Below are 56,644 nucleotides of genomic sequence, written 5' to 3' on the forward strand. Positions count from 1 at the left end.
GCGGCAGCACGGAGGATCCTTCTCCCGTGCTGCCGCGCTTTCTGCTTTCACCCGGGGAGTTTAGTAACGTAACCAAGGTGTCCGTATCCCGCACTGAACGACTCCTCAACCTGCTCATTGCCTTGCTGAACACCCGCTACGGGTTGCGCCGCAGCGAGCTGCGCGAGAAGGTCTACCACGACACCTCCGGCAATGACGTCGCCTTCGGGCGGATGTTCGAGCGGGACAAGAACGACCTGAGGGCCATGGGGTTCGAGGTGGAAACCCTGACGGACCTGGGCTGGAGCGAGGATGACCCCGCCACCACCAGGTACCGCATCGGCAAGGAGTCCAGCCGCCTCCCGGACGTCCAGCTGGGGCCGGAAGAGTGGACGGTCCTCCTGCTTGCTTCCCAACTTTGGGAGCGCGCCGCATTGGGGACAGCTGCCCAAAGCGCACTCCGCAAACTCCAGGCATCGGGAAGGCTGGCCGAGGTGGAACTCCCGGCAGGCGTCCAGCCACGGATCAAACCGGCCGGCCAGGCCTTCGACGACATCGTTGCAGCCATGCATGCCCGCCATCCCGTGACTTTCACATACCTGGCCGGAAGCACCGGCAAGGAGGAGGAACGGTCTGTAGAGCCTTGGGGGTTGGGCAGCCGGTTCGGCCAGTGGTACCTCATGGGCTACGACCGGGGCCGAAACGCAGCCAGGCACTTCCGCCTGTCGCGCTTCACGAGCGCCGTGACAACCCTCAGCAGGGAGCAGTACGTCCCGCCCGCCAACTTCAGCATCCGCGCTGAACTGGACCGGTTGCCTGAACTGCCGCTGCGCACCGCCGTCGTGGACGTCAGGCAGGGGCGCCTGCTGGCGCTGCGCAGCCGGGCCGTTGAAGGCGCGCACCACCAGGCGCCCGGCCGGCCTGCCGACGGCGACGACCGAGTGGTCGTGGAATACCGTGATCCGGAGGTCCTCGCCGAAGAGTTGGCCAGCTATGGACCCGATGCCCTGGCAGTGGAGCCCGCGGAGCTGGTGGGAGCAGTGCGGCGCCGGCTGCAGGCCGCTGCCCGCTTCAGCGCTTCGCCCGTCCCCGTCTACTCGTTCCCTGATGCCCGGGCGCGGACGGCCCGGAAGGGAACCTCGGAGGACCAGCTCAAGCGCATGCTGCAGTTGGTCCCGTTCCTGGTCCATAACCAGGGCCTGCACATCCAGGACGTCGCAAAGCACTTTGGCGTCACCCGGGACGAGCTGGAGGCAGACCTCCGGATCCTCATTTGCTCCGGATTGCCCGAGGGGTATCCGGATGACCTGCTCGATATCCAGTGGGAGGATGACCACGTCTTCATCACCCAGGACCTTGACCTGAAGAAGCCGGTCCGGTTTACGGTGGCGGAGGCTTGTGCCCTGCTGACCGGACTTGAGACGCTCAATGGGCTGCCGGACCTGCCGGGCGGCGGCGCCCTGGAATCGGTCACGTTGAAGCTGCTGGCCGCGGCGGGGGAGGAAGGACTCCGTGCTGCCTCCATCGCCGGGCCGCAGGTGGCTCCCGCGGACGCCGCGACCCACGCCACGGTCCGCCAGGCCATCGGGACCGGCGCGCAACTCCGCCTGACCTACCTCTCACCCCAGCGTGACGCGGTCACCGAGCGCGACGTAGACCCGCTCCGGCTGTACTCCCTGGACAACACCTGGTACTTCGAAGCCTGGTGCCATCTGGTGGACGGGCTCCGGAATTTCCGGCTGGACCGGGTCCAGGACGTGCGGCCCAACGGCCGGGCCGCCACGGTGCACGGGCCGCCCGAAGGCGGGGTTCCCGCCAAACTTTTCACTGCGAACGACGACGACACAACAGTCACTGTCCAGCTCACCCGGCAGGGGAGGGGGCTGGCGGATGACTATTACGCGGAGCGCACCGCAGAGTTGCCCGACGGCGGGCTGGTGGCCCAGCTCAGGTTCGGCAACACCGCGTGGCTGCCGATGTTCGTGGCCCAGCACGGCGGTTCGGCCCGGATCCTGGCTCCTGCCGGGCTCGCTGACGCCGCGCGGGACTGGCTTGCGGCATCGCTGGACAGGTACGCCGGATAGACTTCTCAGCATGCCTTGGTGGTCCTGGATTCTCATATGGGTGGCGCTCGTTGCAGTGTCCCTGCTGTTCTATGTCCTGCTGGGCATCCGTCTCTTCCGCCAGTTCATGGCGACCGTCAAGGATCTCAGTGCTGCCGGTGAAAAGCTGGGGCACTTGAATCCCGTCGAAGCGCAGGAATCCGCGGACCAGGAACGGCCGCTTCCGGGTTCCGCCGTTTTTGCCTCACCCGCCGTGATGCGACATGATTACGAGGCATCCAAATCGGCCCGGCGCGAAGACCGCCGCCGCCGGCGAGTGCAGCGCAAAAAGGACCGGGGCCAGCCGCAGGCGCTCGGAGATCTCGACTTCACATAGAAGTAGGATGTATTTAGAGGAAAGGATTTCCCGTGGGAAGACTCTTTGATGGCCCCTGGCCGATCGTAATCATTATCGTCGTTGCTTTGCTTCTCTTCGCGGCCCCCAAGCTTCCGGCCATGGCCCGCAGCCTGGGACAGTCAATGCGGATCATCAAGTCCGAGGTCAAGGAAATGAAGAACGACGGCAAAGCCGAGTCCACCGAAGCCACCGGCCCGGTGGAAGGCACCATCGTGAACCACCCCAAGGCGAAGCCCGGTGAGCCGACAGACGGCACTGACGTTCCGCCGTCGACCCGCGCCTGACCTCCCGTGGCACTGTCGCGGGCCCGTAAAGCCAATCCCGAGGGGCGGATGTCCCTTTGGGAGCACCTCAAGGAGCTGAAGAACCGGCTGATCAAGTCGGCCATCGGCGTCGTCATCGGCGGTATTGGGGGCTGGATACTTTACGATCCGCTGTTGAAGGCACTGGCTGAACCGGTAAACCGGATTTCGAGTGAGACCGGAGGCCTTGCGGCCATCAACTTCGGAACCATCGCGTCGCCTTTTGACTTCAAGCTGCAGATGTCGCTCCTCATCGGGGCGGTCATCTCCAGCCCCATCTGGATCTACCAGCTCTGGGCGTTCATCACGCCCGGGCTGACGTCCAAGGAACGCCGCTACACCCTGGGCTACATGGCCGCTGCCATCCCCCTGTTCCTTGCCGGAATCTGGGTGGGGTGGCTGGTGGTGCCCCAGGTGGTCCACGCCTTGACCCAGTTCACTCCGGAGGGGTCCTCCAGCGTCATCGACGCCCGGACCTACATTGAATTCGTCACCCGCATGGTGCTGATGCTGGGCCTGGCCTTCCTGGTCCCCGTGGTACTGGTCGGCATCAACATGGCGGGCATCGTTTCGGGCCGCACCATCCTGAAGGCCTGGCGCATCACCGTCTTCCTGGTGTTTGTCCTGGCAGCAATCGCAGCGCCGGGTGCTGATGCCATTTCGATGTTCATGCTGGCCGGACCACTGTTGGCGCTCTTCTTTGCAGCGATTGGCATTTGCATCATGAACGACAAACGCCGCGAACGCCGGCAGGCCCGGCAGGTCGAAGAGACCGAGGCCACAGCCGATATCGCCACCCCCGGCAGTGAACTCAAGAAGCTGTAGCGTGCCGCTAGGCTTGGGGTATGTCCTCCACCACCGGACCCTTCTCCACCGGCCCCGTCGATCCTGAAGTTTCTCCAGCCGAGAGATACCGTGCCAGCGCCGAGCGCCGGGCAGAGGCGGCCACGTACCTTGGGTCCTTTATCCGGACCCTCGAGTTCGAACTTGACGATTTTCAACGGCAGGCGTGCCGTTCGCTTCAGGAAGGCAGGGGAGTACTGGTGGCGGCCCCGACCGGAGCCGGGAAGACCATCGTGGGGGAGTTCGCCATCTACCTCGCCCTGCAGCGGGGCCTGAAGGCCTTTTACACCACCCCCATCAAAGCCCTCAGCAACCAGAAATTCACTGAACTCAGCGAAAAGTACGGTGCAGAGAATGTGGGCCTCCTGACCGGCGACACCAGCATCAACGGCGACGCGCAGGTGGTGGTGATGACCACCGAAGTCCTCCGGAACATGCTGTACGCGGATTCTGCCACGTTGGAGGACCTCGGCTACGTGGTCATGGACGAGGTCCACTACCTCGCCGACCGGTTCCGCGGGGCAGTGTGGGAGGAAGTCATCATCCACCTGCCCAGCGAGGTCCAGGTCGCCTCGCTCAGTGCAACCGTCTCCAACGCCGAGGAGTTCGGCGCCTGGCTGGACACCGTCCGCGGGGACACGGACATCATCGTCTCCGAGCACCGGCCGGTGCCGCTGTGGCAGCACGTCATGGTGGGCCGGCAGATCATGGACCTGTTCGCCGGAGAGACCACCTTCGACGAGATCGCCCCGCCCGTCGAGGAAGAGGGCCGGCAGCCTGCCGCGACCGGCAAATCCGTTGACACCGCCAAGGGCCGCGGCTTCGACGTCAACCCGGACCTCCTCACTGTTGCCCGCAGCGAAAGCCAGCAGAGCTTCCGCAGCCGCCCCGGCGCCGGACGCCGCGGCCAGCGTGGCCGCAACGGTTATGACCGCCCGGGCAGGAGCGAAGAAACGGGGGTCCGCCCCGCCAGCCGTCCGCAGGTGATCGCCAGCCTGGACCGGATGGACCTGTTGCCTGCCATCACCTTCATCTTCTCCCGTGCCGGCTGTGAAGCGGCCGTGGCGCAGTGCGTTGGTTCGGGCCTGTGGCTCACCACGGAGAAGGAGCAGCGGATCATCGCCCAGCGGGTGGACGAGGCCGGGCAGGACATCCCGCCGGACGACCTCGACGTCCTGGGCTTTTGGACGTGGCGGGACGGCCTGCTTCGGGGTTTCGCAGCCCACCATGCCGGCATGCTGCCCACCTTCAAGGAAGTGGTGGAAAAGCTTTTCGCCGACGGCCTGGTCAAGGCGGTTTTCGCCACTGAGACCCTCGCCCTGGGTGTCAACATGCCCGCCCGCTCGGTGGTCCTGGAAAAGCTGGACAAGTTCAACGGCGAAGCCCACGTGGACATCACCGCAGGCGAATACACCCAGCTCACCGGCCGGGCCGGGCGGCGCGGCATCGACGTCGAGGGCCACGCCGTGGTGCTGTGGCAGCCGGGGACGGACCCGACGGCGGTGGCGGGCCTGGCGTCGCGGCGGACCTATCCGCTGAACTCCAGTTTCCGGCCCACCTACAACATGAGCATCAACCTCCTGGCACAGTTTGGGCGTGCCAGGGCCCGGGAAATCCTGGAATCGTCCTTTGCCCAGTTCCAGGCCGACCGCTCGGTGGTTGGCCTGGCCAGGCAGGTGCGGAGCCGTGAGGAGTCCCTTGCGGGTTACGCCATGTCCATGACCTGCCACCTTGGCGACTTCACGGAGTATGCCCGGCTGCGCAGGGAGCTTTCCGATGCCGAGAGTGCCACCTCCCGGACCAAGTCGCGGGTTCAGAAGTCACTCAGTGACGACTCCCTGGCCCGCCTCCTGCCCGGGGACGTCGTCAACGTTCCCGGCGGGCGTGCCCCGGGGCCCGCCGTCGTCCTCAGCTCTGACCACAGCAGCCGCGAACCCCGGCCTGCCGTGCTGACCCTGGACAACCAGCTGCGCCGGATAGGAACCGACGACCTGGAAGGACCCATCGCTCCGGTTACCCGCATCCGCATTCCCAAATCCTTCAACGCCAAGGTGCCCAAGTCCCGGCGGGACCTTGCCTCCAGCGCACGGAACGCCCTGCGCGAGAACCGGCCGCCTGCTCCCGGGCAGAACCGCAACCACGATTTCGGCCGCGGAGCTGCCTTTCCCAACCAGGAGCGGCGCATCGCCGAACTGCGCCGGGCCCTCAAGGCACACCCCTGCCACGGGTGCAGCGAACGCGAAGACCATGCCCGGTGGTCGGAGCGGTGGTGGAAGCTGCGGCGTGAAACGGATGGCCTGGTCCGCCAGATCCAGGGCCGCACCAACACGATCGCCAAAACCTTCGACCGGGTGTGCGACGTCCTGTCCGCCTACGGATACCTGGAGGACACCGGTGACGGCCGCCTGAACATCAGCCCGGACGGCCAGCGGCTGCGCCGGATCTACGGCGAGAAGGACTTGCTGATCTCGCAGTCCCTGCGGCTGGGCGCGTTCGATGACCTGGACGCCGCCGAAGTTGCTGCCCTGGCCAGTGTGCTGGTCTACCAGGCCAAACGCGAAGACCGGGGTCTGCGGCCGCGCATGCCCAGCGTCTCCCTGGAGACTTCCGTGGACATCGTGGTCAAGGAATGGTCCGTCCTTGAGGACGTGGAGGAGGAGAACAAGCTTCCGCTGACCGGCGAACCTGAACTGGGACTTGTCTGGCCGCTGTACAAGTGGGCCCGCGGACGCCACCTCCAGGACGTCCTGAGCGGCACCGACCTTGCCGCCGGTGACTTTGTCCGCTGGGTCAAGCAGGTGGTGGACCTGCTTGACCAGCTTGCCAAGATCCCTGGCCTTGATCCGCGCCTGGCACGGCTCTGTGCCGAAGCGATCAACCTGATCCGCCGCGGCGTCGTGGCCTATTCTTCCGTGCTCTAGTCCCACCTCAACCCTTGCCGGCTGCAACCGGCGTGCCCTATCCCAGGAGTCCTGCCTTTATGCCCCGCCCTGATGCCGCACCCCGCAACGCCGACCGTCCCGTCCCGGTGCTGTACCGCAATGGATCCGTCTACACCGCGGCGGACCCGTTCGCCACGGCAATGCTTGTGGATGGGGACACTGTTGCATGGGTTGGATCGGAGCAGGCGGCCTCGTCAATTGCCGACAGCTCCATGGAAGTCATCGACCTCCGCGGCGCCCTGGTTGCGCCGGGCTTCGTTGACTCGCACGTGCACCTGACCGAAACCGGGATCGCCCTGGACTCGCTCCAGCTTGGGACGCTCAAGTCGGCCCGGGAAGTGCTGGACGCAGTCGCCGGGGCCGCCGGGAACGGACCGGTGCTCGGCCACGGCTGGGACGAGGCCACGTGGGCGGACCCCGCCCTGCCCAGTGCAGAAGAACTCGACCGGGCCGCTGGAGGCAGGCCGGTCTATCTCTCCCGGGTGGACATGCACTCGGCGCTGGTGTCAACGTCCCTGGCACAGTCCGCGGACCTTCAGAACCGGGACGGGTACGACGGCGGCGCCAGGGTGACGCGGGCCGCCCACGAGGCAGCACGGCTGGCGACCCGGCAGTTGCCGCAGGATGAGCTGAAGCGGCTCCAGGCCCGGGCCCTGGCGGAAGCGGCCGCCAACGGCTACGTCGCCCTGGCCGAAATGGGCGCACCGCATATCGGCGGCGCCGATGACCTGCGGCTCGCGGCAGCATGGAACGCCTCCGGAACCGGGGAGCCCCGTTTTCCCGAAGTCATGCCGTACTGGGGCGGGCTGGTGTCGTCCGAGGAGCAGGCCCGCGCGCTGGTGGCAGAGCTGGGGGCGGGAGTCCGCGGCCTTGCAGGAGACCTGAACATCGACGGTTCCCTGGGCTCGCGCACCGCCGCCCTGCGCGCCGGTTACAGCGATGCCGGCCAGGAGCGCGGCACCTTGTACTTGAGCGCGGACCAGGCAGCAGCCCACCTTGCCGCCTGCTCCCTTGCCGGGATCCAGGGTGGGTTCCACGTGATTGGTGACGCCGGACTGGATGCTGCGCTGGAAGCGCTGGACCTTGCCGCCAGGGAAGTGGGGGAGCAGCGGGTGCGGGCCGCAGGCCACCGGTTTGAGCATGTGGAGATGGCCGATGCCGAAGCCGTGGCCAGGTTGGCGAACTACTCCGTGACCGTCAGCGCCCAGCCCTCCTTCGACGCTGCCTGGGGCGGCCCCGGTGGCCTCTACGAGCAGCGGCTGGGGAGCCGAAGCCGGTCGATGAATCCGTTCGCCGCGTTCTACTCGGCCGGAGTTCCCGTCTGCTTCGGCAGCGACAGCCCCGTCACGCCCCTGCGTCCCTGGTCGAGCGTGCGCGCCTGCGTGGAACACCACAACCCCGACCAGCGTATTTCTGCGCGGGCAGCCTTCCTGGGCCACACCCGGGCCGGCTGGCGGGCCGCGCGGCACCCAAACCCCATGGCCGGGCAACTGGTGCCCGGGGCTCCCGCGAGTTTTGCCGTGTGGGAGGTGGAGGAGCTGATGGTCCAGGTGGCTGACGGGCGGGTTCAGTCCTGGAGCACCGATCCGCGCGCCAGGACCCCCTTGCTGCCGGCACTGGACACAGGCTCAGACCCGGTATGCCTGCAAACCGTAAAAGACGGTGCCGAACTGTTCGCCAGCCCGGCCCTGCGTTCCTGAGCCGGGAATCCTCCGCCCTATAATGGGGAGTTGCGCCTGCGGCCGGCATGCCCGGCACCAGGTGCACCGACCACTTCCACCAGGAAAGGCCCTCTGTGCGCGTCCTTACGATCATTCCCACCTACAACGAACTGGAATCGCTGCCCAAGACGCTCCAGCGCCTGCGGAAGGCCGTTCCGGCGTCGGACGTGCTGGTGGTCGATGACAACAGCCCTGACGGCACCGGCCAACTTGCCGACGGCTTCGCTGCCGAGGACTCCCAGGTCCACGTCCTGCACCGCAAGGGCAAGGAAGGCCTGGGCGCTGCCTACATCGCCGGTTTCAAGTGGGGCCTGGATGCCGGCTACGACGTCCTGGTGGAAATGGATGCGGACGGTTCCCACCAGCCGGAACAGCTTCCCCAACTGCTTGAAGCCGTGGAACAGGGCGCAGACCTGGCCATGGGCTCGCGCTGGGTCCCCGGCGGCAGCGTGGTCAACTGGCCGCTGTACCGCCAGGCGATCTCCCGGGTGGGCAGCACCTACGCCCGGTTGATGCTGGGCCTGCCGATCCGGGACGTGACCGGCGGATACCGCGCGTTCCGCAGGACCACGCTGGAAAAGCTCAATCTGGACCAGGTGGATTCTGTTGGCTACGGCTTCCAGGTGGACCTCGCCTGGCGTGTCGCCAAACTGGGCCTGCGCATCGAGGAACGCCCCATAACTTTCGTCGAACGGGAACTCGGCGCATCCAAGATGAGCGGCAACATCGTGGTCGAAGCCATGATCAACGTCACCAAATGGGGCCTGGCCGCGCGCTGGAACACGCTGGCCGGAAAGCTGAAGAACAAGCAGGCATAGCCTGCGGGTACTGCCGCTGACGATGTCCGGGCGGTACCAAAAAATGGGGGGCCCCGCACCAAGGTGCGGGGCCGCCCCCATTTTTTGCGGCTGGCCTTATGCCGAGCGGCGCTCTCCGCGGCGTTCGCGCAGGATAGTCAGGCGGTCCTCGAGGATCTGTTCGAGTTCAGGCAGGGAGCGACGTTCCAGCAGCATGTCCCAGTGGGTGCGGACTGCCTTGTCGTTGCTGGTGTCCGGCTTTTCGCCGTCAACCAGGAGCGCTTCCTTACCGGTCTTGGAGACCCACACCGGAGGAATTTCCGCCTCGGAGGAGAACGTGACGAAGACCTGCTCGCCATCCGCGCAACGGTATTCGACCCGCTGGCGCGGAGCCGGCTCAACTCCGGACTCGGTCTCCATGCTCTGCGCACCAAGGCGCATGCCCCGCAGGCTGCGATCGCTCATGTTTTCTCCCTCTGGTCGGTTCGCGGATGAAATCTCCGCGCTAGCCGGTGGCGCCTTGGCACCGCCGGACTACTTTGTGCACTGTGCTGCATCATAGGATTCAACGCATTGCGAAGCTTGGTTGTTCCAGCTGGTAGTCTCCTGCCGGACAAATACCCAATTATACGTTGGTTATCACTGTTGGAACAAAACGGGGAGGGTTTGGCGTCAACCACCAGGCCCTCCCCGTTCTCCCGTTCAGCTTATGGCTGGGCGCGTTCGGTGGGTGCGTCCTGGAAGAGCGGCCCGCCGGCTGTGCCCTCAGCGTTGGTACCTCCGAGGGCGTTGCCAATGCCCTTCAGGGCTTCGCCGACTTCGCTCGGGATGATCCACAGCTTGTTGGCGGAGCCTTCGGCGAGCTTGGGCAGCGTCTGCAGGTACTGGTAGGCCAGCAGTTTCTGGTCCGGGTTTCCCTTGTGGATGGCGTCGAACACCTTCTGGATGGCCTGCGACTCGCCGTCCGCGCGAAGGATGGCAGCCTTGGCTTCGCCCTCTGCGGCCAGGATGGACGCCTGGCGCTGGCCCTCGGCGGTGAGGATGGCCGACTGCTTGGTGCCTTCGGCCGTGAGGATTGCTGCGCGCCGGTCGCGTTCGGCACGCATCTGCTTCTCCATGGAATCCTGGATGGAGTGGGGCGGATCGATGGCCTTCAGTTCCACCCGTGAAACGCGGATGCCCCAACGGCCTGTGGCCTCATCCAGGACGCCGCGCAGCTGTCCATTGATCTGGTCCCGCGACGTGAGGGCTTCCTCCAGGTTGAGGCCACCCACCACGTTGCGCAGGGTGGTGGTGGTGAGCTGTTCCACGGCCTGGATGTAGTTGGCGATTTCATACGTGGCAGCCCGCGGGTCCGTCACCTGGAAGTAGACCACTGTATCGATGGACACCACCAGGTTGTCCTCGGTGATAACAGGCTGCGGCGGAAAGGACACCACTTGTTCACGCAGGTCCAGCAGCGGCAGGAGCCGGTCCACAAAAGGAATCAGGATTGTCAGGCCCGGATTGAGCGTCCGCTGGTACTTGCCGAGCCGTTCAACAACGCCGGCGCGGGCCTGCGGAATGATCCGGACGGACCGGACCAAAACTATGATGACAAAGACGATCAGAACCACCAGCACAATGGCCAGTGCGGTTCCGCCTGCGTTTTCCATACAACTCCTTGTTCCCCAATTGTCAGGCTGTATCAGGCCCGGTGGCCGCCGTGGGCGGTACCGAAACCACTGCTGTGGCGCCGTCAATGGCCGCTACGACCACCGTCTGGCCTGCGGGAAGCACTCCCGCAGCGGATCTCGCACTCCATATATCGCCGCCGATTTTCACCAGGCCGCCGTCGGACGTCACGGCCTCCATCACCACGGCCGGCTCACCGATCAGCCGGTCCACGTTGGTCCGCTGCTCCGAGGGGCTCTTCTTCAGGTGGGACAGTGCCACGGGCCGGACAAAGGCCACCATGAGCAGCGACACGATGCAGAAGATGACTACCTGGAGCCAGGGCTCGGCGCCGGCGAAATCGGCTACCAGTGCGGCGAGCGATCCGCCGCCAAGCATGATGAAAAACAGGTCAAGGGTGATCATCTCGATCACTGCAAACGCCAGGAAAGCCGTGAGCCACAACGCCCACCAGTTTTCCCCAAGCCATTCGAACATTCCTGCTTCCCCCTTCGTCACGGGGGAGCCGCGTCCGCGGACCCGCCAGCAACTGTCTTTTCATCCTAGTCCGCGGACCTGGCCTGTGGGCCGGTTCACAGCGGGTGCCGGGGGATAGTGGCCAAGTCGTTACGGGGCACCGTGGGCAGCAGGCCGAAACACGGAAAGCCTGAATTTTGCGTCGGCTTCCACCGGTTCCGGGGAGTCTTCGAGGCGGGCGGCGATCTGGTCCCGGTCCAGGTGGTGGCCCGCCGGTCCCATGAACGCCAGGTCCGCGGCGGCCGCGCGGCCCAGCTTGAGCGGTATGTCCACGTCAAGGGTCTTTTCGGGCTCGAAGTGCCCGGCCATCGCCTCCGCCAGCCGCTCATCCTTGCCCTCTTCAATGCCAAGCATTCCGGTCACGGCCGCGATGCCCGCCAGGTGTCCGGGCCGCGGCGTCACCACTGCCAGCACGCCCTCCGGGCACAGGACCCGGGCGAACTCGGCGGGGTTCCGCGGTGCGAAGACCACGGTGACCGCGTCCACCGAGTTGTCCGCCACCGGCAGCGGCCGCCAGATGTCCCAGACCAGGTTCACGGCTTCCGGGTTGAGGCGGGCCGCCCGCCGGAGCGCGAATTTCGAGATGTCCAGGCCAATGGCGGACGCCTGCCGCCCCCCGGCAGCTGCAGCATCGAGGATCGCCCGCAGATAGTGTCCGGTCCCCGTTCCCGAGTCCAGCACCACCGCGCCTTCCGGCCGCAGGACGGGTACGACGGCGGAGGCCAGGGCCTGCTGCAGCGGCCCGTAGTGCCCGTTCCCCAGGAAGGCGTACCGTGACGCCACCATCGCGGCGCTGTCCGGTTCAAAGGGTGTGCCTTTGCCTACCAGCAGGTTGAAGTAGCCCTGGCGGGCGGCGTCGAAGCTGTGCCCGGACGGGCACACCAGGCGCGGCTGGCGCGTTGCCTCCGCTTCCAGGTACTCCAGCGGATGTGAGCAGACGGGGCACAGGAGGGGAAGGTCCGCGGAAGGCATGGGAACCAGTTTAGGGCGGGCTGGGCATTCAGCCCCGCCGGCCCTGCATGCGGAGGGAAGCGGTGGCCGTCAGCCGAGGGAGATCCCCGCAGGCCCGTCGTCGAAACCCAGCCCTTCCCGTGCCTTGTCAATGCCCGCCTCTGCCCAGTGCGCTGCGTATTCGGCGTTGCTGCTCAAAGACCGAAGCTGGGCACGGTCTATGTACAGGATGCCGTCGAGGTGGTCCGTCTCATGCTGCACGATACGCGCCTGCCAGCCGGAGAACTCACGCCGCTCCGCCGCGCCGTCGGGTGTTACGTACTCCAGCAGCACGGCCTCGGGACGCGCCACCACCGCCTGCAGCCCGTTGAGGGAAAGACAGCCCTCGTAGAACGACGCGTGTTCCTGCCCAAGCGGCGTGTAGCGGGGGTTGAGGATGGCCAGGAAATCCAGCGGGCTCCGGTTGCGCAGGGCAGCGGCAGCGGGATCGATGTCGAACTGGTCCTCCAGGACAGCGAGCCGCAGGGGGATGCCCAGCTGCGGCGCGGCGAGACCCACGCCGGGGGCTTCGTGCATGACCTGGCGCATGATCCCGATCAGGCGGCCCAGCTGGTCCTCTGACAGCTGACCGTCGAAGTCCGCGGCGCGCTGGCGGAGCGCCGGGTGTCCGGCCTGGACGATGGGCGGGAGCGATCCGGCGGACAGGATCCGCTCAACAAGCTCACGGATCTGGCCGGCGCCGGCGGTGGTCGGGGGAACAGTCTGGGTCATGGGGACAGCCTACTGGCGGACGGCGTGCGGGGACGTTGGGTAGGGTCTACTGCATGGCTGAAGATCCCCTCCCTGCAGCGTCGCCGCTGGAACACGTCCTTGAATTCATCCGGGTCCTTGAAGCGGGCGGCGGGGCGGCGGACATACGGCCGTTCCTCTCTGAACAGTTCGTGCTGACGGAGGCACCGCACCTGTTGGCCCCGGAAGGCTCCACGCGGACGCTGGCGGCGGTGCTTGCCGGCGCTGACCAGAGCCGCGACGTCGTGAAGGACCAGCAGTTCACTGTCCGGCGGACCACTTGTGAAGGCGGCAGGGTGGCGGTGGAGGCGGATTGGTCTGCCACGGTGCTGATGGATCTGCGGTATTGGGACCGCGGCGAAACAATCCGGGCCAGGACCTCGTCCGTCTTTGAGGTCAGCAACGGCGTGATCGTAAGCCAGGACAGCTACGACTGCTACTTCCGGTAACGCGGCAACCGGTCTGTGGTGCGGCGGCTAGTTCATGGTGAAACGCCTGGCGGCCCACTGGTTCACCGCCGGAATAGCGGCAGCCGCGGCAACGCCGGCGGTACGGATCCGCAGGAGCGGGCCCGGCAGCGGCCTGCCCAGCATCATGTTGAATTCGGCCTGCCGGCGGGCCAGGACGGCAGCCTGCCGCCGGCTCTGATCGAATTGCCTGAGTTGAGCGCCCGTGGGTTCCCCAGCCAGTGCCGCGCACGCCACCGGCACCAGGTCCCGGGCGCCCAGCCAACCGAGGTTCATGCCCTGGCCACCAATGGGGCTGATCTCGTGGGCGGCATCACCGAGCAGCACCGTCCGTCCGTCGACCGTCCTTTGGGCGATCCCGGACTGCACATTGAAGGCGCTGAGCATGGAGTTCGTGGCCGGATCCGGGCGAATCCCGGTCCTTTGGTGCACCAGCTCCGCAAGGTGGCCGGACCCTGCCTCCGGTCCGGCCGGCGCGCCCAGGCGCACCACCCAGCGCCGGACGCCACCGGGCAGCGGGAAGGACTCAACGATTCCGTCCGGCTCAAGGAACAGGACGGCTTTGTCCCCGAAGTCCGTGCCGTCGTCGAAATCCCCCATGAGGTAGTGGTCGGGGTACGTTTTCCGGACCACCGGGACCCCGAGCGCATCCCGCAGCCGTGACCGGGCACCGTCGGCCAGGACCAGCAAAGCCCCCGTCACGCTGCGGCCGGGACGCGTGGCACCCGCGCCGGCATCCACCGCGACGGTGACCTTGCCGCTGTCGTCCCTGACGCCGGTGACTTTCGCACCCCTGACAATTGCCCCGGGGTCCAGAGCGAGGACGCGCTCTTCCAGGAGCTGCTCCGTCCTGAACTGCGGGAGTGCCAGCACGAACGGAAAGTCCCTGGAGACGTCGTCGAACGCCATGGTGCCCACCGTCTTCCCGCGGCTGACCGCCAGGCCGGACCGGATGCGGACACCCTCCTCCACCATGGCAGAGGCCACGTGCACCGCGGCCAGTGCCTCCAGGGCCGGCGGGTGGATGCCGATGGCCCGGGTATGCCGGTTCCGCGACTGCCGTTGCTCAAAGACTCTTACCGAAACGCCTTCCTGCAGCAGGGCGGCCGCCAGGTACAGGCCAACGGGACCACCGCCGGCGATCAGGACATCGGCATCCATCTCAGCCCTTCCGGTAGGCCAGGACCTGGTGGAAGACCGACGAGTGCTCCACGGACCAGCCCGGTGGAGCGGCTGCGGCAAGCTCGGCACGGGTGTAGCTGCGGCGGATGGACGTAAGCCCGTCTTCCCGGATGAAGGACCTCCGGAATGGCAGCGCGGCCACACCGAAGAGGGAGAATGCGATGGTGCTGCGGATGAGATCGTTGTGCAGCGCCTTCTGGCCGGCGAGGATTTCCGAGTCTGCCAGCAGTTGCTTGAGCTCCCCGGACTGGAGATGGTGCAGCACGTGGTTGGAGATCACGACGTCGAACCGGGCACCTTCGCGGACCAGGTCACCACTGTGCGCCTGGCGGAATTCTACGCCGGGCATGGGGGAGCGCCGGCTGGCGAAGGCGGCAGCGCGGGGATCCGGATCGATGCCGGTCACGTGCATGGACGTGCCGTCCCGGTGTGCCCAGCGGGCCAGCATTATGGCGAGGTCACCACCGCCGGACCCGATGTCCAGCACGGTCACGGGTCTGTGGTCCGGCTTGACGATGGCGCGAAGCTCCCTGTTATACAGGCCCCGCCAGCCGGACAGTACCCGGTTGATGACCCAAAACTGCCGGTAGGTATTGTCCAGGAGCTTTTCATCGCAGTCCGCGCGGTCCATCTGCTCGATGTCCCCGGCGGCTCGCGTTCGCAGCAGAATCCCCATGCCCTGGCGTTCCAGTCAGGCCACAGGTGCTTCTGCGGGCGTCCGGTCCTGGCGGGCCTCCGGGCCGAATCCGGCAGCGTTGTCCTGCCGCGCGGGGTCCTGGGTTGCGGTGATGGACTGCCGGAGCTTGGTGAACAGCCCCGTTTCCACGGTCAGTCCCGGGCCGAAAGCCATGGAACAAATACGCCCGCCACCATTGGAGTCCCCGGGCAGCAGCGGCTGTTCCAGGATGTACTTGAGGACGAAGAGCACCGTGGCACTGCTCATGTTGCCGTAGTTCCGGAGGATGTCCCGGGCCGGAACCAGTTGCGCGTCGCTGAGGCCAAGCCGGGACTGGACCTTGTCCAGGATGCTGCGGCCACCGGGATGGATGGCCCAGTGGGGGATCGCGGTGTAGGGGAGTGCCGCTAATTCCGGGTCTTTTGCCAGCAGGGGCTGCAGGGCACCCACGATGTGGTCGTCGATGATGTGGGGTACATAGTTGCCCAGGACCATCTCGAACCCGTGATCGCCGATGTTCCATGCCATGGAGTCCTCACCGACCGGGGTCAGGACTGTTTCGAAGTGGTCCAGCTTCAGCAGCGCGGCTTCTTCCGCGCCGGGCCGTGCGGTCACGACGGCGGCAGCGGCGCCATCGGCGAAAAGGGCCGAACCCATGATGGTGTCCGGATCATTGGACGTGCGTACGTGCAGGGAGCAGAGTTCGGCGCAGACCACCAGGACCACCGCGTGCGGGTCGGATTCACAGAACAACTTCGCTGCGCGGAGCGCCGGAAACGCCGCGTAGCAGCCCATGAAGCCCAGGTGATACCGCTGGACGGAAGGACTAAGCCCGAGCTCGCGGACCACCTTGTAGTCCGGGCCCGGATTGAAAAAGCCCGTGCACGACACCGTCACGACGTGAGTTATGTCAAGTAAATCCAGTTCGGGCGCCGCCTTCAGGGCAGCGCGGGCAGCCTCCACGAACAGCTTGGTGGCTTCCCGGGCAAAGATGTCGTTACGGACCTTGGTGCTGGGATTCAGCAGGAGTCCGGTGTCCGGGTCGTAGAACTGCGGGCTTTCCGAGCGTGACGTGTTGGTCAGTTCACTGACTGCCGTGAATCTGGTCTCAATGGCTGCGCCGTCAAAGCAGGTGGTGACCAGGCGCGAACCGAGCCGGGAAAGACCCGGCTGCGCGGCGAATACATCACGGGCTTCGGCCTGGATCAGTTTTGTCGTCGGAACTGCAGTTTCAAGTGAACGCACGTAGACCGTCATCACGTCATTCTTGACGTGCGCTTTGATAAAGACAATGGGCCCCGTGGTTTGAACAGCGGTAAAGACAATGGGCCCCGTGGTTTGAACAGCGGTAAAGACAATGGGCCCCGTGGTTTGAACAGCGGTTTCGCCACGTAATTGTCATGGGATGAAGGCGTAACTGTCGGAATTGCAGGGCACGGGTGCCTCACGTCCTGCCCCGCTCGGGAACTCTTCCCATTGCGCCGATAATCTACATTATGTCAAGTAGTGTTCCGGAGACCCTGGAAGGAGCCATTAAGGACCGATCCCCCGACCGCCGGATACGATGCCTGCAGCAATGGCCCCGAACCAAACGCTCCTGTTCCTGGCCTTGATTCCTGACGGCAGCGCAGTCATTGCTGCTGGAAAGGAGGCCGCCATGCCTTGGCAGGAGACCTCATGGTGGTCAATGACGCCTTTGCATCGACGCGCCGACCACAGCTCCGACTCCGAGCCCCAGCGCAAAGCCCCAGAACGGTGTGTGGAAAATCGCCAGCCCGAGGCTGATTCCCAAGGCGGCGCCCACCAGGCTGCAAATCCATAAGGCTTTGTTCACGATCTCTCCGTTATGGCCGGGGTGGGCTCAACTACTGCAGCGACCTTACTTCATCCCTATCCGGCACGTGACCAAAAACGGGGAGATCCACATCGAAGTTGGGTAGCTCCCACCCATGCGCCAACGGCCTTGCGCGTCTTAACCTTTTGGACATGGCGGCAGGCCCACCCGGTCCGCCGCGGGCGCGCGATGGGGCGGTCCCTGGATCCTCCTTTGGTCATGCAGACGGCGGCGGCGCCCGGTACTCCTTTTACTTCCCAGGACGCCCCATGCGCGAACTCCCCCGCCCCCACACCTGCCCGCATTCCACGGTCACCTGCCCGGCTTGCCGTTCCGAAATGCGCGACGAAGCCCTGCGGCAGGCTCCCGGCAGACCCATTATTCTGCTGCGCCCCGCACCCGTCACGGTGCGTTCCATGCCGGCAAACGCTTTGGCCTATACCGTGACCGATGTCCTCATTGAGTGGGACGCGGAATCGGATTACCACCTGCGGTGGGAGGCAAGTTGGCTTGTCCACCGGGTGCAGGCGGCACCCGACGACAGCCACCTCCAGGAAGCAGTCTGACCGCCCGCTCCCCCGCCGCGGGCAACCGGACATCCGCACACGCCCGCCCCCCGTCGGCGGCTAAGCTCGAAGCCATGAGTTCGTTGAAAACCAAGCCTGCACAGACATCACCGGCACGGGCAGCAGTGGTGGCGGCAGCGGTGGATATGGTGCTGATCCTCGTTTTCGCCGCGATTGGCCGCGATGCACACCACCGTGAGGAGCCTATCCTTGGTGTGCTGTTGACTGCCTGGCCGTTCCTCGCGGGCGCGGCCGCCGGATGGATGATCGCCCGCGTATGGCGCAGCCCCTTCTCCATCACCCGGGCAGGCGTTCCAGTCTGGCTCGGAAGCCTGGTGGGCGGCATGCTCCTGCGGGCGCTGACCGGGCAGACAGTTGTCCTCCCCTTCATCATCGTTGCAACGCTGGCCCTGGCCGTGTTCCTTGTGGGCTACCGCCTCCTGCTGGCAGGCGCCGCACGCCTCCGCCGCCGGCCGGGCAGATAGCGGGCAGCAGAAGTTGGGCGAACGGGTGGCGGCGAAGGAAACGGCACCCGTGTAATAGGCTGGCTGGAGAGAAATGCCTGCCGTGCCCCAGTGCGGCGGCACCGATTGAAGGGGTTCAAACGTGGTTACCGCATTTGTTCTGATCAAGACCGACGCCGCCCGCATTCCGGAGACGGCGGAAGAAATTTCGGCCATCGAAGGCATCAGCGAAGTGTATTCCGTCACCGGCGAATGGGACCTCATTGCGGTAGCCAGGGTCCGCAGGCATGAAGACCTCGCGGACGTCATCGCGGACAGGCTCTCGAAAGTTCCCGCCGTGGTCCACACCACGACCCACATCGCATTCCGGGCGTACTCACAGCACGACCTCGACGCTGCCTTTTCGCTGGGTTTCGAACAGTAAAACCCCCAACCCGGCCGTTAGGCGCGGGAGAGGGACACCCAACGGTCCAGGACGGCAGCGGCAGCACCGGAGTCGATCGAATCCGCAGCACGGGCGAAGGCTTCCTGCATCCGTGTCAGGAACGGGCCCTCTGCTTCAAGGTCGAACGCAACAAGGCCGGCCGCGGCGTTCACCAGGACTGCATCCCGGGCCGGACCTTTGCTGCCGGCAAGGACGTCGCGGACAACTCCAGCGTTGGCCGCCGCATTGCCGCCGCGAAGCTGTTCAACAGTGGCCAGGCTGATGCCAAGGTCCTGCGGCGAGAAATGCAGTTCATTGACGGATCCGTGCCGGATTTCCCACACGGTTGACGGGCCAGTGGTGGTCAGCTCGTCCAGGCCGTCGTTGCCACGGAAGACCAGGCCCCTGCTCCCCCGGCGGGCCAGCACGCCGGCCACCAGCGGCGCCATCCGCGCGTTCGCAACGCCCACCGCCGAAGCCTGGACATTGGCGGGGTTGGTCAGGGGGCCCAGGAAATTGAACGCGGTCGGCACTGCCAGTTCCCGCCGGGGCACGGCGGTGTGGCGGAATGACGGGTGGAACACCTGCGCGAAGCAGAACGTGATTCCCGCCTCCTCAGCGTTCCTGGCCACCCGCGCGATAGGCAGGTCAAGCCGGACACCTAGCGCTTCAAGAACGTCGGCAGACCCGGACGACGACGACGACGCCCGGTTCCCGTGCTTGACCACCTTCGCGCCGGCCCCGGCAGCGACCAGGGCGGCCATCGTGGAGATGTTGACGGTGTTAAGTTGGTCACCACCGGTGCCGACGATGTCCAGTTTTTCCCCGGTGATTGTCACGGGGTTGGCGTGGGCGAGCATCGCCTCAACCAGGCCGGAAAGCTCGTCCACCGTCTCGCCTTTGGCGCTGAGGGCCACAAGGAATCCGGCAATCTGCGCTGGCGTGGCTTCACCGGACATGATGGTGTCCATGGCCCAGGAGGTGTTCTCCGCAGTGAGGTCATTGCCCTTGATCAGGGCCGAGATCAACCGGGGCCAGGTGTTGCCGGACGCTGTAGTTGCCTGAGAAGTCACGTGCTGATGCTATCGACCGACGGCGGCCACTGACCAATGTGAACGGTTGCAGGAACTTTTCAGGGCGATTTCGCGTCTTTGTAGAAAAAGTCCTCCGAAAAGGCGGTTTGCGTTGGGCAGCACGGACTTTTACAGACATAATGTCTATGTGACATCTGCGACCCATGCCCCCAGTACCCCGGCGCACCCCACGCTGAACCGCCCCAATATGGTTTCTGTCGGAACCGTTGTGTGGCTGTCCAGCGAGTTGATGTTCTTCGCCGGTCTCTTCGCCATGTACTTCACTCTGCGCTCCACCAGTGGGCAGATGTGGGCGGAAGAGACAGCCAAGCTCAACTTCCCCTTTGCGCTCGTAAACACGATCGTCCTCGTGGCCAGTTCCTTCACTTGCCAGATGGGCGTCTTCGCCGCAGAGCGGCTGCAGCCGCGGCGCACCGGAGGTGCACTGCAGTTCGCCCGCTGGGGAATGAACGAATGGTTCACCCTGACGTTCCTCATGGGCGCGTTCTTCGTTGCCGGCCAGACCACCGAGTACGCAATGCTGGTTTCCGAGCACGTCTCGCTCTCCTCCAACGCTTATGGCTCGGCTTTCTACATGACCACCGGCTTCCACGGCCTCCACGTCATCGGCGGCCTGATTGCCTTCCTGCTCATCATGGGCCGGTCCTTCGCCGCGAAGAAGTTCGGGCACTTCGAAGCAACGTCCGCGATCGTCACCTCTTACTACTGGCACTTCGTTGACGTCGTGTGGATCGGCCTCTTCCTGGTCATCTACGTACTCAAGTAGCCAGCTTTGATTCTTTTTCTACAAGAGGCAGAATTTCAGGTAGCGGCTCCCGGAGCCGGCGCAGGATCGAATAAAGGAACCACCACGTGAAGGCACTCTCACAAAAGCGGCGTCACCCACTTGCAGCAATAGCGCTGCTCCTGATGGGGCTCCTCATCACGGGTGGGCTGTACGCCGTGGCAACCACCGTCAACCAGGCCAAGGCTTCGACCACCACGTTCAGCGCAAGCGACACAGAGGAGGGCGGCAAGCTCTTCGCCGCCAACTGCGCCACCTGCCACGGCATGGGTGCCAGTGGTTCCAAGGACGGACCCTCGCTGGTGGGTGTCGGTGCAGCCGCTGTTGATTTCCAGGTGGGCACCGGCCGCATGCCGATGCAGATGAACGGCCCCCAGGCCATGAAGAAGCCCGTCCAGTTCAACGACGAGCAGACCCACCAGCTTGCAGCCTACGTCGCCTCCCTGGGAGCCGGCCCGGCAGTTCCTGCGGAAGACCTGACAAACGGCGGCGGCGATGCAGCCGCAGGCGGTGAGCTCTTCCGGACCAACTGCGCTATGTGCCACAACGCCGCCGCTGCCGGTGGCGCGCTGACCCGCGGCAAGTTCGCGCCCGCGCTTGCCGATGTATCCGGCAAGCACATCTACGAGGCCATGGCCACGGGTCCGCAGAACATGCCGGTCTTCAACGACGCCAACATCACTCCTGAAGGCAAGAAGGACATCATCACCTTCCTGAAGCAGATCGAGACCACCGGTTCACCGGGCGGTGCCGACCTTGGCTCGCTGGGTCCGGTTGCTGAAGGCCTGTTCGTTTGGGTTGCCGGTCTTGGCGTCATCATCGCCTTCACCATCTGGCTCACCTCCAGGACGTCCTGACGTTCCGCAGGAACACACAACTTCTGCTGCCCAGTCAGCAGCTTGAAATTAGAAACTAACCCGGCAACTGCCGGGACGAGAGAAGGATGAGGCGAATTATGGGCAACCATAGTGACGGCAGTCCGAACCACTCGGGCACCGTAGCTACGGCTGGTCAGAATGAGGTGGAGAAGTTCCAGGATCCTGGAATTCCCCCGCATCGTTTGCGCCTGGCTGACACGGACCCGAAGGCCGCAAAGCGGGCAGAACGGCAGGTCGCCTTACTATTTGGCATTTCTGTTGTTGGAACCCTGATCTTCCTGGTGGCGTACTTCGCCATTGATCTGGGTGATGACTCCAGCATCGCCACCATCCGGCTCCAGAACGCCCTGCTCGGCGTTGGCACTGCCTTCGCAATGCTGGGTATCGGTACCGGTATCGTGCACTGGGCCAAGGCCCTGATGCCTGACCACGAAGTCTCCGAGGAACGCCACGCCATCCGTTACGAAGAGGACCGCCAGGCTGCGGTGCGCATCGTTGACGATATCGTGGAAGAGACCGGCATCAAGCGCCGCCCGCTGATCCGCAACACCCTCCTGGGTGCGGTCGCACTTGCCCCGCTTCCCGCCGTCGCCATCTTCGGTGACCTCGGACCCCGCCCTGACGACAAGCTCGCACACACCATGTGGGCTCCCCAGGACGGAAAGCGCAAACGCCTTACCCGCGACCCCGATGGAACCCCCATCAAGGCCTCGGACGTCACCATCGGTTCTGCCTTCCATGTGATTCCTGAGGGCCTGAACGAACTGCAGGAGGGCAAGCTCAACGAAAAAGCAAAGTCCGTTGTGCTCCTCATGCGCCTCGATCCCGCATCGCTGAACCCCTCCAAGGGCCGCGAAGAGTGGGGTTACAACGGAATCGTTGCCTACTCGAAGATCTGCACCCACGTTGGCTGCCCCGTTGCTCTGTACGAGCAGCAGACGCACCACCTGCTGTGCCCGTGCCACCAGTCCACCTTCGACCTCACGCAAGAGTGCAAGGTGATCTTCGGCCCCGCCAGCCGTCCTCTCCCCCAGCTGCCCATCGCAGTTGATGACGAGGGCTACCTCGTCGCTACAAGCGACTTCCATGAACCCGTTGGACCTAGCTACTGGGAGCGTGCTGAGCATGAGCGCAACATCAACAGCTGAGCCGGCTTTCGTCGCCAAAACCAAGACAGGCCGGATCACCGACTTCGTCGATTCACGTGTTGGCGGCTCCGGGATCCTCCGCGAGTTCGGCCGCAAAGTCTTCCCCGACCACTGGTCATTCATGTTCGGCGAAGTTGCGCTCTACTCGTTCGTCATACTGCTGCTGTCCGGAACGTTCCTGACGTTCTTCTTTGATCCGTCCATGGCGGAGACTCACTACGACGGCGGCTACATTCCCCTCAAGGGAGTGGAAATGTCGGTGGCGTACAGCTCCTCGCTGAACATCTCCTTCGACATCCGCGGCGGACTGTTCATGCGCCAGGTGCACCACTGGGCAGCCCTGCTGTTCGTGGCATCGATCGCAGTCCACATGCTGAGGGTCTTCTTCACCGGCGCATTCCGCCGCCCGCGTGAAATGAACTGGGTGGTGGGCAGCGTCCTGCTGATCCTGGCCATGGCCGCAGGCTTCACCGGGTACTCGCTGCCCGATGACCTCCTGTCCGGCAACGGCCTGCGCATCATCGACGGCGTCATCAAGTCCATCCCGGTCATCGGAACGTACATCTCGTTCTTCCTGTTCGGCGGGGAATTCCCCGGCACGGCCATCATCAGCCGCCTCTACATGCTGCACATCCTGCTGGTGCCGGCGTTGATCCTGCTGATGATCGTCCTCCACCTGTTCATGGTCGTGGTGCACAAGCACACGCAGTACCCCGGTCCCGGCCGCAACGACAACAATGTTGTCGGTTACCCCCTGGGTCCCGTTTACGCAGCGAAGGCCGGTGGATTCTTCTTCATCGTCTTCGGCGTGATCGCCCTGATGGCGGCATTCTTCACCATCAACCCGATCTGGAACTACGGTCCGTATGACCCCTCCCCTGTGTCGGCCGGTACCCAGCCCGACTGGTACATCGGTTTCGTCGACGGCGCCCTGCGACTCATGCCCGGAACGCTCGGCAACTGGCACGTGGAACAGGTCTTCTTCGGTCACGTATTCACGTTCAACGTCCTCCTCCCCGCCCTGGTCCCCGCCGGCATCCTGTTCACCGTGATGTTCACCTACCCGTGGATCGAACGCTGGATCACCAAGGATGACCGCGAGCACCACGTCCTGGACCGCCCGCGCAACGCCCCGACCCGTACGGGCATCGGTGTTGCCGGATTCATCTGGTACTGCGTGATGTGGGCAGCTGCAGGTTCCGACCTCATTGCCACGCACTTCCACGTGTCCCTGAACGACGTTACGTACTGGCTCCGTGCCCTGTTCTTCGTCGGACCGATCATCGGCTTCATCGTTGCCAAGCGTGTTGCCCTTGCACTGCAGCGCAAGGACCGGGAAATCGCCCTTCACGGCCGCGAGACCGGCCGTATCGTCAGGCTCCCGCACGGCGAATTCATCGAGGTGCACGCCCCGCTGGATGAGTACAAGCGGTACAAGCTTGTTGGCTTCGAATCACCCGAGGTCATCCCGGCCCTGCCCAACGAGCACGGTGTGGTGACCCGCAAGGAGAAGCGCCGCGCGTTCCTCTCCCGCTGGTTCTTCGAGGACCGCGTCGCTCCTGCTACGCCTGCAGAGCTTGAAGCAGCCCATGGCCACGGCCACGAGGCAGTTGAAGCAGCAGAGGGTTCCAAGAGCCTGACGCACTAAGCAACGGTTGATAAAGGAAAGGCCCGATCCATAGGATCGGGCCTTTCCTGTCTCAAGAGTTCTCCTGCCTGCGCCGCCGACAACCCACAGCTGTGACGGCCGGGGTGCTGTCAGTGGTTGCGGGCGCGCCGGGCTCCCGGTCGCTGCAGTGGTACCCACAGCTTGTACCGGTCGGCCCTGTAGTAGGACACGGAATAGTCAACCATCGCCCTTGCCACAAACGCGTGCCGCTGGATCTTCAGCAAGGGCGCACCCACCTCCACGTTGAGCAGGCGTGCCGTTGACGGGGAGGCGGCGGTCGCCTCGATCATGTCCTCGCCCCACTCCATCACCAGGCCAAACTGTTCGCTCAGGACGTTATAGAGCGACGTGGGCGGCTCGCCGTCGAGCAGGCCCGGGACGCGGTGGGCCGGGATGAAGTTCTCGTCCACGCTCATCGGTTCCCCGTCAGCCAGCAGGAGCCTGCGGAACCGGACCAGGGGTGTGCCCTCGTCCAGCTGGAGTTCGCGGGCCAGGAAGGCGCTGGCGCCGATTTGCTCAAAGCTCAGCACCTTGGCAGCAGGCACCATGCCGCGCCTTTGCATCTCTTCACTGTAGGACGTGAGCTTCACCTGAAGGTCGAGTTTCGGGCGCCGGACAAAGGTTCCCAGGCCCACTACGCGCTCGATGACCTCCTCCCCCACCAAGGCGTCGATGGCCTGCCGGACCGTCATCCTTGCCAGTCCGAACCGTTCGGCAAGGTCGCGTTCTGATGGCAGCGCCGACCCGGGCGGGCATGACTGTGCGATGTAACTGCGCAGGATCTCCCGAAGTTGGACGTAGATGGCTGTTCCGCTGGTGCGGTCTATTTCACCCGTGATTGCCGTGGCGCCAGCTGCCATGATTTTCTCCTGCCGTTGGTTTCCCTCAATTTTAGGACGGTCTAGACCAGTCCCGGGACGCCGGCGCTCTTTCGCCCGGCAGGCATGGCAACCGCTATATTGGGTCTGGAAATTTTGCCAGCAGACGGAGGGGCCGTCTTCCGAAAAGGAGTCCCTTTGCCAACACAGAAGGCCGTGGTGGCAGCGCCGGTAGGCCTGCATGCACGTTCCGCCGCGGTATTTGTCCGGGCTGTCACCGATACGGGGCTTCCCGTCACCATCAGCAAGGCGGGTGCGGCGAAGGTGGACGCCCGGTCCCTGCTCCAGGTGATGGCCGCCGACTTCGCGCAGGGGTGTGAGGTGGAGCTGTCGGTCAATGAAGCCGCTCTGGAGGACGTCCTGGGGCTTGAAACGGTTGAGGCGGCCCTCCGGGACCTTCGCGTACTCCTCGAGTCGCAGGGGGCTGGCTGAAGGCCGTAAATACACAATAACGACGTCGGGGCCCCCCCAACAGGTGGGGGCCCCCCGCGTTATTTGAGTGTGGTTGGGTTTGTGGGTCACGGCCGAAAAAACACAACAACCCCGGCGCCCCCCCCCACGGGGGGGGGCCCCGACGTCGTTATTCTCTTGGCTTGCTTAGTGTGCGTGGTCTCCCCGGCTGTACTCGTACACCCAGCCCACGAGGGCTACGATGGCGAGGCCGCCGGCGATGAAGATGATCCAGGCACCAACTGCCAGGCCCAGGAAGCCAGTGGCGCAGGCGATGCCCAGAACCAGGGGCCACCAGCTCCAGGGGCTGAAGTGCCCCTGTTCACCGGCGCCCTCGTGGATTTCCGCATCGCTGCGGTCCTCGGGACGGAGGCCTACGCGCTTACCGGTGAAGCCCAGGTAGGCACCGATCATGCCGGCCAGGCCGGCCACGAGCAGGATGCCCAGGATGCCCACCCATTCGCTCCAGTTGGTCAGGAATCCGTAGACCAGCGAGACGGGAACGAAGAAGAAGACTCCGGAGCCAAAGATCCAGGATTCGATTTTCACTGTGCGGTGTCCTTCTGGTCGGCGTTGCCGAGTACTGCCGCTGCGGGAGCCGGCGAATCAGCGGTGTGGACTTGGCGGAGTTCCGGGTGGTGCAGGTCCAGGGCGGGACGCTCGGAACGGATCCGGGGAAGGGACGTGAAGTTGTGGCGCGGCGGCGGGCAGGACGTGGCCCACTCAAGCGAAGCACCAAAGCCCCACGGATCATCAACCTGGACCTTTTCGGCCTTGCGCCAGGTGATGTAGACATTCCAGAAGAACGGGATGAGGGACGCGCCCAGCACGAAGGATGCCACGGTGGAGAACTGGTTCATCCAGGTGAAGTTGTCCTCCACGAGGTAGTCCGCGTACCGGCGCGGCATGCCTTCGACGCCCAGCCAGTGCTGGATCAGGAAGGTGCCGTGGAAGCCCAGGAACAGGAGCCAGAAGTGGATCTTGCCCAGGCGCTCGTTGAGCATCTTGCCGGTCCACTTGGGCCACCAGAAGTAGAAGCCTGCGAACATGGCGAACACCACGGTACCGAACACCACGTAGTGGAAGTGTGCCACCACGAAGTAGGAGTCCGAAACGTGGAAGTCAAGCGGCGGTGAGGCCAGGATGATGCCGGTAAGGCCACCGAAGAGGAAGGTGATCATGAAGCCGAGGCTCCACAGCATCGGTGTCTCGAAGGTCAGCGACCCGCGCCACATGGTGCCGATCCAGTTGAAGAACTTCACGCCGGTGGGCACTGCAATAAGCATGGTCATGAACGAGAAGAACGGCAGCAGGACAGCGCCGGTGACGTACATGTGGTGGGCCCACACCGTTACCGAGAGGGCTGCAATGGCGATGGTGGCGTAGACCAGGCCCTTGTAGCCGAAGATCGGCTTGCGGCTGAACACCGGGAAGATCTCCGAGACGATGCCGAAGAACGGCAGCGCGATGATGTACACCTCGGGGTGTCCGAAGAACCAGAAGAGGTGCTGCCAGAGGACGGCACCGCCATTCTCGGGATCGAAGATGTGTGCACCGAACTTGCGGTCCGCGCCGAGTGCGAACAGGGCGGCGGCCAGCGGCGGGAACGCCATCAGGACCAGGATCGCGGTGATCAGGGTGTTCCAGGTGAAGATGGGCATACGCCACATGGTCATGCCCGGGGCGCGCATGCAGATGATGGTGGTGATGAAGTTGACCGCACCGAGGATGGTGCCGAAGCCGGACAAGGCCAGGCCGAAGACCCACAGATCGCCACCGATGCCCGGGGTGAACGTGGTGTTGGACAGCGGCGCGTAGGCGAACCAGCCGAAGGATGCAGCACCCTGCGGGGTGATGAAGCCGGACACTGCGATGGTGGAGCCGAACAGGAAGAACCAGAACGCCAGCGCGTTCAAACGCGGGAACGCCACGTCGGGCGCGCCGATCTGCAGCGGCATGATCACGTTGGCGAAGCCGGCGAACAGCGGGGTGGCGAACATCAGCAGCATGACGGTGCCGTGCATGGTGAACAGCTGGTTGTACTGCTCCTTGGTCTGCAGGATCTGCATGCCGGGCTCGAAGAGCTCCGCACGGATCAGCAGGGCCATAACGCCGCCGAGGCAGAAGAACACGAAGGACGCGATCAGGTACATGTACCCGATGGTCTTGTGGTCAGTGGAGGTGATCCAGTTGACGACGATGCGCCCCTTGGATTTGGGTACCACGGGAGCCGACAGGACCCCCGTGGGTGCGGATTGGGTGTACGTAGCCACGTCGCTCCCCTTACTTGGTTTCGTTCAGGTTCGGGTTGCGGTCGTACTCCACGCCGAGCAGGCCGGTGTTGCCTTCAGCCTTGAGCTGGTCCATGTGGGCCTGGAATTCGGATTCCGACACCACCTTGACGCGGAACAGCATTTCGGAGTGGTACTCGCCGCAGAGTTCGGCACACTTACCGTCGTAGGTGCCCTCTTTAGTGGGGGTGAACCGGATGTAGTTGGTCTTGCCGGGAATCATGTCACGCTTCTGCAGGAAGGCGGGAACCCAGAAGGAGTGGATGACATCGCGGGCGTTGAGCTCAAGGTCAACGGACTTGTTCACCGGCAGGTACAGCGTGGGGAGCTGTTCCTTGTCGATGGTGTTGCCGGTGAGGTGCGCCTGGACGCCGGCCTCGTGGAGGTCTTCCTGGATGACATCGCCGGACTTGTAGTTGAAGTCCCAGGCCCACTGCTTGCCGCGGACGTCCACGACGACGTCGGCCGGCTGTGAGCGGTCATCGATGGCCTGCTGGTCACGGTCGGTGAAGTAGAAGAACACCAGGACCATGAAGATCGGGATGGTGAGGTAGAAGACTTCCAGTGGAAGGTTGAAGCTGGTCTGCCGCGGGAAGCCCACGGTTCCCTTGCGACGCCGGTAAGCGACCACGCACCAGATGATCAGGCCCCACGTAATGGCGCCGACCACGAGCGCAGCAATCCATGAGTTGACCCAGAGGTCCATGATGCGGTCGGTGTTGCTGGTGGTGCCACGTTCAGTGGGCATCCACCCTTTCTCTACCTCTGGCGAACATCCGGTCAAAACCAACGCGCCGGCTATAGCCAAGCTTGAGATCGTGGTGATCGTTTTGCGTCGGCTGCCGGTTCGGTTCTGCGAACTCACAGACGGCCCTTCCTACTTGTTGCTGTTGTCCGGGCAGCCATCGGCGCTCCGGGCACAAAAAAAGTTTTACTACTCGGTGTAGAGCTTACCGCTCCCCCGGGCGTTTCGCCCACATGTCGGCGCCGAGCCCCCGTGCCGTTTTATGCGGCAGGAAGCCCGGCGCCGACATCAGGCGAAATAACCGGCCTAGTGGAATGAATCGCCGCAGGCGCACGAGCCGCCGGCGTTGGGATTGTCGATGGTGAAGCCCTGCTTCGAGATGGTGTCCTCGAAGTCGATGCTTGCGCCGCTCAGGTACGGCACGCTCATTTTGTCGACGACGACCTCGACTCCGTCAAAGTCGCGGACGGCGTCTCCGTCAAGGAGCCGCTCGTCGAAGTAGAGCTGGTAGATCAACCCTGAGCATCCACCGGGCTGCACGGCCACGCGCAGGCGAAGGTCCGTGCGGCCTTCCTGCTCGAGGAGGCTGCGGACCTTGCCGGCGGCGACGTCGGTCAGGTTGACCTCGTGAACGGGCAGTTCGTCGCTGGCCACGGTGGTGGCGGTGCTGTTTTCGTTGGTTGAGGTGCTCATTGGCCTACCTTCTTAGGACGGTCTGGCGGCGTCGCCGTAACGGCGCCTGCCCCTACAAATACGGTATGGGCTATAGCTACATGCTACGCGCGGCAGTCCTGTAGCTCTAACTCCTGGCGTAACCGTCAAAGCACGCCGGTTGTTCCCTGGAAGCAGGGCGTCCGCCCGCACGCCAAAAGCTGCTCACTCCCCGGCGTTGAGGCCCCCGCTGTTCAGCCGGGCAAGCATGAGCGCCTCCGCCAGAATGGCATTGCGGAAGTCACCGATGTGCAGGGACTCATTGGCACTGTGGGCCCGCGAGTCCGGGTCCTCCACGCCTGTTACCAGGATCTGCGCGTCGGGATACAGGTCAGTGAGGTCGGCAATGAAGGGGATGGACCCGCCAATGCCGGTTTCCACGGCTGGAACCCCCCAGGCCTCGCCCAGTGCCCACATGGCCAGCGTTGCTGCGGCGGACGACGTATCGGTCTGGAAGGGGTTGCCCGCCTCCCCCGGTGTGAAAACCACCTTTGCACCGAAGGGCGCGTTGGCCTCGACGTGCCTGCGCACCGCGTCCATGGCCTCCGCCGGAACCTGGCCCGGTGCCAGCCGCAGGCTGAACTTTGCCCGCGCTCGTGGAAGCAGTGTGTTGGAGGCGACGTCCACGGCGGGGGCATCGAAGCCGATGATTGACAGCGCCGGCTTGGTCCACAGCCGCGAGGCGATGCTTCCGGTCCCGGCAAGGCGGACGCCGTCGAGTACGGACGCGTCGGCCCGGTAGTCCGCCTCCGGCATTTCGACTGCAGCCGTGTCGGTGGCCACCAGCCCTTCGATGGCGACGTTTCCGTCGGCGTCGTGAAGTGTGGCAATCAGGCGGGACAGCAGGGTGGGCGCATCCAGGACCGGCCCGCCGTACATGCCGGAGTGCACCGCATGGTCAAGCACCTGCACCTCGATGGTGCCGTCCACCAGGCCGCGAAGGCTGGTGGTCAGGGCCGGTATCCCGACTTTCCAGTTGCTGGAGTCGGCCACCACAATGACGTCGGCCCGCAGCAGTTCCCGGTTCGCCTCCAGGAACGTCCGGAATGTGGGCGACCCCGCTTCTTCCTCGCCTTCGATGAAGAACGTCACGCCCAGCCCCAGCGAGCCGGCCAGGACCTCCGCAACGGCGGCGTAGGCGGCGACGTGGGTCATGATCCCGGCCTTGTCGTCCGCGGCCCCCCGGCCGTAAAGGCGTCCGTTCTTTTCGACGGCGGTGAACGGCTCCGTTTCCCACAGGGACTCGTCGCCCACCGGCTGGACGTCATGGTGGGCGTACAGCAGGACAGTGGGTTTACCTTCGGCGGCAGGACGGCGGGCGACGACGGCCGGGCCGCCGGGCGTACCGTCGGCTTTGTCCACGGTCAGCACCTGGACTTCACCGATCCCGGCACCCCGGAGGAGTTCCGCGACGGCCTCGGCGCTTCGCTCCAGGGGGGTGCGCTCAAAGCTGGGCCACGCAATCCCGGGGATGGCAACGAGCTCCTTGAGCCGTGCCAGCGTCTGGTCGAAGGAACGGTCTACCGCTGAACGAAGATCTTCCGTCCTGCCGGTAGCCTCAGGGCCCGGTCCTGCCGTGGTGGTGGTGCTGTGCGGGGTGGCCGCGGGTGATGGAGTCATGGCCAAAACATTACCCCCGTCACATTCGGCTGCCGGCCAGGGCAGGCGCGGAAGCAAGCGGCGGGCACGCTCCTGCAAGGTATTCTGGTCAGGTGTTCGGACGTAGAAAAGAAGCGCCCTCGGCGCAGGAAACCATAGACCAGCAGGCAGCGGAGGCAGCGGCGCGGCAAAACAGTGTGGCGGGCAAGGGCGCCCCTACCCCCACCCGGAAGGCCCAGGAGGCCGCACGCAGGCGCCCGCTGGTGCCCGAGGACCGCAAGGCCTCCAAGGCCGCCGAACGCCAGGCCGTGCAGGACCAGCGCCTCAAGATGCGCCGGGCCCTGGACACCGGTGACGAGAAGTTCCTGCCCCTGCGTGACAAGGGGCCCCAGAAACGGTTCGCCCGCGACTTCGTGGACGCGCGTTTCAATCTCGGGGAGTACCTGATGTTCGGTGCGCTGGTGTTCGTGCTGGTGTCCCTGGTGGTCCCGGCCTCCAGCGACATGATGATCTACGTCCTTGGCGCTTTCTGGGTCATGTTCCTGGCGGTCTTCGTGGACGTCTTCATTCTGTCCCGCAAGCTCCGCAAGCGCCTGGCGGAAAAGTTCGGCCAGGTGGAGGGCGGCACGGTCTGGTACGGCTCCATGCGGTCCCTGCAGTTCCGGAAGCTGCGGCTGCCCAAGCCCCAGGTCCAGCGCGGACAGTACCCGGCCTGACCCACCCATCAACTTAAACCACGGACACCCCGGCGGAATCCCGCCGGGGTGTCCGTGGTTTAAGCTCCTCGCCCGTCACAGGCGCCTGTGGACGACGTGTCAGGAGCGGCGCTTTTGTGCCAGCCCTTTGTTGATCCGTGCCGCCCAGAACGGGCCCTCGTAGAGGAAAGCCGTGTAGCCCTGCACCAGGGTCGCGCCGGCGTCGAGCCTTTCCTGGACATCCCGTGCGGACTCCACGCCGCCCACCGACACCAGGGCCAGGGCGTCGCCGGTTGCGTGCTTGAGCCGCTTCAGCACTTCAAGGGAACGCTCCTTCAGGGGAGCGCCGGACAATCCGCCGGCACCGCATTTCTCCACGTCTCCGGCCGGCGAGGACAGCCCCGCGCGGGCGATCGTGGTGTTGGTGGCAATGATGCCGTCCAGTTTCAGGTCCAGGGCAAGGCGCGCCACGTCGTCGATGTCCTCATCGCTGAGGTCCGGTGCGATCTTTACCAGCAGCGGCACGTGCCGCCCGGCGGCTCGGTCAGCTTCCTGCCCTACGGCGGTCAGCAGCGGACGGAGAGTTTCCACGTCCTGGAGCAGCCGCAGTCCCGGGGTGTTGGGTGAACTGACGTTGACCACCAGGTAGTCAGCGGCAGGCGCCAGGCTGCGGGCGCTCACCAGGTAGTCATCCACGGCGTCGGCAAGTTCCACCACTTTGGTTTTGCCGATGTTGACGCCGATGACCGGACGCACCGCCGGGTAGCGGCGCTGAAGCGCGGCCCGCGCGGCTTTAAGCCTGGGCGCAACGGCCGAGGCGCCGTCGTTATTGAATCCCATCCGGTTGATGACGGCCCGGTCCTGGACAAGGCGGAACAGCCGCGGCTTTTCATTGCCCGGCTGTGCCTGCCCGGTGATGGTACCCACTTCAATGTGCCCGAATCCAAGATCCGTGAGCGCCTCGATGCCGTGCCCTTCCTTGTCAAAGCCGGCAGCAAGACCGAACGGCGACGGAAAAGTGACACCAAAGGCGGTGGTCTGCAGGGACGGATCAGGGGCGGTCAGCTTCTGCAGGACCCGTCCGGCGCCCGACGCATGCGCGAGCCGGATGCCCTTGAATCCGATCTTGTGGGCGCGCTCGGCGTCCATCCATGAAAAGGCCAGCCTGAAGAAAGTGGGATAAACGCGCATGCCTCCAGTTTCCCGTCTCCGGTGCCGCCACACCAAAACGGAGAAGCTGCCCAACGGGCGGCGTGCCCCTGGCGCGCCGGTCTAGCATGAGGTCATGCAGTGGCAGCAGGACATCCTGGGCGGGGATTTCGAGTCCCACACCTTCGCGGCCGCCGGCCCCGACGGGGTGGCACGGACGGCAACCCTGGTCCGGCTCCGGCCAGATCCGGACAGCCGCGTCGCCGGCGGCCGCCGCCGTGCCGTGCTTTTCCTGCACGGCTGGAGCGATTATTTCTTCAATGTGGACCTGGCGCGGTTCTGGGCGTCGGCCGGTTACGACTTCTACGCACTGGACATGCACAACCACGGACGCAGCCTGCGCCCGGAAGCACCGGGCGGTTATGTGGCGGACCTCGCCGCCTACGACGCCGAAATTGAAGAAGCAGCCCGCATCATCCGCCAGGAGGGCGCGCCTGGACCTTTGGCTCTAATGGGCCATTCCACCGGCGGCCTGGTGGCAGCCCTGTGGAGCAGCGGGCATCCGGAAGCAGTTTCACTGCTGATCCTGAACAGCCCCTGGCTGGAGATGCACGGGAGTTCGCTGGTGCGGCGCGCGGCGTCCAGCATGGTGCGTCCCGTCGCCCGGTTCCGCCCGCAGGCGGTTCTCCGCCTCCCGGAGCGGGGCCACTACTGGCGCACCATCAGCAGCGCGGCCGACGGCGAGTGGCCGGTTGATGAGCGGTACCGGCCCCGCATGGCTTTCCCTGTGCGCGCAGGCTGGCTGCGGGCGGTACTCGCCGGGCATGCCCGCGTGGCCCGCGGCCTGGAAATCGAGGCGCCGATTCTGGTCCTGCTCTCCAAGGGAAGCGCAAACGGCCTGCTCTGGTCCGAGGAAATGCGCCGCACCGATGCCGTCCTGGATGTGAATATCATCGGTACCCGGGCACTCACGCTCGGCCGTACGGTGACCATCGAGCGGATTGACGGTGCCCTGCACGACGTCTTCCTCTCGCCGGAACCGATCCGCACCGATGCCTACTCGCGGCTGGCCCGGTGGCTGCGGGCGTACGGGCAGGGCTAACCCGCCTGGGGATCCGCCGGGGCAGCGGTTGCATCAACGGCACCGCCGTACCGGCGGTCCCGCCTGGCATATTCTTCGACGGCGGCCCAGAGGGTCCGCCTGTCAACATCCGGCCACAGCGTGTCCATGAAGACGAACTCCGCATACGCGGACTGCCAGAGCAGGAAGTTGGACAGCCTCTGCTCCCCCGAACTGCGCAGGAAGAGGTCCACGTCGGGAAGGTCGGGTTCATCCAGGTACTTCTGGATGGTCCGCTCGGTGATGGCGCCGGGCTTCAGCCTGCCGGCCGCGACGTCTTCAGCAATTGCGGACACGGCGTCGGTGATCTCGGCCCGGCCGCCGTAATTAACACACATGGTCAAATTACAGGTGGTATTTGCCGCAGTGAACTGCTCGGCATCCTCCAGCTCCCGGATGACTGAACCCCAGAGGCGCGGCCTGCGTCCCGCCCAGCGCACCCGGACACCCCAGTCGTCCAGCTGGTTCCGCTGCCTTCGAAGCACGTCCTTGTTAAATCCCATCAGGAAGCGCACCTCCTCCGGTGAGCGCCGCCAGTTTTCGGTGGAGAAGGCGTAGACGCTGACATACTCGATGCCCAGTTCGATGGCTCCTGCCATGACGTCGAGCAGCGCGGGCTCCCCCGCCTTGTGTCCCTCGATCCGCGGCAGCCCCCGCTGATTGGCCCAGCGGCCGTTGCCGTCCATGACGATTGCCACATGCCGGGGAATGAACTCAGCCGGGATGGACGGCGCCACCGCACCGGAAGGATGCGGGTAAGGGGCCACCACGGGGTGGGTACGCTTCCGGGGGGCGTTGTTCTTTTTTCCCAGGGCCACTGTCAGCTACGCTCCACATGTTTGAGGGACTTCAATACTCTTTCCAAATGCCACTGCAGGTAAGCGGCCACCAGGCCGGCGGCCTCCTTGCGATGCTGCGGCAAGGACGCGTCCGCAGTGGTCCAGTCCCCGGTCAGAAGGGCCGCCAGCAGGACCACGGTTTCGGATGCGGGGGCAGGCGACCCGGGCGGCCTGCACTGTGCACAGACCATACCGCCAAGGGGAGCGGAGAACGCCGTGTGCGGGCCCGGCCTGCCGCAGCGGGAGCAGTCGGTGAAGCTGGGGGCCCAGCCGCCGGTGGCCAGGGCGCGCAGCAGGTAGGAGTCCAGGATGAGGCCCGCAGCATGCTCGTCACGGCTCAGCGCAGCGAGGGCTCCCACCAGCAGGTTGTACTGCGCGGTGCCGGCCTCACCGTCCACGTCCGTCAGTTTCTCGGCGGTCTCCGTCATGGCGGCGGCAACCGTGTACCTGCCGTAATCCGCGGCGATGCTTCCGCCGTAGGCACCTTTGGCGACGGCCTGCGTGACGATGTCCAGCGTGCGGCCGGATACCAGTTGCAGGTCCGCCACCATGAAAGGTTCAAGCCGGGCACCGAAGCGGCTGCTGGTGCGGCGCACACCTTTGGCGACGGCGCGGACCTGCCCATGGTGCTTCGTCAGGAGGGTGATGATCCTGTCCGCCTCGCCCAGCTTGTGGGTACGGAGCACCACGGCGTCGTCCCGGTAGGCCCGGGAGGCAAAAGACTGTTGGACCACGCTCTATCTCCCCATCCGGCCCGGCGGCGCGCGGCCAGGCTACGGTGGTGCCGCCGGTTTGTCCCGGCGGCACCACCTGCAGGTATCAGGCCCGAGCATCCCGGATGGCGCGGTTGACCGCCGAGATGACGGCCTTTAGGGACGACATGCTGGTGTTCGCGTCGATGCCGACACCCCACAGGACCCGCTCCCCCACGGCGCATTCGACATAAGCAGCCGCCGCGGCGTTGCCGCCTTCGGACAGTGCGTGCTCGCTGTAGTCCAGCACCCGGACGTCCACGCCGTCCTCATGGAGGATGTTCAGCAGTGCGGCAATGGGACCGTTGCCCGTGCCGGTACGGCTGACCTGGGCACCATCGATGGTGAGCGCGGCGTGAAGCGTCATGCCGCCGTCGGCATCCGTTTCCGTCTTGACCCCGCCCAGGGAGTAGCGTCCCCACTGCCCTTCGGCCTGGCCGGACGGCAGGTACTCGTCCTGGAAGATCTGCCACAGCTGTGCTCCGCTGACCTCGCCGCCCACGGTGTCGGTGCGGCGCTGGATAACGCCGGAGAACTCGATTTGTGCGCGGCGCGGCAGGTCCAGGCTGTGCTCGTTCTTGAGCAGGTAGGCCACACCGCCCTTGCCGGACTGGGAGTTCACGCGGATGACGGCCTCGTAGCTGCGGCCCAGGTCCTTGGGATCAACCGGCAGGTACGGAACCTGCCAGGTGAAGTCGTCCACGGCCTTGCCTGCGGCGGCGGCGTCGCGCTCCAGGGCTTCGAAGCCCTTCTTGATCGCATCCTGGTGGGAACCCGAGAAAGCCGTGAATACCAGGTCGCCACCGTACGGCGAACGTTCCGGTACCGGCAGCTGGTTGCAGTACTCAACGGTCCGGCGGACGTCGTCGATGTTGGAGAAGTCGATCATGGGGTCGATGCCCTGGACGAACATGTTCAGGCCCAGGGTGACCAGGTCCACGTTTCCGGTCCGTTCGCCGTTTCCGAACAGGCAGCCTTCAATGCGGTCGGCGCCGGCCATGTAGCCCAGCTCGGCGGCAGCCACCCCGGTTCCACGGTCATTGTGCGGGTGCAGCGAGAGGATGATGCCTTCGCGCGGGTGCAGGTGCCGGCTCATCCACTCGATTGAATCGGCGTAGACGTTGGGGGTGGCCATTTCCACCGTGGCCGGCAGGTTGATGATCACCTGGCGGTCGGCGGAGGCTTCGAACACATCGGCCACCGCGTTGCATACCCGGACGGCATACTCGAGTTCGGTACCGGTAAAGGACTCCGGCGAGTACTCGTAGGTCACGTGCGTGTCCGCGAGCGTTTCCTCGTACTTTTTGCACAGGCGGGCACCCTGCAGGGCGATGTCCAGGATGCCGTCTTCGTCCTGGTTGAATACGACGCGCCGCTGCAGGACGGACGTGGAGTTGTAGAGGTGGACAATGGCCTGCTTGGCGCCGACCAGGGACTCGTAGGTCCGCTCAATCAGGTGTTCCCGGGCCTGGGTCAGGACCTGGATGGTGACGTCATCCGGGATGTGGTTGCCCTCGATGAGCTGGCGGACAAAGTCGAAGTCCGTCTGCGATGCGGACGGGAATCCGACCTCGATCTCCTTGTAGCCCATGCGGACCAGCAGGTCGAACATCTTCATCTTGCGGGCGGGGCTCATGGGGTCGATCAGCGCCTGGTTGCCGTCACGCAGGTCAACGGCACACCAGCGCGGGGCCTTGGTGATCACCTTGTCCGGCCAGGTGCGGTCCGGCAGCTCAACCTTGATCTGGTCCTGGAACGGCGTGTACCGGTGGGCGGGCATTCCTGAGGGCTTCTGTGCGTTTCGCATGATGTTCGTGGCCTTTTCTATCGATCTTCAGTGAAAGGGTGGCCGGGCAACACAAACTCCGCAGCGAGGGTGGGCCGTGCGCTAGATAGCGTCTGTGGCCTCGCCGCGGCAGCTAAGGAGAAGGAGCTCTGCACGCACACTTTGAGGGTAACACGGGTGCGTAAGATGAAAGGGCACTACCGTCCGTAAAGTCCAGCATGCAGACGCATTCCGGTGTACCGCCCGGCAGTGGCGTCCCAGCAAAGGAGTTGCAGTGCCCATTTCGGGGATCGATCTTTCCACTATTGATCACACAGTCCGGCCGCAGGATGACCTCTACCAGCACGTCAACGGCGCGTGGCTGAAGGCCACCGAGATCCCGGACGACCGGCCGCTGGAAGGCACTTTCACCGCCCTGCGGGACGGCTCCGAGATCGCCGTCCGGGACATCATCGAGGAAGCGGCGGCCAAGGGCGACGACGCCACCGGGATCGAGCGGAAGATCGGCGGGCTGTACAACAGCTTCATGGACGAAGCCACCGTCGAGGGCAAAGGCATGGAGCCCATCCGCGGGCGGCTCGCGGAGGTTTTCGCCACGGCCTCGGTCCCGGAGCTCATTGCCCTGGCAGGCCGGTTGTTCCGAGCCGACGTGGGTGGGTTGTTCTACATCTACCCCGCCCCTGATGCGGGCAACCCCGACCGGGTCCTGCTGTACACCGGGCAGGGCGGCCTGGGCCTGCCCGACGAGTCCTACTACCGGGAAGAGAAGTTTGCCCCGATCGTTGCCGCCTATACGGCGCACGTGGAGAAGATGTTTGAACTGGCTGGACTGCCGGATCCGAAGGGTGCCGCGGAGCGCGTGGTCGGGCTGGAGACAAGGCTCGCATCCCACCACTGGGACAACGTCACCCTCCGGGATCCGCAGAAGACCTACAACCTGAAGACGGCGGACGAAGCCACCGCACTCTTCCCCCTCTTCGCCACCTGGTTCGAGGCTGCGGGAATCGACGCTGACAAGCGCACGGAAATCGTCGTCAGCACCCCTGACTTCTTTGCCGGCGCCGCCGGGCTCCTTGACGAAGTCCCGGTGGCCACCTGGCAGGAGTGGCTGGCCATGCGCGTCCTCAGCGCTGCGGCGCCGTACCTGTCCTCCGGGTTCGTGGATGCCAACTTCGCGTTCTACGGCACCACCATCAGCGGCACGCCCCGCAACAAGGACCGGTGGAAGCGTGGAGTTGCCGTCGTCGAGGCCGGCCTCGGGGAGGCCGTCGGCCAGATCTACGTGGCCCGGCACTTTCCCGAATCCCACAAGGCACGGATGCAGACCCTGGTGGCGAACCTCATCGAGGCATACCGCCGCAGCATCAATGACGTCAGCTGGATGGGCCAGGACACCAAAGCCGAGGCCCTGCGCAAGCTGGAGGCGTTCCGCGCGAAGATCGGCTACCCGGACGAGTGGATCGATTACTCGGCCGTGGAGATCGACCCCGACGACCTGCTGGGCAATGTGGAGCGCGCTCACAATGCCGACGTCGACCGTCATCTGGATGAGGTGGGCAAGCCGGTGGACCGGAATAAGTGGCTGATGACGCCGCAGACGGTCAACGCCTACTACCACCCCATGATGAATGAAATTGTGTTCCCGGCGGCCATCCTGCAGCCGCCGTTCTTCACCGCCGACGCCGACGACGCCGTGAACTATGGCGGGATCGGGGCCGTCATCGGCCACGAGATCGGGCACGGCTTTGATGACCAGGGTTCACAGTTCGACGGCGGCGGGGCCCTTCGCAACTGGTGGACGGAGCAGGACCGCCAGGCCTTCGAGGCGCTGACGGCCCGCCTGGTGGCACAGTTCGATGCGCTCTCCCCCACGGCCGCGCCCGGGCACCACGTCAACGGCCGGCTCACGCTCGGCGAGAACATCGGCGACCTGGCCGGGCTGACCATCGCCTACAAGGCATACCGGATCAGCCTGGACGGCAAGGAGCCGGAGGTTCTTGACGGCCTGACCGGGGATCAGCGCTTTTTCGCGTCCTGGGCAGCAGGGTGGCGCCAGGTCATCCGGCAGGAGGAGGCCATCCGGCGGCTTGCCACCGATCCCCACTCCCCCAACGAATTCCGGACCAACGCCATCGCGAAAAACCTCGACCCGTTCCACGAGGCATTCGATGTCACCGAGGACGACGGAATGTGGATGCCTGCCGCTGAGCGCGTCAGCATCTGGTAGCTGAACAGCAAAAATGGGCCCCGCCATTGGCGGGGCCCATTTTGTTGCGGCACGGGTTCGTCAGTGCGGGGAAGACCGGTTGTTACTGCCGCACGATCAGCTCAGGATTTGCCTGCTGGCACACCTTGTCCCCTGCCGTCTGGTTCACAATGTCCTGGGGCAAAGCCGCGGCGGCTCCGCCTCCTGCCCCAAAGGCGGTGCCGGTGGTGAAGTCGCTGCCGACATACACCTGCACGCCTGCCACGCCCGGAGCAGGGATCATGAGGGTGGCAGGAATTCCCAGCAGCGCCGCCACATCGGCAGCAACGTCGGCAAAGCCATTGCCGTAATACACCGCGGTCTTGGCCACCGGCTGCGCGAGGAACTGGCCGGTCTGGGCGAAGCCGCCTGCAACCAGCGCCTGGACAAGCTCCTGGGCACGGCCGTTGATGCCGCTTCCGTTGGCGACGGTCACGGGCTGGATCGCTTTGTTGTAGGGCGGCACGGGCGTCGCCGTCTCAGTGGGGGCAGGAGGTGCTGCCGTTTCGCTGGGCGACGGCGTGGTGGGTGCAGTGGGATCCGTCAGGTCCACATTCTTGCGCATAGCCGAAAAGAGCTGCGCACCTGCGGGTTCTGCGATGACCAGCCTGTTGGGGTCCACGGGCGCCGGCGTCGTGGGCACCGCGACAAACGCCACCTTGCTGATGTCGATGTCCTTGAGCCGGTTGCCGATGGTCAGCAGCGTGGGAACAGACGCCAGCCCGTTGTCCACTGTCAGGTTCTGGGTCACGACGTCGGCGATCTTCAGCATTTTCGCGGGGTCGGACAGCGTCCCGTCGTCCTTGATCTTGCGGGTCAACGAAGAGAGGAAGCCCTGCTGCGCCTTGATGCGGCCCAGGTCGCCGCCGTCGGCAAAGGCATGACGGGTGCGCAGGTAGGCAAGTGCCATTTCGCCCTGCACGGACGACGTTCCGGCGGGCAGCCGCAGCCGGGAGTCGGGATCGTACACCGCGTCGCTGATGCACACATCCACCCCGCCCACGGCGTTGGACAGTTCCTTCACGGCGTTGAAGTCGGCCATCATGAAGTGGTCGACCTGCATGCCGGTGAGCTTGTTGACCGTGTCCACGGCGCAGCCGATGCCGGCCTCGCTCATGGCCTCATTGATCATCACGCCGGTGCGGGCAGGGTAGTCCTTGTTGGTCTTCCGGTCCTTGCAGTCCGGAATGTCCACCAGCAGGTCCCGGGGAAAGCTGATGACGTTGACCCGCTTGTTGTCCTCGGAGATGTCCATCAGCATCATGACGTCCGACTTGCCGTAGCCGGTGGAATCGTCCGCGGTTCCGTACTCTGAGTTCTTCCCGTCGCGGGTGTCCGAGCCGAGAATCAGGATCTGCAGGCGTCCGGTGGCATCGTTTCCCGGGGACTCCGTGCTTTCCCCGCCGGCGTTCAGCGGGGCCTTGGAGATGTTGTTCTGGAGCCGGAAGAACCAGAACCCGGCGAACGCGGCAGCCGCCACGAGGACCAGTGCCACCACGCCAGTGACGGCCTTCAGCCACAGGGGCATGCTGCGCAGGGGGCCAAGGTGACGTGCGGCACCCACATCATGGCTGTCCGCATGACGGGACGCCGGTCCCGGTCCGGATGACAAGTCAGCCTCGTTGTCGCGGTTATCGCGGCCTCGACCCACGTGGTGAACCTTCCTCTAAAAACGAAATCCGGTCCATTTTAGTGGTCCAGGCTGGAGAACATGACGGGAACGCCCGCGCGGAGGGCGCTTATGCGGGTCAGAAACCCAGTTTGACCAGCTGTTTCGGGTCGCGCTGCCAGTCTTTTGCCACCTTGACGTGGAGGTCCAGGTAGATGCGCGTGCCCAGGAGAGCCTCGATGCCTTTGCGGGCGTTGGTGCCGACTTCCCGCAGCCGGGCCCCGCCCTTGCCAATGATGATGGCCTTCTGGGAGGGACGCTCGACGTAGAGGTTGACGCGCACGTCCAGGAGGGGGTTGTCGTCCGGCCGGTCCTCCCGGGGGACAATCTCTTCCACCACGACGGCGAGGGAGTGCGGGAGCTCGTCCCGGACCCCTTCCAGGGCTGCTTCGCGGATCAGTTCAGCCACCATCACGGCTTCGGGTTCATCGGTCAGTTCCCCGTCCGGATACAGGGGAGGCGACGGCGGCATGTGGCTGATCAGCACGTCGGCGACCGTTTCCACCTGGAAACCGTCGGCAGCGGAAACGGGAACGATGTCTTTCCAGCCGTCCTCGCCCATCACCTCGCGGCCGAGCGCCGCCACGGCAAGGAGCTGTTCGGTGAGCGCCTGCTTGTCCACCAGGTCAGCCTTGGTGACGATGGCGATCACGGGTTTGCGGCCGACGGCGGCAAGCTGGGCGGCGATGAACTTGTCGCCGGGTCCGATCTTCTCGTTGGCAGGCAGGCAGAACCCGATGGCGTCCACCTCGGCGAGGGTGTCTGCCACGAGGTCATTCAGGCGCTTGCCGAGCAGGGTACGGGGACGGTGCAGGCCCGGTGTGTCCACCAGGATCAGCTGGGCGTCGTCGCGGTGGACGATGCCGCGGATGGTGTGCCGCGTGGTCTGCGGCTTGGCGGAGGTGATGGCCACCTTCTTGCCCACCAGCGCGTTGGTCAGGGTGGACTTGCCCGCGTTGGGCCTGCCGACCAGGACCGAAAAACCGGCGCGGAAACCGCCAAAGTCGTCCGGTTCGGCAGCCTTATTTTTCTTGCTCACGTGGAACTCCCTGCTGGGTTGCTTCGGCCTCTTCCAGGAGGCCTTCAAGGTCAGTCTCTACTCTTGGTACGGGTGCCGCAATGATGTGGCTGACCCGGTTCCGCCGGCCTTCCAGCCGGTCCGCCCGCAGCGATACGCCCTGCACATCCACGCTGCTGCCCACGATGGGAACGCGGCCCAGCGCCTTGGCGAGGAGGCCACCCACGGTGTCCACCTCGTCGTCGTCGATCTCCAGGTCGAACAGCTCGCCGAGGTCGTCGATGCCCATCCGGGCGCTGACCCGGTAGGAGCCGTCTCCCAGGGCCACGGCTTCGGCGCTCTCGGTATCGTATTCGTCCACGATCTCGCCCACGATCTCCTCGATCAGGTCTTCGAGGGTCACCAGCCCTGCAGTGCCGCCGTACTCATCAATCACGATGGCTACGTGCGTGGATTCCTTTTGCAGCTCGCGCAGGAGGTCGCTGACGGGTTTCGACTCCGGCACGTAGCGGACCTCGCGCGCCAGCGACTCCACCAGGGGCGGCGCCTGGTCCGCTCCCAGCTGGTGGACGACAGCTGCAACATCCTTCAGGTAGACGATGCCGAGGATGTGGTCGGTGTTCTCGTTGATGACCGGGATCCGCGAGTATCCCGAGCGCAGGAACAGGGACATGGCCTCGTGGAGGCTTGAGCCGGCGTCGATGCTGACAATGTCCGTCCTGGGAACCATGACGGCGCGGACCAGGGTGTCCCCGAAATCGAAGACCGACTGGATCATCTCGGCTTCGGTGTCCTCGATCATGTCGGACTCACTGGCCCGGTCCACAAGTTCCCGGAACTCCTGTTCGCTGAAGAACGCGTCGTCACCGCCGGGCGCACCGGGAGCCGCGGAGCTCCCGATGGCCACCAGCCACCCTGGGATGGGCCCCAGCACGCTGGTGAGGAACCGGACCATCGGCGCGGTGAAGCGGACCACCGCGGTGGAGTGCAGCCTGCCGAGCTGCCTGGGTGACACACCTACGATCACGAACCCCAGGAGGGCCATAATGCCGGTGGCCACCAGGCCGGCGAGCCAGACGTTGTCCAGCAGGCTTGCGATCAGGACGGCGACGGCAACCGCCGAGGCCATCTCAAACCAGACGCGCCAGAAGCGGAGGGCCCGGGTATGGGCAACGGGTTCCGCAAGGATGCGGCGCATGGCGGTGCCGCGGCTCCTGTGCAGTGCCTCTTCAGCGTCGTGCCGGGGAAGGAAACTGAAGGCGGCCTCGGCCGCTGTCAGCAGGGCCGCGACGGCAAGGAAGACCAGTGCCACCGCGACCAGGAGCAGTTGCGTCACTGGGTCGTCTCTGCAGGTGCTTCTTTGCCGGTAAAGCCGGACAGGAGTTCCCGCTGGAGCCCGAACATCTCCGCCTTCTCTTCTGGTTCGGCATGGTCGTAGCCCAGCAGGTGAAGGATGCCGTGCGTGGTGAGCAGCAGCATCTCGTCCTGCAGCGAGTGGCCCGCGTTCCGGGCCTGCACTGTGGCCACCTGCGGGCAGATGGCGATGTCGCCCAGCATGCCCTGGGGCGTGGGCCGGTCAGGGGTCCCTGGAGTCAACTCGTCCATGGGAACCGAGAGCACGTCCGTGGCCCCGGGTTCGTCCATCAGCTCGATGTGCAGCTTCTCCATGGCCGGTTCATCCACCAGGAGGATGGACAGTTCGGCCTGCGGATGGATGTAGAGCTGCTCAAAGATGTACCGCGACAGGGCTACGAGCCCGGACTCATCCACCTGGACGCCGGACTCGTTGTTCACCTCGATGCTCACGCGTGTTCCCCCCGTTTTTCGCGGCTTGCTGAATGTTTGACGCGGTTCCGCTGGGCTTCGTCCCAGATGCTGTAGGCGTTGACGATGTCGCCAACAAGCCTGTGCCGCACAACGTCGGCGGCATCCAGGACAGAGAAGCTGACGCCCTCGATGCCCTGCAGGATTTCTTCGACGATCCGCAGCCCCGAACGCGTTCCGAAGGGCAGGTCCACCTGGGTAACGTCTCCGGTGACCACCATCTTGGATCCGAAACCCAGCCGTGTGAGGAACATCTTCATCTGTTCCGGCGTGGTGTTCTGGGCTTCGTCAAGGATGATGAAGGCGTCGTTGAGGGTGCGGCCGCGCATGTAGGCAAGGGGCGCCACCTCGATGGTGCCGGCCGCCATGAGCCGCGGGATGGATTCGGGGTCCATCATGTCGTGCAGGGCGTCGTAGAGCGGCCGCAGGTAGGGATCGATCTTGTCGCTGAGCGTGCCGGGCAGGAACCCGAGCCGCTCCCCCGCCTCCACCGCAGGGCGCGTCAGGATGATCCGGCTGACCTCTTTCTGCTGCAGGGCCTGGACAGCTTTCGCCATGGCCAGATAGGTCTTGCCGGTGCCGGCCGGGCCGATGCCGAAGATGACCGTGTTGGCATCGATGGCGTCAACGTAGTTCTTTTGGTTCAGCGTCTTGGGCCGGATAGTCCTGCCGCGGCTGGAGAGGATGTCGTGGGTGAGCACATCCACGGGATTCTGGAGTGACTGGGTGCGCAGGAGGGCAACCAGCTGCTGCAGCACCGCGGGCGTGATGACTGTGCCCCGGGCCACCAGGCCCCGGACTTCCTGGAGGAGCCGCATGATGCGGGGAACGTCACTGACGGGGCCGCTGATGGACAGTTCATTGCCGCGGGCATGGAAGTTGACGTCCGGGAACTGCTCTTCGATGAACCGCAGCGCCTCGTCATGGCTGCCGAGCGACTGAACCATTTGGTCGGAGTTCTCAAAGAGGACTACTTCGGTCCGGATGCCGGGCAGGGAGTGCGGGAATTCCCCCGGACCGCCGTCGCCCGTGTTGAGCCGGCGCTTACCATTTGCTGATTCAGTCATGGTGCTGGCCCGCAGGCCCGTGGTCCCCTCGAAGATCGACATCATTTGTTTGCTTTGGCTGATGCCGGCGCCCGTTGCACGGTGCTCCTTGCCCAGCGATCCCTTTATCTTACGCCAGCACCCGCCCTGGCCGGGTACTGGACCGGATTCCAGGCCGGTCACCCGGCCGGTCACCTGGCCGGGACCGGCACCGGCCCTTCAGCCAGGGAATTGCAGCCGCAAACGGGTAAGAATGCAGCGTTAGGTATCAACTTCATATCGGCCTCATATCGTTCCCGTTGCAGTTACGGCCAGGGAGGCCAAAGAGCGGCTGGGGGAACCCTCCCCTGTGCAATGCTGGAAATCCAGCGTCTGCTGGAACGCCAGGCCGCCAGGGGGATCGGCCCGCCACGCCAGGAAAGGACTAGGCAGGACAGTGCCGGAAACCTCTGTGCCCGAACGGGCAGGACGATCGGTGGGCCGCATGCGCCCTGCCGTCCTCGCAGGAATCCTGGTGCTCGTTCCCGCCCTCGCAGCCTGCACCGCCGAGAACGGACCATCGCCCTCTCTCACCTCTGCCTCAGTCCCGGCCACCGGCGGCACCATGCCGGACGCGCCCGCCACCAGCGCCCCGCTGGAAACCACCCAGTCCTCCAACAAGGCCCCGGTGTACTGGATTGGGCGCAGCGGCGGGAACATCTTCCTCTACCGTGAGTTCCGGGACGTTCCGGAACAGGAGAACCCGGTGACGCGGGCACTGCGCGCCATGATGTCGGAGAAGCCGCTCGACCCGGACTTCTTTACGCCTTGGCAGAACCCGGACAAACTTGCCACCTCCATCTCGGGCAAGGACGTCATCACGGTCGACGTCTCGGCTGACGCCTTCAACAGCAACCTCGACGCCGACATGGCCGCCCGCGCCATCCAACAGCTGATCTACACGGCAACCGCTGCCGCCGCCAGTTCGGGCCTGATCGACACAGGGCAGCAGGTCCGGGTGCGGATCCTCGTAGACGGCCATACGGACTACGTCGCGTTCGGAAAAGTCCAGCTGGGCGCACTGATGACCCGTGCTGCCGGGCTGGTGGCGCCGGTGTGGATCATTGATCCGCAGGAAAACACGGAGGTGCCTGCCGGCAGCGTAAAGATCACCGGCCGCAGCACGTCGCCGGGAGCAAAGCTCCGCTGGCAGATCCTGCAGTCCGGGGACGGCGGAAGCAAGGCCCCGTTCCTGACCGGTGAAACCACGGCCGGCGCCGGGCAGGGGCAGGCGGGCGTCTTTACGCTGGCACTGACCTTGCCGGCCGGCGGCTATGAGCTCCGGGTGGCGCAGGCAGGTTCCGGCGGGGAGCCGGACCGAAACGAGGACACCAGGTCCTTCAAGGTCAGGTAGCTGTCCACCGGCCAAGGATGTCGCTTGCAAGCACGACGGCGGCCGGCCCGGCCGTGGAGGACCGCAGGACGTGGTGTCCCAACAGGGCGGTCACAGCGCCTTTGTCGCAGAGTTTCGTTACTTCCCGCGGGCTGATTCCGCCTTCCGGGCCGACGATCAGCAGGACTTCCCGGATGCCCTCGTGCCCACTCCCCTGCCACGCTTCCAGGACGGTGCGCAGCGGACGCACGGCATCTTCGTGGAGGATGACGGCCAGGTCTGCACCCTCCACGGCGGCGGAAAGCCCGGCAGTATCGACGGCGGCCCGGACCTCGGGGATCCAGGCGCGCCGCGCCTGTTTGGCGGCGGCGGCCACAGTGGACTCCCACTTGGCATGGGCGCGGGCGGCCCTGTCACCTTTCCAGCGGACGATGGACCGTTCCGACTGCCAGGGTATGACGGCATCGATGCCCAGCTCGGTGGCGGTTTCAATGGCCAGTTCGTCGCGGTCGCCCTTGGCCAGGGCCTGAACCAGGACCAAGCGGACGTCCGGCCGGTCTTCCATTGCCAGTGCGCCGCACTCCACTCCAAGTCCCGAGGCCGCGGCGGAGACGACCTTTCCGCTCATGCGGGCGCCGGCGCCGTCGACAATGTCCACCGGCTCGCCCGGAGACAGGCGTTTGACGGTCACTGCATGCCGGGCCTCCGCCCCTTCGAGGACAAAGATCCGGCCGGGCACCATGCCCGCCAGTGAACCGGCGGAGGTGAAGAAGACGGGGTTGCTCACCGCTACAGGTTACCGAGCCGGTCCCGGAGCTTGGCGAACATGCCGCCGCTGGCGGCGAGCTTGCCCTCGGTGAGCTGTTCGCCGCGGAGCTTGGCGAGCTGCCGGAGGAGGTCCTCCTGTGCCGGGTCGAGCTTGGCCGGAGTGTCCACCTGGAGGTGGACCTTCAGGTCCCCGCGGCCGTATCCCCTCAGGTGCGTGACACCCAGGCCACGCAGGGTAATGATCTCGCCGGACTGAGTTCCGGGCTTGACGTCGATGTCCTGCGTACCGTCGAACGTTTCCAGGCTGACGTCCGTGCCCAGTGCGGCCGCCGTCATGGGGATGTGCAGCGTGGCGTGCAGGTCATCGCCTTCCCGTACGTAGGTGGCGTCATTGTTGACGCGGATTTCCACGTAGAGGTCACCGGTCGGTCCACCTGCAGGTCCGGCTTCGCCCTGCCCGGCGAGCTGGATCCGGGTTCCGGTGGCCACACCGGCGGGAACCTTGATGGTCAGCGACCGCCGGCTGCGGATACGGCCCTGGCCGCTGCACTCGTTGCAGGGATCCTTGATGACCGTGCCGAAGCCTTCGCAGGTGCCGCAGGGGGCGGCCGTCATGACCTGGCCCAGGATGGAGCGCACGGCCCGCTGGACCTGGCCGCTGCCGCCGCAGATGTCGCAGCGCTCCGGGTGGGTGCCGGGCCGGCAGCAGGATCCGTCACAGGTGGGGCAGACCACGGCAGTGTCCACTTCGAGCTTCTTGTTCACGCCGAACACGGCGTCGCGAAGGTCGATCCGGACGCTGATGAGGGCGTCCTGGCCGCGGCGGACGCGGGAAGCCGGGCCGGAGGTGCCCCCGGCGCCGAAGAAGGTGTCGAAGATGTCCTGGAATGCGAAGCCCTGGCCTGCGTAACCGGCACCGCCGAAGCCGTTGTCCGTGCCGTTCTCGTTGCCCGTGGTGTCGTAGATCCTCCGCTTTTGGGGGTCGGAAAGGACCTCGTAGGCGTGAGTTACTGCCTTGAAGCGTTCTGAAGCGTCCGCACCGGGGTTTACGTCCGGGTGAAGGGTGCGGGCCAGTTTGCGGTAGGCCTTTTTGATCTCTTCGCCCGTAGCTTCGGGTGAGACTCCAAGGACGTCATAGTGGCTGCTCAAAGTTCGTATCTCTTCCTTGTTGTACTGCGTTCAGTGTGGGCGGCCCCGCTCTGTGGTCCGGTCCCGAAAAGGCTCCGGCGGCGAAGAGTCAGGGCCCCAAAATCCTGGAAAGGTAGCGGGCCACAGCCCTGACGGCGGCCATGGTGGTGGGATAGTCCATCCTGGTTGGGCCGAGGATCCCTACCTTCGCGGCGCTGTCCGGGCCGTAGCCGGTGGCCACCACGGAGGCTTCGGCAAGGCCGTCATAAGGGTTTTCCCTTCCGATACTGACGGCCACTCCCCGGTGGTCCTGGGCCATTTCGCTCAGCAGCCGCAGCATCACCACCTGCTCCTCCAGTGCCTCGAGCACGGGGCCGATACTGAGGGGGAAATCCACGTTGGACCTGGCCAGGTTCGCCGTTCCGGCCATGACCATCCGGTCCTCCCTGGTGTTTTGTGCCAGGCCCTCCAGTCCATGCGCCAGCGCGTGCGCGGCCTGGCGCTGGCCGTGCGCAGTTCCGGCTACGACGGCGGGGAGCGCCTTGGCCAGCTGGCTTAGCGGAGTTCCGGCCAGCGCGGCAAGGAAGCGGGTACGGAGCGCGGCCAGTGCGTCGTCGCCAAGGTCCTGGCCGACGTCGATGACCCGCTGCTCCACCTTGCCGCTGTTGGCAATCAGCACCACCAGCACCTTGCGGGGGGCCAGGAGCACGAACTCGATGTGGCGCACCAGTGCCTTGCTGAGGTGCGGATACTGGACCACAGCCACCTGGTTGGTCAGCTGCGACAGCAGCCGGACGGTGCGGTCCAGGACGTCGTCGAGGTCGTCTGCGCCTTCCAGGAGGGACTGGATGGCCCGGCGCTCCGCTGCCGACAGGGGCTTGACTGCCGAGATCTGGTCGACAAAGAGCCGGTAGCCCTTGTCTGTGGGAATTCGCCCTGCACTGGTATGCGGGGCAGTGATCAATCCCTCGTCTTCAAGGGCCGCCATGTCATTGCGGATGGTTGCGCTGGAAACGCCCAGATGATGCCGCTCGACCAGGGCCTTTGACCCGACCGGTTCGCGGGAGTGGACGTAGTCCTCCACGATGGCCCGCAGCACTTCCAGTTTGCGTGGCTCGCTCACTCTCCACCTCCATCCATGGTCCGGGGCGCATACCCCGCCAGGTGCCACCAGTGTTAGCACTCGACATGCCTAAGTGCTAACAGTCTATTATGCCTCGGCCCGTTGTTAGCATTGGTACCGCTCCGGGCGAAATTCCGGTGCGGAGGACCTAGCGCTAGGCGGATCGAATCCATGGATTACCAAAACTGGGGGCCCCGCGGCATTTCCGCCCCGGCCAAGGCGGAATTGCCCGAGGTTCCGGTGGAGCGGGGCATGGTGCTCGAGGATGTCCAGTCAGGCTGGGTCGGCGCCGTCACCCGGGTGGAAAAGTCCGGCGGCATGCACGTCGTGGCCCTGGAGGACCGCCGCGGGAAGTCCCGGTCCTTCAAGCTCGGCTTCGGTTTCCTCCTTGAGGGCCGGCCCATCCGGCTGATGCCTCCCGCCGCCCGGCCGGCAGCCGCCGGCCCCGCCGCCGGCAGGACAGCCTCAGGCTCCGTCCGGGTCTCCGGCCAGCGGGCCCAGGTCGCCAAGGCAAGCCGCATCTGGGTGGAGGGCAAGCACGACGCCGAACTGGTGGAAAAGGTCTGGGGAGACGACCTTCGGGTGGAAGGCATCGTCGTCGAACCCCTGCACGGCATTGACGACCTCGCCGCCGCAGTTGCCGCCTTTAAACCCGGTCCGGGCCGTCGCCTCGGCGTGCTCGTGGACCACCTCGTCCCTGACTCCAAGGAGTCCCGCATAGCCGACGCCGTCATGGCATCCCCCGGCGCGGCCGGAAATGTCCTGATCGTCGGCCACCCCTATGTGGACGTCTGGCAGGCGATCCGCCCCGCTGTCCTGGGCATTGACAAATGGCCGTCCGTGCCCCGCGGACAGGACTGGAAGACCGGAATCCTGAAGGCCTTTGGCTGGCCGCACGCCACCAAGGAGGACATCGGCCTGGGATGGCAAAAACTACTGGGCGCCGTACGTACGTACGCGGACCTGGAAGCGTCGCTGCTGGGGCGGGTTGAGGAAGTCATCGACTTCCTCACCGCCCCCTGAAGGCCGGACACCGGCCCGGGAGCCAGTATTCTTGGTAATGCAGCGCCTTTTCCCAAGGCCGCTGCACACCGCGCCCATATATGAAGTCAGCACCACTTGCACCTCCGAAGGAACAGACTGTGGCAGAAAACGCACGTGATCACAGGGACGGCCAGGGCCGCTCCGAGTACCATGGCGTCCCCGCCAATGCGCTGCCGCTCACGGCCAGCGAAGACCGCCAATGGGCCACGCTCGCGCATTTCGGTGGGATCCTGGGGTGTGTCCCCTCGCTGCTGATCTACCTGATCTTCCGTGACCGCGGGCCATTTACCGCGCAGGAATCCAAAGAAGCGCTGAACTTCAGCCTGCCGCCCACCATCGCCGCCGTGCTGGCCAACATCCTGGTGTTCATCCCCTATGTGGGAAACATCTTCGCGGTCATCGCCACTCTGATCTGGGTGGCGCTCACCTGCTTCTCCGTGGCAGCAGGGATCCACGTCAACAAGGGCCAGCCGCACCGCTACCAGTACAACCTGCGCTGGATTAAGTAGCCGCTCAGAGCTGCGGGGCCACTGGCCCCGCAGCGCGGATCCGACGGGCGTCCGCCCAGTCAGTCGGGCAGGATACGGCGGACCACCGCGTCCGCCAGGAGCCTGCCCTTGAGCGTGAGGACCAGACGGCCCTGGAAAGCAGCGACGGGCTCCACCAGGCCGTCAGCGATCAGGCCGGCCACTTCGTGCCGGCCGGCAGAGCCAAGAGTGGAGACTTCAAGCCCTGACTGCAGGCGCGCCTCCAGCATTACCCGCTCCAGGTTTCTGGTCCCGGCATCCAGGGTCTCCCTGCCCGCCGCAGGCGAATGCCCCTGGGCCAGACGGTTCGCATAGGCGGACGGGTGCTTCACGTTCCACCAGCGCACCCCGCCCACGTGCGAATGTGCGCCGGGGCCGATGCCCCACCAGTCGTCGCCACGCCAGTAGGCCAGGTTGTGGCGGCACGCGTGCTCCGGGCTTCGCGCCCAGTTGCTGACCTCATACCAGCCGAGTCCGGCTTCGGTGATGAGCTGGTCGGCGAGTTCGTACTTGTCGGCGTGGTCGTCGTCGTCAATTCCCGGCACCTCGCCGCGGCGCATCTGGGCGGCCAGCTTGGTCCCGTCCTCGACAATCAGGGCGTAGGCGCTGATGTGGTCCGGCTGGTAGGAGAGGGCAGTTTCCAGGGAGTGGCGCCAGTCGTCCAGCGACTCCCCCGGTGTGCCGTAAATCAGGTCCAGGCTGACGTCCAGTCCGGCCTCCCGCGCCCACTGCACCACCTGCGGAACCCTGCTGGGCGTGTGGGTGCGGTCCAGGACCTTGAGCACGTGCGGGACGGCGGACTGCATGCCGAAGGAGACCCTGGTGAAGCCCGCCTCCTTGAGGACGGCGAGGGATTCGGGGGTGACCGAATCGGGGTTGGCTTCGGTGGTGACCTCGGCGCCGTCCTCGATGCCCCACTGGTCGATGGCTGCGCGAAGGATCAGTGCGAGGTCATCTGCCGGCAGCAGGGTGGGCGTGCCGCCCCCGAAAAAGACCGTGCTGAGCTTGCGCTGCGGCAGCCCGGAACGTGCCATCACGGTGCCGGCCAGGGACACTTCCGACACGGCGGTTTGGGCGTAAGCATCCTGTGAGGCGCCGCCGCCCAGTTCCGTGGCGGTGTAGGTGTTGAAGTCGCAGTACCCGCAGCGCACGGCGCAGAACGGGATGTGGACGTACAGGCCAAAGGCCCGGGCCGCCGCACCGTCCGCTGCCTGTGGAGGCAGCAGACCGTCCGACGGCGCCGGGTCGCCGAGGGGAAGGACGCTGGGCATCAGCGGGTCCCCGCCTGCGCGGTGGTCACTTCTTCTTGGCCTTGTCCTTTGATTCGTCGGTGGTGAGGGCGGCGATGAACGCTTCCTGCGGAACCTCCACCGTTCCCACCATTTTCATGCGCTTCTTGCCTTCTTTTTGCTTCTCCAGCAGCTTGCGCTTTCGTGAGATGTCACCGCCGTAGCACTTGGCAAGCACGTCCTTGCGGATGGCCCGGATGCTTTCGCGGGCGATGATCCTGGAGCCGATGGCCGCCTGGATGGGCACCTCGAACTGCTGCCGCGGGATGAGTTCGCGGAGCTTTCCGGTCATCATCACGCCGTAGGCGTAGGCCTTGTCCCGGTGGGTGATGGCACTGAAGGCGTCCACTTGTTCGCCCTGGAGCATGATGTCGACCTTCACGAGGTCGGCAACCTGCTCGCCGTCGGCCTTCCAGTCCAGGGAGCCGTAGCCACGCGTTTTTGACTTCAGGATGTCGAAGAAGTCGAAGACGATTTCCGCCAGCGGCAGCCGGTAGCGGATTTCCACCCGGTCCTCGGAGAGGTAGTCCATGCCGCCCATCACGCCCCGGCGTGACTGGCACAGCTCCATGATGGCGCCGACGAACTCGTTGGGGGCCAGGATGGTCGCGGAGACCATCGGTTCGCGCACCTCGGCGATCTTGCCCGTGGGGTATTCGCTGGGGTTGGTCACGCGGACCACCTTCTTGTCCTCCAGGGTCACCTCGTATTCCACGTTGGGTGCCGTGGAGATCAGGTCAAGGTTGTATTCGCGCTCCAGGCGTTCGCGGGTGATCTCAAGGTGCAGCAGGCCCAGGAAGCCCACACGGAAGCCGAAGCCCAGCGCAGCAGAGGTCTCCGGTTCGTACACCAGTGCTGCGTCGTTTAGCATGAGTTTTTCGAGGGCGTCGCGCAGCACCGGGTAGTCGGCGCCGTCCAGGGGGTACAGGCCGGAGAACACCATGGGTTTGGCATCGGCGTAGCCGGGCAGCGACTCGGCGGCCGGCTTGGCCAGGTTGGTGACGGTATCGCCGACCTTGGACTGGCGGACGTCCTTCACACCGGTGATCAGGTAGCCCACTTCGCCAACGCCCAAGCCCTTGGAGGGTGTGGGTTCCGGGGAGCTGACGCCGATTTCCAGGAGTTCGTGCGAGGCCCTGGTGGACATCATCTGGATGCGTTCACGCGGGTGGAGCATCCCGTCCACCACGCGCACGTAGGTGACCACGCCGCGGTAGGTGTCGTAGACCGAGTCGAAGATCATGGCACGGGCCGGCGCATCGGGGTCGCCCTTCGGCGCCGGCAGGTCGCGGACGATCTTGTCCAGGAGGGCTTCCACGCCAACGCCGGTCTTGCCGGACACCCGCAGGACATCCTCAGGATCGCCGCCGATCAGGCTGGCCAGCTCGGCTGCGTACTTTTCAGGCTGCGCCGCCGGCAGGTCGATCTTGTTCAGGACCGGGATGATGGCGAGGTTGTTCTCCATGGCCAGGTAGAGGTTCGCGAGCGTCTGGGCCTCAATGCCCTGGGCTGCGTCCACCAGCAGGATTGCGCCCTCGCAGGCGGCCAGTGACCTGGAGACCTCGTAGGTGAAGTCCACGTGCCCGGGGGTGTCGATCATGTTCAGCGCGTAACTGACACCGTCCACCTCCCACGGCATGCGGACGGCCTGGGACTTGATGGTGATGCCGCGTTCGCGCTCGATGTCCATCCGGTCCAGGTACTGGGCCTTCATGTCGCGCGCCTGGACCACCCCGGTGGATTGCAGCATACGGTCAGCCAGGGTGGATTTGCCGTGGTCGATATGCGCGATGATGCAAAAGTTCCGAATAATTGCCGGATCTGTCGCGGCGGGCACCGGTGCGGTGCGGGCCATGGGAGACACGCAGGGTCCTTACTGTTGGCTTTTCTGCAGCCATCCGCCAGGCACGCGAAAGGCGCCTGCGGTCCAGCCGCACATCTTTAACGTCCAGTGTCCCACGTCCGCGACCCCGCCACCGCATCCTGGCCGGCCCGTGCACACTGTTTCAGCGGCAGCCCCGCCGATAGGCTGTCGGGATGGCCATTGATCTCCGCTCCCTGGGAAACGCCGTCCGCCGCGGCCTGCGCATGCTGCGGAAACGGCCCGTGGCCCCACGGCCGGTCCAGGACCAGCGCCCGGGCGGCAATCGGCGCGCCGCCGGCGAAGGTGTCCCGGCCGAAGCGGCGGCCTATCCCGGCGATTACCGCGGCCGCGCCTCCGTCCATTACGCTCCGCAGCCCGACGGCGACCCCGATCCGGGCGAGGTGGTGTGGGCCTGGGTGCCCTATGAGGAGGATCACGGCAAGGGGAAGGACCGGCCGGTGCTGCTGGTGGGGCACAACGGCCCCTTCCTCCTGGGGCTGATGCTGACCAGCAGGGACAGGGTTCCTGCCGGGACGTCGTCCGCGGACTACGTGGATCTCGGCTCCGGGGGTTGGGACAACCAGGGCAGGGCAAGTGAAGTGCGGCTGGACCGTATCCTGCAGATCCGCCCGGACAGCATCCGGCGAGAAGGCGCGGTATTGGACAAGGCGCGCTTTGAACAGGTGGCGTCCGGGCTTCGGCGGCGACACGGCTGGGCCTGACCCGCTGAAATGGCCAGAGCCGCCGCTGACCTGCTAATCTTTATTGCTGTGTGTCCGTGCAGGTCGACGGTCACTGATGGTTGGCCGCCATAGGTATCCCCACGCCGCTCAGTCAAGGCCAGCCTGAAAGCCCTCTAGACCATTTCCGCATTACAAAGAGAGTTCACACGTGGCGAATATCAAGTCCCAGAAGAAGCGCATCCTGACCAACGAGAAGGCCCGCCTGCGCAATAACGCAGTCAAGTCTGAGCTGAAGACGGCCATCCGCGCCGTCAACACCGCTGTTGAGTCCGCTGACAAGGAAGCTGCTACTACTGCGCTCGTTTCTGCCAGCCGTAAGCTGGACAAGGCTGTCAGCAAGGGTGTTCTGCACAAGAACAACGCAGCGAACCGTAAGTCGGCGATCTCCAAGAAGGTCAACGCACTCTAAGGTTTCCAGTTCCCATGAACTGATGGTGTGGCCGGTACCCTCGGGTACCGGCCACGCGCTTTTAAGCGGCCAGTCCGGCGAGCCGCGGCAGCACGCCGTCGAATGCCACCGGGACGTGCCGAGCCGGATGCGAAGAGCGTCCGGGCCTGTTGGGCGCTGCGGGGGCTATCTGCCCTGGACGGACATGGCAATCACGGTGACGGCGTGCTCCACGGCGTACACCGGGTCCCTGGACAAGCCCTTGACCTGCGCATCGGCTTCCGCCGTGGCCTGGATGGACCGCACCAGGCCTTCAGGGGTCCAGCGCCGTACGTCGCGCTGCGCCTGCTCCACCAGCCAGGGCTGCATGCCCAATTCCGCAGCGATCTGCGCGGACGGGCCGGAGGCGCCTGCCACCCGTGCCACCGTCCGCAGCTTCGAGGCGAGTGCAGCCACCAGCGGTACCGGGTCAGCGCCGGTGGCGAGGGCGTGGCGCAGCGTCGACAGTGCAAGGGGGGCATTTCCGGCCATGGCCGCGTCGGCCACCTTGAACGCGGTGGCTTCGACCCGTCCGCCGTAATACTTGTCGACGGTGTCTGTGGTGACCGTGCTCCCCGCGTCGGCGATCAGCTGGGAGCAGGCGGCAGCTAGCTCTGACAGGTCTGCTCCCACGGCATTCACCAGGGCCTGCACGGCGTCCTGGTTGATCCGGCGTCCGGCCGCCTTGAACTCCGCGGTGACGAACTGGACCTTGTCCGCATCCTTTTTCAGCGGCTGGCACTCCACTACCGGCCAGCCCCCCTTCCTGACGGCGTCGAGGAGCTTTTTGCCGCGGACCCCGCCTGCGTGGCGCAGCACGACGACGGCGTCCTCCTCCGGGTGCTGCAGGTAGCCGAGGGCATCGGCAAGGAAGGCGTCATTCATCCCTTCCACAGCCTCCACCTCGATCAGCTTGCTCTCGCCGAACAGGGATGGACTCACCTGCATGGTCAAGGTGCCGGCCTCATACGCCGCCGCGTTGATGCGGCTCACCTCCACGTCCGGTGCGGCCGCCCTGACCTGGGACCGGATCCTGTCCATCGCCCTGATTCCCAGGTACTCTTCCGGACCGCTCACCAATACGATCCGGGCCGGGGTTACGTCCCGCCAGGAGGCTGTGTTGGACGCTTGGGAGCGGGGTGCCCGCTTTTGCGCAGCGGCCATCGGCAGTTCCTTCCGGAGGTTTTATTGCAGTATCCCAGCCTGCCACGTCTGTGCCCGGGGTCCAAGCTGCGGACACCGCGGAAGCGATGCAGGCGCACCTCCAGCAACTCCAGGAATACGACAGTTCCTGCGTGCGCCGTCCGGACCCAGCGGATGAGGCGGAGCGGCCTGGCCGCCGCCCCGACGGCAGCCAGGGACAGGACCGACAGCAGCACCAT

General features: G+C 65.4%; 56 protein-coding genes (1 of these 56 only partly in view). 24 read left to right on the forward strand and 32 right to left on the reverse strand.

Annotated features, from left to right (window positions below):
- The first annotated feature begins 77 nt into the window (after positions 1-77).
- From ACWRN3_RS03785 to ACWRN3_RS03815, 7 genes are all read left to right on the forward strand, one after another.
- Positions 78-2,063 (forward strand): helix-turn-helix transcriptional regulator, encoded by a 1,986-nt coding sequence (locus tag ACWRN3_RS03785; protein WP_476739907.1) that lies wholly within the window; start codon positions 78-80, stop codon positions 2,061-2,063.
- Positions 2,064-2,073: 10 nt separating this feature from the next.
- Positions 2,074-2,418 (forward strand): hypothetical protein, encoded by a 345-nt coding sequence (locus ACWRN3_RS03790; protein ID WP_255172248.1) that lies wholly within the window; start codon positions 2,074-2,076, stop codon positions 2,416-2,418.
- A gap of 32 nt (positions 2,419-2,450) precedes the next feature.
- Complete coding sequence (gene tatA, locus ACWRN3_RS03795; RefSeq protein WP_255172249.1) at positions 2,451-2,723, forward strand: Sec-independent protein translocase subunit TatA; 273 nt, start codon at positions 2,451-2,453, stop codon at positions 2,721-2,723.
- 48 nt (positions 2,724-2,771) lie between these two features.
- Entirely contained in the window at positions 2,772-3,566 is a 795-nt protein-coding gene (tatC, locus tag ACWRN3_RS03800; protein ID WP_224026104.1) for a twin-arginine translocase subunit TatC, read from the forward strand.
- Between the two features lie 20 nt (positions 3,567-3,586).
- Positions 3,587-6,505: a DEAD/DEAH box helicase gene (locus tag ACWRN3_RS03805; RefSeq protein ID WP_476739908.1), complete on the forward strand. Its 2,919-nt coding sequence runs from the start codon at positions 3,587-3,589 to the stop codon at positions 6,503-6,505.
- A gap of 59 nt (positions 6,506-6,564) precedes the next feature.
- Positions 6,565-8,226, forward strand: coding sequence for an amidohydrolase (locus tag ACWRN3_RS03810; RefSeq protein WP_476739909.1), 1,662 nt, complete (start codon positions 6,565-6,567; stop codon positions 8,224-8,226).
- Between the two features lie 95 nt (positions 8,227-8,321).
- Positions 8,322-9,065 (forward strand): polyprenol monophosphomannose synthase, encoded by a 744-nt coding sequence (locus ACWRN3_RS03815; RefSeq protein ID WP_159631973.1) that lies wholly within the window; start codon positions 8,322-8,324, stop codon positions 9,063-9,065.
- A gap of 96 nt (positions 9,066-9,161) precedes the next feature.
- On the opposite strand, the gene ACWRN3_RS03820 is transcribed toward ACWRN3_RS03815, so the two are convergent.
- The 5 genes from ACWRN3_RS03820 to ACWRN3_RS03840 form a co-directional block, all read right to left on the reverse strand.
- Positions 9,162-9,509 (reverse strand): RNA polymerase-binding protein RbpA, encoded by a 348-nt coding sequence (locus ACWRN3_RS03820; protein WP_026266052.1) that lies wholly within the window; start codon positions 9,507-9,509, stop codon positions 9,162-9,164.
- A gap of 242 nt (positions 9,510-9,751) precedes the next feature.
- Positions 9,752-10,699, reverse strand: coding sequence for an SPFH domain-containing protein (locus ACWRN3_RS03825; RefSeq protein WP_307490708.1), 948 nt, complete (start codon positions 10,697-10,699; stop codon positions 9,752-9,754).
- 22 nt (positions 10,700-10,721) lie between these two features.
- Positions 10,722-11,195 carry an NfeD family protein gene (locus tag ACWRN3_RS03830; RefSeq protein WP_476739910.1) on the reverse strand — a complete coding sequence of 158 codons (474 nt, stop codon included), beginning with the start codon at positions 11,193-11,195 and terminating at the stop codon, positions 10,722-10,724.
- 129 nt (positions 11,196-11,324) lie between these two features.
- Complete coding sequence (locus ACWRN3_RS03835) at positions 11,325-12,206, reverse strand: putative RNA methyltransferase (protein ID WP_476739911.1); 882 nt, start codon at positions 12,204-12,206, stop codon at positions 11,325-11,327.
- 69 nt (positions 12,207-12,275) lie between these two features.
- A complete protein-coding gene (locus tag ACWRN3_RS03840) occupies positions 12,276-12,956 on the reverse strand; it encodes a peptide deformylase (protein WP_255172256.1) in 681 nt (226 codons plus the stop codon).
- 53 nt (positions 12,957-13,009) lie between these two features.
- Here ACWRN3_RS03840 and ACWRN3_RS03845 point away from each other — a divergent pair, with 53 nt between their 5' ends.
- Entirely contained in the window at positions 13,010-13,423 is a 414-nt protein-coding gene (locus tag ACWRN3_RS03845) for a nuclear transport factor 2 family protein (protein WP_324641995.1), read from the forward strand.
- A gap of 27 nt (positions 13,424-13,450) precedes the next feature.
- On the opposite strand, the gene ACWRN3_RS03850 is transcribed toward ACWRN3_RS03845, so the two are convergent.
- The 4 genes from ACWRN3_RS03850 to ACWRN3_RS03865 form a co-directional block, all read right to left on the reverse strand.
- Complete coding sequence (locus ACWRN3_RS03850) at positions 13,451-14,602, reverse strand: FAD-dependent oxidoreductase (RefSeq protein WP_476739912.1); 1,152 nt, start codon at positions 14,600-14,602, stop codon at positions 13,451-13,453.
- A 1-nt stretch (position 14,603) separates the two neighbouring features.
- Complete coding sequence (locus tag ACWRN3_RS03855) at positions 14,604-15,299, reverse strand: class I SAM-dependent methyltransferase (RefSeq protein WP_476739913.1); 696 nt, start codon at positions 15,297-15,299, stop codon at positions 14,604-14,606.
- A gap of 15 nt (positions 15,300-15,314) precedes the next feature.
- Entirely contained in the window at positions 15,315-16,556 is a 1,242-nt protein-coding gene (locus ACWRN3_RS03860; RefSeq protein ID WP_476739914.1) for a type III polyketide synthase, read from the reverse strand.
- Between the two features lie 427 nt (positions 16,557-16,983).
- Positions 16,984-17,133: a hypothetical protein gene (locus tag ACWRN3_RS03865; protein WP_255172261.1), complete on the reverse strand. Its 150-nt coding sequence runs from the start codon at positions 17,131-17,133 to the stop codon at positions 16,984-16,986.
- 338 nt (positions 17,134-17,471) lie between these two features.
- On the opposite strand from ACWRN3_RS03865, the gene ACWRN3_RS03870 reads away from it, so the two are divergent.
- From ACWRN3_RS03870 to ACWRN3_RS03880, 3 genes are all read left to right on the forward strand, one after another.
- Positions 17,472-17,699 carry a hypothetical protein gene (locus tag ACWRN3_RS03870; protein WP_476739915.1) on the forward strand — a complete coding sequence of 76 codons (228 nt, stop codon included), beginning with the start codon at positions 17,472-17,474 and terminating at the stop codon, positions 17,697-17,699.
- Positions 17,700-17,773: 74 nt separating this feature from the next.
- The gene (locus ACWRN3_RS03875; RefSeq protein WP_324642002.1) at positions 17,774-18,184 is read left to right on the forward strand and encodes a DUF3054 domain-containing protein; all 411 of its coding nucleotides are present in this window, start codon (positions 17,774-17,776) and stop codon (positions 18,182-18,184) included.
- Positions 18,185-18,305: 121 nt separating this feature from the next.
- Positions 18,306-18,587: an Lrp/AsnC family transcriptional regulator gene (locus ACWRN3_RS03880; RefSeq protein ID WP_141160402.1), complete on the forward strand. Its 282-nt coding sequence runs from the start codon at positions 18,306-18,308 to the stop codon at positions 18,585-18,587.
- Positions 18,588-18,604: 17 nt separating this feature from the next.
- Here ACWRN3_RS03880 and trpD read toward each other — a convergent pair whose 3' ends face one another.
- Complete coding sequence (gene trpD / locus ACWRN3_RS03885) at positions 18,605-19,660, reverse strand: anthranilate phosphoribosyltransferase (RefSeq protein WP_476739916.1); 1,056 nt, start codon at positions 19,658-19,660, stop codon at positions 18,605-18,607.
- A 148-nt stretch (positions 19,661-19,808) separates the two neighbouring features.
- Here trpD and ctaE point away from each other — a divergent pair, with 148 nt between their 5' ends.
- The 4 genes from ctaE to qcrB all read left to right on the forward strand — a co-directional run bounded on the left by ctaE (position 19,809) and on the right by qcrB (position 24,139).
- On the forward strand, positions 19,809-20,447 hold the full coding sequence (gene ctaE / locus ACWRN3_RS03890) for an aa3-type cytochrome oxidase subunit III (RefSeq protein ID WP_175318541.1): 639 nt from the start codon (positions 19,809-19,811) through the stop codon (positions 20,445-20,447).
- 86 nt (positions 20,448-20,533) lie between these two features.
- Positions 20,534-21,322: a cytochrome bc1 complex diheme cytochrome c subunit gene (qcrC, locus tag ACWRN3_RS03895; protein ID WP_476739917.1), complete on the forward strand. Its 789-nt coding sequence runs from the start codon at positions 20,534-20,536 to the stop codon at positions 21,320-21,322.
- A gap of 98 nt (positions 21,323-21,420) precedes the next feature.
- A complete protein-coding gene (gene qcrA, locus ACWRN3_RS03900; RefSeq protein ID WP_255172266.1) occupies positions 21,421-22,491 on the forward strand; it encodes a cytochrome bc1 complex Rieske iron-sulfur subunit in 1,071 nt (356 codons plus the stop codon).
- On the forward strand, positions 22,469-24,139 hold the full coding sequence (gene qcrB / locus ACWRN3_RS03905) for a cytochrome bc1 complex cytochrome b subunit (RefSeq protein ID WP_255172267.1): 1,671 nt from the start codon (positions 22,469-22,471) through the stop codon (positions 24,137-24,139). The genes qcrA and qcrB overlap by 23 nt, the downstream gene beginning before the upstream one ends.
- A gap of 110 nt (positions 24,140-24,249) precedes the next feature.
- On the opposite strand, the gene ACWRN3_RS03910 is transcribed toward qcrB, so the two are convergent.
- Entirely contained in the window at positions 24,250-25,020 is a 771-nt protein-coding gene (locus ACWRN3_RS03910) for a GntR family transcriptional regulator (RefSeq protein WP_159631961.1), read from the reverse strand.
- A 156-nt stretch (positions 25,021-25,176) separates the two neighbouring features.
- Here ACWRN3_RS03910 and ACWRN3_RS03915 point away from each other — a divergent pair, with 156 nt between their 5' ends.
- Positions 25,177-25,470: an HPr family phosphocarrier protein gene (locus ACWRN3_RS03915; protein ID WP_255172268.1), complete on the forward strand. Its 294-nt coding sequence runs from the start codon at positions 25,177-25,179 to the stop codon at positions 25,468-25,470.
- 165 nt (positions 25,471-25,635) lie between these two features.
- Here the strand turns inward: ACWRN3_RS03915 and ACWRN3_RS03920 are convergent, their stop codons facing one another.
- From ACWRN3_RS03920 to ACWRN3_RS03940, 5 genes are all read right to left on the reverse strand, one after another.
- On the reverse strand, positions 25,636-26,037 hold the full coding sequence (locus ACWRN3_RS03920; RefSeq protein WP_324642008.1) for a cytochrome c oxidase subunit 4: 402 nt from the start codon (positions 26,035-26,037) through the stop codon (positions 25,636-25,638).
- Positions 26,034-27,761, reverse strand: a complete 1,728-nt coding sequence (ctaD, locus tag ACWRN3_RS03925) for an aa3-type cytochrome oxidase subunit I (RefSeq protein WP_255172270.1) — start codon at positions 27,759-27,761, stop codon at positions 26,034-26,036. Before ctaD ends, ACWRN3_RS03920 begins: the two co-directional genes overlap by 4 nt.
- A gap of 10 nt (positions 27,762-27,771) precedes the next feature.
- Positions 27,772-28,644 carry an aa3-type cytochrome oxidase subunit II gene (gene ctaC, locus ACWRN3_RS03930; RefSeq protein ID WP_159631957.1) on the reverse strand — a complete coding sequence of 291 codons (873 nt, stop codon included), beginning with the start codon at positions 28,642-28,644 and terminating at the stop codon, positions 27,772-27,774.
- A 186-nt stretch (positions 28,645-28,830) separates the two neighbouring features.
- Positions 28,831-29,217 carry a HesB/IscA family protein gene (locus tag ACWRN3_RS03935; protein ID WP_159631956.1) on the reverse strand — a complete coding sequence of 129 codons (387 nt, stop codon included), beginning with the start codon at positions 29,215-29,217 and terminating at the stop codon, positions 28,831-28,833.
- A gap of 183 nt (positions 29,218-29,400) precedes the next feature.
- Positions 29,401-30,855, reverse strand: coding sequence for a dipeptidase (locus ACWRN3_RS03940; protein WP_255172272.1), 1,455 nt, complete (start codon positions 30,853-30,855; stop codon positions 29,401-29,403).
- A 92-nt stretch (positions 30,856-30,947) separates the two neighbouring features.
- Here ACWRN3_RS03940 and ACWRN3_RS03945 point away from each other — a divergent pair, with 92 nt between their 5' ends.
- Positions 30,948-31,550 carry a DUF3043 domain-containing protein gene (locus tag ACWRN3_RS03945; protein WP_255172273.1) on the forward strand — a complete coding sequence of 201 codons (603 nt, stop codon included), beginning with the start codon at positions 30,948-30,950 and terminating at the stop codon, positions 31,548-31,550.
- Between the two features lie 99 nt (positions 31,551-31,649).
- Here ACWRN3_RS03945 and ACWRN3_RS03950 read toward each other — a convergent pair whose 3' ends face one another.
- A complete protein-coding gene (locus ACWRN3_RS03950) occupies positions 31,650-32,720 on the reverse strand; it encodes a quinone-dependent dihydroorotate dehydrogenase (protein ID WP_255172274.1) in 1,071 nt (356 codons plus the stop codon).
- Between the two features lie 94 nt (positions 32,721-32,814).
- Between ACWRN3_RS03950 and ACWRN3_RS03955 the strand changes: the two genes are divergently transcribed.
- Positions 32,815-33,780: an alpha/beta hydrolase gene (locus tag ACWRN3_RS03955; RefSeq protein WP_255172275.1), complete on the forward strand. Its 966-nt coding sequence runs from the start codon at positions 32,815-32,817 to the stop codon at positions 33,778-33,780.
- Here the strand turns inward: ACWRN3_RS03955 and ACWRN3_RS03960 are convergent.
- From ACWRN3_RS03960 to leuA, 3 genes are all read right to left on the reverse strand, one after another.
- Positions 33,777-34,616 carry an isoprenyl transferase gene (locus tag ACWRN3_RS03960; protein ID WP_324642015.1) on the reverse strand — a complete coding sequence of 280 codons (840 nt, stop codon included), beginning with the start codon at positions 34,614-34,616 and terminating at the stop codon, positions 33,777-33,779. The two genes, ACWRN3_RS03955 and ACWRN3_RS03960, sit on opposite strands and share 4 nt — an antisense overlap.
- Before the next feature lie 2 nt (positions 34,617-34,618).
- Complete coding sequence (gene recO / locus ACWRN3_RS03965; RefSeq protein WP_255172277.1) at positions 34,619-35,371, reverse strand: DNA repair protein RecO; 753 nt, start codon at positions 35,369-35,371, stop codon at positions 34,619-34,621.
- An 85-nt stretch (positions 35,372-35,456) separates the two neighbouring features.
- Positions 35,457-37,196, reverse strand: a complete 1,740-nt coding sequence (leuA, locus tag ACWRN3_RS03970) for a 2-isopropylmalate synthase (RefSeq protein WP_476739918.1) — start codon at positions 37,194-37,196, stop codon at positions 35,457-35,459.
- Positions 37,197-37,449: 253 nt separating this feature from the next.
- Between leuA and ACWRN3_RS03975 the strand changes: the two genes are divergently transcribed.
- Positions 37,450-39,402 (forward strand): M13 family metallopeptidase, encoded by a 1,953-nt coding sequence (locus ACWRN3_RS03975; RefSeq protein WP_255172279.1) that lies wholly within the window; start codon positions 37,450-37,452, stop codon positions 39,400-39,402.
- Between the two features lie 82 nt (positions 39,403-39,484).
- Here the strand turns inward: ACWRN3_RS03975 and ACWRN3_RS03980 are convergent, their stop codons facing one another.
- The 5 genes from ACWRN3_RS03980 to ACWRN3_RS04000 form a co-directional block, all read right to left on the reverse strand.
- Positions 39,485-40,948 carry an LCP family protein gene (locus ACWRN3_RS03980; protein WP_255172280.1) on the reverse strand — a complete coding sequence of 488 codons (1,464 nt, stop codon included), beginning with the start codon at positions 40,946-40,948 and terminating at the stop codon, positions 39,485-39,487.
- A 220-nt stretch (positions 40,949-41,168) separates the two neighbouring features.
- Positions 41,169-42,128: a GTPase Era gene (gene era, locus ACWRN3_RS03985; protein WP_159631946.1), complete on the reverse strand. Its 960-nt coding sequence runs from the start codon at positions 42,126-42,128 to the stop codon at positions 41,169-41,171.
- Complete coding sequence (locus tag ACWRN3_RS03990) at positions 42,112-43,443, reverse strand: hemolysin family protein (RefSeq protein WP_255172281.1); 1,332 nt, start codon at positions 43,441-43,443, stop codon at positions 42,112-42,114. The genes era and ACWRN3_RS03990 overlap by 17 nt, the downstream gene beginning before the upstream one ends.
- The gene (ybeY, locus tag ACWRN3_RS03995; RefSeq protein WP_159631944.1) at positions 43,440-43,913 is read right to left on the reverse strand and encodes an rRNA maturation RNase YbeY; all 474 of its coding nucleotides are present in this window, start codon (positions 43,911-43,913) and stop codon (positions 43,440-43,442) included. Before ybeY ends, ACWRN3_RS03990 begins: the two co-directional genes overlap by 4 nt.
- Complete coding sequence (locus tag ACWRN3_RS04000; RefSeq protein WP_324645266.1) at positions 43,910-44,998, reverse strand: PhoH family protein; 1,089 nt, start codon at positions 44,996-44,998, stop codon at positions 43,910-43,912. Before ACWRN3_RS04000 ends, ybeY begins: the two co-directional genes overlap by 4 nt.
- A 454-nt stretch (positions 44,999-45,452) precedes the next feature.
- Between ACWRN3_RS04000 and ACWRN3_RS04005 the strand changes: the two genes are divergently transcribed.
- Positions 45,453-46,370: a GerMN domain-containing protein gene (locus ACWRN3_RS04005; RefSeq protein ID WP_476740010.1), complete on the forward strand. Its 918-nt coding sequence runs from the start codon at positions 45,453-45,455 to the stop codon at positions 46,368-46,370.
- On the opposite strand, the gene ACWRN3_RS04010 is transcribed toward ACWRN3_RS04005, so the two are convergent.
- From ACWRN3_RS04010 to hrcA, 3 genes are all read right to left on the reverse strand, one after another.
- Complete coding sequence (locus tag ACWRN3_RS04010; RefSeq protein ID WP_476739919.1) at positions 46,363-47,136, reverse strand: 16S rRNA (uracil(1498)-N(3))-methyltransferase; 774 nt, start codon at positions 47,134-47,136, stop codon at positions 46,363-46,365. The two genes, ACWRN3_RS04005 and ACWRN3_RS04010, sit on opposite strands and share 8 nt — an antisense overlap.
- A gap of 2 nt (positions 47,137-47,138) precedes the next feature.
- Entirely contained in the window at positions 47,139-48,266 is a 1,128-nt protein-coding gene (dnaJ, locus tag ACWRN3_RS04015; RefSeq protein ID WP_324642023.1) for a molecular chaperone DnaJ, read from the reverse strand.
- An 88-nt stretch (positions 48,267-48,354) separates the two neighbouring features.
- The gene (hrcA, locus tag ACWRN3_RS04020; protein ID WP_324642024.1) at positions 48,355-49,368 is read right to left on the reverse strand and encodes a heat-inducible transcriptional repressor HrcA; all 1,014 of its coding nucleotides are present in this window, start codon (positions 49,366-49,368) and stop codon (positions 48,355-48,357) included.
- A gap of 171 nt (positions 49,369-49,539) precedes the next feature.
- On the opposite strand from hrcA, the gene ACWRN3_RS04025 reads away from it, so the two are divergent.
- A complete protein-coding gene (locus ACWRN3_RS04025; RefSeq protein ID WP_476739920.1) occupies positions 49,540-50,391 on the forward strand; it encodes a DUF3097 domain-containing protein in 852 nt (283 codons plus the stop codon).
- Positions 50,392-50,510: 119 nt separating this feature from the next.
- Positions 50,511-50,921, forward strand: coding sequence for a DUF4870 domain-containing protein (locus ACWRN3_RS04030; protein ID WP_141941485.1), 411 nt, complete (start codon positions 50,511-50,513; stop codon positions 50,919-50,921).
- A gap of 59 nt (positions 50,922-50,980) precedes the next feature.
- Here ACWRN3_RS04030 and hemW read toward each other — a convergent pair whose 3' ends face one another.
- Entirely contained in the window at positions 50,981-52,210 is a 1,230-nt protein-coding gene (hemW, locus tag ACWRN3_RS04035) for a radical SAM family heme chaperone HemW (RefSeq protein ID WP_476739921.1), read from the reverse strand.
- Positions 52,211-52,235: 25 nt separating this feature from the next.
- Positions 52,236-54,092: a translation elongation factor 4 gene (gene lepA / locus ACWRN3_RS04040; RefSeq protein ID WP_043454334.1), complete on the reverse strand. Its 1,857-nt coding sequence runs from the start codon at positions 54,090-54,092 to the stop codon at positions 52,236-52,238.
- Between the two features lie 173 nt (positions 54,093-54,265).
- Between lepA and ACWRN3_RS04045 the strand changes: the two genes are divergently transcribed.
- Both ACWRN3_RS04045 and rpsT read left to right on the forward strand, forming a co-directional pair.
- Positions 54,266-54,814, forward strand: a complete 549-nt coding sequence (locus tag ACWRN3_RS04045) for a type II toxin-antitoxin system PemK/MazF family toxin (RefSeq protein WP_476739922.1) — start codon at positions 54,266-54,268, stop codon at positions 54,812-54,814.
- A 169-nt stretch (positions 54,815-54,983) separates the two neighbouring features.
- Entirely contained in the window at positions 54,984-55,244 is a 261-nt protein-coding gene (gene rpsT / locus ACWRN3_RS04050) for a 30S ribosomal protein S20 (RefSeq protein WP_018761400.1), read from the forward strand.
- A 165-nt stretch (positions 55,245-55,409) separates the two neighbouring features.
- On the opposite strand, the gene holA is transcribed toward rpsT, so the two are convergent.
- Entirely contained in the window at positions 55,410-56,426 is a 1,017-nt protein-coding gene (gene holA, locus ACWRN3_RS04055) for a DNA polymerase III subunit delta (RefSeq protein ID WP_476739923.1), read from the reverse strand.
- On the reverse strand, positions 56,360-56,644 hold the 3' portion of the coding sequence (locus ACWRN3_RS04060; RefSeq protein ID WP_476739924.1) for a ComEC/Rec2 family competence protein. The gene runs 1,575 nt beyond the window's last position; only the last 285 of its 1,860 coding nucleotides appear in the window; the start codon falls outside the window, past its right edge; its stop codon occupies positions 56,360-56,362. Before ACWRN3_RS04060 ends, holA begins: the two co-directional genes overlap by 67 nt.

It is taken from the genome of Pseudarthrobacter sp. rb (genome assembly GCF_056389225.1).

Coding starts and splice junctions, on each gene's coding strand:
- ACWRN3_RS03790 (WP_255172248.1), top strand. CDS start 2,074: ATGCCTTGGTGGTCCTGGATTCTCATATGGGTGGCGCTCGTTGCAGTG.
- ACWRN3_RS04000 (WP_324645266.1), bottom strand. CDS start 44,998: ATGACTGAATCAGCAAATGGTAAGCGCCGGCTCAACACGGGCGACGGC.
- tatC (WP_224026104.1), top strand. CDS start 2,772: ATGTCCCTTTGGGAGCACCTCAAGGAGCTGAAGAACCGGCTGATCAAG.
- ACWRN3_RS03950 (WP_255172274.1), bottom strand. CDS start 32,720: ATGCGCGTTTATCCCACTTTCTTCAGGCTGGCCTTTTCATGGATGGAC.
- ACWRN3_RS03810 (WP_476739909.1), top strand. CDS start 6,565: ATGCCCCGCCCTGATGCCGCACCCCGCAACGCCGACCGTCCCGTCCCG.
- ACWRN3_RS03830 (WP_476739910.1), bottom strand. CDS start 11,195: ATGTTCGAATGGCTTGGGGAAAACTGGTGGGCGTTGTGGCTCACGGCT.
- ACWRN3_RS03850 (WP_476739912.1), bottom strand. CDS start 14,602: ATGGATGCCGATGTCCTGATCGCCGGCGGTGGTCCCGTTGGCCTGTAC.
- ACWRN3_RS03845 (WP_324641995.1), top strand. CDS start 13,010: ATGGCTGAAGATCCCCTCCCTGCAGCGTCGCCGCTGGAACACGTCCTT.
- ACWRN3_RS03835 (WP_476739911.1), bottom strand. CDS start 12,206: ATGCCTTCCGCGGACCTTCCCCTCCTGTGCCCCGTCTGCTCACATCCG.
- holA (WP_476739923.1), bottom strand. CDS start 56,426: ATGGCCGCTGCGCAAAAGCGGGCACCCCGCTCCCAAGCGTCCAACACA.
- ACWRN3_RS03860 (WP_476739914.1), bottom strand. CDS start 16,556: ATGACGGTCTACGTGCGTTCACTTGAAACTGCAGTTCCGACGACAAAA.
- ACWRN3_RS04025 (WP_476739920.1), top strand. CDS start 49,540: ATGGATTACCAAAACTGGGGGCCCCGCGGCATTTCCGCCCCGGCCAAG.
- qcrB (WP_255172267.1), top strand. CDS start 22,469: ATGAGCGCAACATCAACAGCTGAGCCGGCTTTCGTCGCCAAAACCAAG.
- qcrA (WP_255172266.1), top strand. CDS start 21,421: ATGGGCAACCATAGTGACGGCAGTCCGAACCACTCGGGCACCGTAGCT.
- ACWRN3_RS03805 (WP_476739908.1), top strand. CDS start 3,587: ATGTCCTCCACCACCGGACCCTTCTCCACCGGCCCCGTCGATCCTGAA.
- ACWRN3_RS03870 (WP_476739915.1), top strand. CDS start 17,472: ATGCGCGACGAAGCCCTGCGGCAGGCTCCCGGCAGACCCATTATTCTG.
- ACWRN3_RS03825 (WP_307490708.1), bottom strand. CDS start 10,699: ATGGAAAACGCAGGCGGAACCGCACTGGCCATTGTGCTGGTGGTTCTG.
- ACWRN3_RS04045 (WP_476739922.1), top strand. CDS start 54,266: ATGGCCATTGATCTCCGCTCCCTGGGAAACGCCGTCCGCCGCGGCCTG.
- ACWRN3_RS03855 (WP_476739913.1), bottom strand. CDS start 15,299: ATGGGGATTCTGCTGCGAACGCGAGCCGCCGGGGACATCGAGCAGATG.
- ACWRN3_RS03840 (WP_255172256.1), bottom strand. CDS start 12,956: ATGACCCAGACTGTTCCCCCGACCACCGCCGGCGCCGGCCAGATCCGT.
- ACWRN3_RS03910 (WP_159631961.1), bottom strand. CDS start 25,020: ATGGCAGCTGGCGCCACGGCAATCACGGGTGAAATAGACCGCACCAGC.
- ACWRN3_RS03820 (WP_026266052.1), bottom strand. CDS start 9,509: ATGAGCGATCGCAGCCTGCGGGGCATGCGCCTTGGTGCGCAGAGCATG.
- ACWRN3_RS03940 (WP_255172272.1), bottom strand. CDS start 30,855: ATGACTCCATCACCCGCGGCCACCCCGCACAGCACCACCACCACGGCA.
- leuA (WP_476739918.1), bottom strand. CDS start 37,196: ATGCGAAACGCACAGAAGCCCTCAGGAATGCCCGCCCACCGGTACACG.
- hemW (WP_476739921.1), bottom strand. CDS start 52,210: ATGCCCAGCGTCCTTCCCCTCGGCGACCCGGCGCCGTCGGACGGTCTG.
- ACWRN3_RS03935 (WP_159631956.1), bottom strand. CDS start 29,217: ATGAGCACCTCAACCAACGAAAACAGCACCGCCACCACCGTGGCCAGC.
- ACWRN3_RS03875 (WP_324642002.1), top strand. CDS start 17,774: ATGAGTTCGTTGAAAACCAAGCCTGCACAGACATCACCGGCACGGGCA.
- ACWRN3_RS03980 (WP_255172280.1), bottom strand. CDS start 40,948: ATGCCCCTGTGGCTGAAGGCCGTCACTGGCGTGGTGGCACTGGTCCTC.
- ACWRN3_RS03955 (WP_255172275.1), top strand. CDS start 32,815: ATGCAGTGGCAGCAGGACATCCTGGGCGGGGATTTCGAGTCCCACACC.